The sequence below is a fragment of the Mesorhizobium sp. WSM4871 genome, assembly GCF_055811295.1.
The window spans coordinates 64,636-118,691 of sequence record NZ_JBVVPU010000015.1; the positions used below are offsets into that span (position 1 = coordinate 64,636).

Genomic DNA, 54,056 nt, shown 5'->3' on the forward strand with positions numbered 1-54,056 from the left:
TGGCGGACGGCTCGGGCGGTTCCGGCGGGGGGGGCGGGCGGGGGGGGCGGGGGGGGGCGGGGCGCCGCTACGGCGCGGGCTTGGGCGGGGGGGGCCGGGGCGGCGCCGGCGGCTGGCGGTGTCGCAGGGGCCGCTGGCGCTGGCGTATTGGCCGCAGGCGCATTGGCGATGGGCGCCTCGCCAGCGGGGGCCGCGGGTGCGGCTGGCGGCGGCGTGGTCAAAGCCGCGACGGATTCGCCCTCGCCGATGCCGGTATGCCCTGCCGCGGGGCCGGGATCGACCTCACCGCCCTCGGGCGTCAGGCGCTGGGTGAACTTGGCGCTTTCGGCGGCGTCGTTGGCGGCCGGTGTGGCCGGCGCCGTTGCCGCGGCATCGGTTGCCGGCTTGGCCGGCGCCGGCTTCACCAGCGGTTCGGTGGTCGCGACCTTGGTGTCGCCGAGGCCCAGCATATCGCTGAACGCGTCCTTGTTGAGCCAGATGCCATAGCCGCCGCCGGCGATGACGAGCAAGCCGACGACTGCGGCGATCAGGCCACCATAGCCGCGCTTGCGCTCGGCAGGGCGCAAGCGCGGGAAGGTGTCCGCCGCCGGCTCTTCGTCATTGGAAAAGGCGTCGCTCCTGAAGCCATCCTCCCTGGACGCATCGTTCCTGTCGACCGTCTCTTGAAAATCCTTGCCCGAGGGCGCCGGATCGACGCGGCCTGGAGGAAGCGGAGCCGGTTGCGGTTTTTGCCAGCTAGGCGCAGGTGTGTTCGGCGCCGTCTTGGCGGCGGGCGCGGGCTGCCATGCCGGCTCAGTCTTTGCCGGTTGCCGGACATGGCTGGATTGGTTCTTGTTGCGGTCGATGGAAGAGAAGATGTCTTCCAGTTCCGCCAGCGGATCGGACGCCGGCGCAGGCTTGACATAGTCCCGCTCGATGCTGGCGATGGCGTCTTCCAGGGTACGCTTATGCTGGGCGATGGCCGAAGGCGCCAGCGGCGGCGTATGCTTGGCAAGCTTTTCCGCGATGGTGGAGCGAGCCTTGTCATAGACACGCGCGCGTATCTCGGGCGTCGGGTCAACGATGCCATTAAGCGTCTTCTTCAGAGGACTAACAAAATCTACCATGCTTCAGTCGACCTGCATTTTGTCTCTGGGCCGGCCCCCGCAAATCAGCCGCGATGCCCGGAAAGGCTGAGAAACTAATCTTGAAACGGGTCGGTCACAAGTATCGTGTCGTCCCGTTCCGGGCTGGTGGAGAGCAGTGCGACTGGCGCGCCGATCAGTTCTTCGATGTAACGGACATATTTGACGGCCTGGGCCGGTAGATCGTTCCAGCTTCTGGCGCCGGCGGTGGTGCCTTTCCAGCCCTCGAGCGTCTCATAGACCGGTTCGACGCGCGCCTGCGCACCCTGGCTGGCCGGCAGATAGTCGATCATCTCGCCATCGAGCCGGTAGCCGGTGCAGACCTTGATCTCTTCCAGCCCGTCGAGCACGTCGAGCTTGGTCAGCGCGATGCCCTTGATGCCGTTGACCGCGACGGCCTGGCGAACCAGCACCGCATCGAACCAGCCGCAGCGGCGCTTGCGGCCGGTGACGACGCCGAATTCGTGGCCGCGCGTGCCAAGGAACTCGCCGATCTCGTTCTTCTGTTCGGTCGGAAACGGACCTTCGCCGACACGCGTCGTATAGGCCTTGGTGATGCCGAGCACATAGCCGATGGCGCCCGGACCGACGCCGGAACCGGCGGAGGCCTGACCGGCGACCGTGTTGGACGAGGTGACGAACGGATAGGTGCCATGGTCGATGTCGAGCAACGTGCCCTGCGCGCCCTCGAACAGGATGCGCTCGCCGGCGCGCCGCTTGTCGTCGAGGATCTTCCAGACGCGGTCCATGTAGGGCAGGATCTCGTCGGCGACCGAACCCAGTTCCTGCATGATGGCGTCATGCGTGACCTCGTCATGGCCGAGCCCGCGGCGCAGCGCATTGTGGTGCGTCAGCAGCCTGTCGACCTTCAGGGGCAGTGTTTCCAAATCCGCTAAATCCATCACCCTGACCGCGCGCCGGCCCACCTTGTCCTCATAGGCGGGGCCGATGCCGCGACGGGTCGTGCCAATCTTCGTTCCGGAATTGGAGGCGGCGTCCTCGCGGAAACCGTCCAGTTCCCGGTGCAAGGACAGGATAAGCGCGGTGTTTTCGGCTATTTTCAGGCGCTCCGGCGTCACCTCGACGCCTTGCGCCTTCAATTTCGCCACTTCCGCGACGAAGGCGTGCGGATCGAAGACGACGCCATTGCCGATGATGGACAGTTTGCCTTGCCGCACCACGCCGGACGGCAGCAGCGACAGCTTGTAGACCTTGCCGTCGACGACCAGCGTGTGGCCGGCATTGTGGCCGCCCTGGAAGCGCACGACGACGTCGGCGCGTTCCGACAGCCAGTCGACGATCTTGCCTTTGCCCTCGTCGCCCCACTGCGAGCCGACGACCACCACATTGGCCATGTTTCATTCCCTTGAAACGCCGCTCGATGCGGCTTGAATGGTTCGAGACGACAGGCCTCTACCGCATCCGCCGGAAAATCGGAATCGATTTCCCGAAATCGATGCGAAGGTTCAAAGCCTTGAGACGCATACTTTGTGCATCCAATTGGACGCATGTCGCTCTATAGCGTCTAGAGCAGGCCGGCGCGACCATTCTTTGCCGCTGAAAACGCCTTGAGGCACAACAATTTTCAGCTTTGCCATCATTTACTTGGGCAGACCGTGGCAATAATGCATGTCGCGCAAAAGTGCGCAGCGGTTTTGCGACAAACGACATGCACAAAACAAGAGCTTGAAGCGCGTCGCATGAAACTGTTCAACGCGACGTGCTTTAAGGCCGGCGCAAACCCTCAAAGCCCCTCCACCGGCCGGACCTTCAGCCATGCATCGAAGCGCCTATCTCTTCCTGCTGATCACCACCTTGCTGTGGGGTGGCAACTCCGTGGCCGGCAAGCTGGCGGTCGATCATGTTTCGCCGATGACGCTGGTCTTCCTGCGCTGGGTGCTGGCCGTTTTGATCATGCTGCCGATCGGCTGGCGCGCACTGCGCGAGGACTGGCCCTTGGTGCGCAGGCACTGGCTGATACTGGCGGCGCTGGGCGCCAGCGGTTTCACCTTTTTCAACGTGATCTTTTACACGGCCCTCAACTACACCACGGCGATCAACGTCTCGATCGAACAGGCGGCGATGCCAATCCTGATCATCGTCGCCAATTTCCTATTTTTTCGCTTGCGCGTGAATTGGGCCCAGATTGTCGGCGTGGTGCTGACCATCGCCGGGGTGATCCTTACCGCCTGCCACGGCGATCCTCGACGACTGCTGACGCTGGAGCTCAATTTCGGCGATGCGATCATGCTGGTCGCCGTGGTTCTCTACAGCGGCTATTCGGTCGGGTTGCGATTGAAACCGGCCATGCGCTGGCAGAGCCTGATACTGGCACTGTCGATTGCGGCCCTCGTCACGTCGCTGCCTTTCTTCCTGTGGGAAATCGCCGCCGGCAAGGTCATCGTGCCTGATGCCCGCGGCTGGGCGGTTACACTCTACACTGCCATCGGCGCCTCGATCGTCTCGCAGATCTTCTACATCAGGGGCAACGAATTGATCGGCGCCAACCGGGCCGGCCTGTTCATCAACCTGGTGCCGATCTTCGGCACGCTGCTGTCGGTGCTGATCGTCGGCGAGACATTCCACCTTTATCAGGCCCTGGCGCTCGTACTGGTGCTCGGCGGCATCAGCCTGGCAGAATACAAGGGAAGGAAGATGGCGATATAGCCGGCCTATGCCCACCGTTAAGGATCGGGCAAACCACAGCCCGTCGTCGCCCTCACGCCGGTTGGCAGCTTTTCCGGCTTCGACCTCAGCAGCCACCGCCCACACCACCACGACATTGAATGTACGAAGCGGCCCCGACTATGCCAGGGCCGCGACACTGCCGGCCGGCCAGGGGCGACAGTGTTCGGCTGCGAAGGAAGCTGGGTGCTCGATTCGCGCCGCTGGAATACGCGGCTGGGCCAGTGCAAACTATCTGGACCGCGCCTATGCCCGGCCGATCATCGTGCAGCCACACGTTATCATTCGCCCGCCGCATTACCGTCCGTATAGACCGCACCGGCGCACAAGCCGCGCCCGCCACGGCCGCACAAGCCGCAGTGCAAGATCGCCCCCGGCTTTCTCTGCAGGTAACGGCAATCAGGCAATCATGGCGAACCGCTCCGCGCGCCTCTCAAGGCACGCGGAGCTGCTATGATGCGCTGTCCTCAAACGCGATCGACTGGAAACTTCTGACCTCGTCTCAAGCAACGCCCACATCGAAATGCAGCCTCTTGGCCGAGTCGATCGATTTGTGCGAGCGCACCTGCTCCAGCACGTTTTCCGGGAACGGCGCATCGAGATAGAGCAGTGCGATGGCGTCGCCGCCCGGCCGGTTGCGGCCGAGCTGGAAGTTGGCGATGTTGACGCCGTTCTCGCCGCAGACCGTGCCGAGCAGGCCGATGATGCCGGGCGCGTCGGCATTGGTCGTGTAGAGCATATGCTGGCCGACCTCGGCGTCGAGATTGATGCCTTTGATCTGGATGAAGCGCGGCTTGCCGTCCGAAAAGCAGGTGCCGGCGATCGAACGCGTCATGTGCTCGGTCTTGACCGTCAGCTTGATATAGCCGTCGAACACGCCCGATTTGTCGCGCTTGACCTCGGCGACGATAATGCCGCGCTCCTTCACCATGATCGGCGCCGACACCATGTTGACGTCGGAGACCTGCGGCCGGATCAGCCCGGCAAGCGCGGCGCTGATCAGGGCGCGCGTGTTCATCGTCGCGGTGGAACCATCGAACAGGATCTCGACCTCCTTGATCGGATCCTCGGTGACCTGGCCGACAAAGGCGCCAAGCACCTCGGCCAGCTTGACGAAAGGTTTGAGCCGCGGCGCTTCCTCGGCGGTGATCGAGGGCATGTTGATGGCGTTGGAGACGGCGCCCTTGATCAGATAGTCGGCCATCTGCTCGGCGACCTGCAGGGCGACATTTTCCTGCGCCTCGGTTGTCGAGGCGCCGAGATGCGGCGTCGCCACCACATTCTCCATGCCGAACAGTTCGTTGTTCTCCGCCGGCTCGACCTCGAACACATCGATGCCGGCGCCAGCCACCTTGCCGCTCTTCAGCGCCGCAATCAGATCGGCCTCGACGATTAGCCCGCCGCGGGCGCAGTTGATGATGCGCACGCCGGTCTTCATCTTGGCGATGGCGGCTGCGTCGATGATGTTGCGCGTCTTGTCGGTCAGCGGCGTGTGCAGGGTGATGAAGTCGGCGCGGGCGAACAATTGGTCCAGCTCGACCTTTTCAACGCCGAGCTCTTCGGCACGGCTGTCCGACAAAAACGGGTCGAAGGCGATGACGTGCATCTTCAACCCGACACCGCGCGTGGCGACGATCGAGCCGATATTGCCGCAACCGATGACGCCCAGCGTCTTGCCGGTGATCTCGATGCCCATGAACCGGTTCTTTTCCCATTTGCCGGCATGGGTCGAGGCATTGGCTTCCGGTATCTGGCGGGCCAGTGCGAAGATCATGGCGACGGCATGTTCCGCCGTGGTGATTGAATTGCCGAAGGGCGTGTTCATCACGATAATGCCCTTGCGGCTCGCCGCCGGGATGTCGACATTGTCGACACCGATGCCGGCGCGGCCGACCACCTTGAGCCTTGTGGCGGCGTTGATCAGCTTCTCGGTGACCTTCGTCGCAGAACGAATGGCGAGGCCGTCATACTGGCCGATCACTTCAAGCAGCTTTTCCTTGTCCTTGCCGAGGTCCGGCAAATAGTCGACCTCGATGCCGCGGTCCTTGAAGATCTGCACGGCGGTGGTGGAGAGTTTGTCTGAGACGAGAACGCGGGGCATTGGCGTGATCCTTTGCGATTGGCGTCCCTCCCCCTTGAGGGGAGGGTCGGCGCGAAGCGCCGGGGTGGGGTCGGTACGGCCGGACGCGGCCTGATCTTCGTAAGAGAGTGTCGAGTCAGGTGGAGAGGACCCACCCGGCTCTTCGGGCCACCCTCCCCTCGAGGGGGAGGGATCAGGCGGCCGCCTTGAGCGACGCCTTCTGCCGGGCGAAGGCCCAGTCTAGCCAAGGCAGCAGCGCCTCGAGGTCGGAAGTTTCGACCGTCGCCCCGCACCATATGCGCAGACCGGGCGGCGCGTCGCGATAGGCGCCGATGTCGTAGGCGACACCCTCCTTGTCGAGCGCGGAGACCAGCCCCTTGGCGAAGGCCGCCTGCCCGTCGGCGTCGAGGGCTGTAACTTGCCGGTCGGCGAAGGAAAGACAAACCGACGTGTTCGACCGCGTCGCCGGGTCGATCGCGAGATGGCCGAGCCAAGAGGATTTGTCGAGGAAGCCGTCGATAACGGCGGCATTGGCGTCGGCGCGGGCAATCAATGCGTCGAGCCCGCCGATCGACTTCGCCCAATGGAGTGCATCGAGATAATCCTCCACGCACAGCATCGACGGCGTATTGATGGTCTCGCCCTTGAAGATGCCTTCGATGAGCTTGCCGCCCGAGGTGAGGCGGAAGATTTTTGGCAGCGGCCAGGCCGGCTTGTAGCTCTCCAGCCGCTCGACGGCGCGCGGGCTGAGGATCAGCATGCCGTGTGCGCCCTCGCCGCCCAGCACTTTCTGCCAGGAGAAGGTGACGACATCCAGCTTGCTGAAATCGAGGCGTTGCGCAAACGCCGCCGAGGTCGCATCGCAGATGGTCAGACCTTTGCGAGCGGCCGGGATGAAATCGCCATTGGGAACGCGCACGCCCGAGGTCGTGCCGTTCCAGGTGAAGACCACGTCGCGGTCGAAATCGATCTTTGTGAGGTCGGGCAGCACGCCGTAGCCGGCTTCGATCTTGCGTACGTCGGCGAGCTTCAGTTGCTTGACCACATCGGTGATCCAGCCGGAGCCGAAGCTTTCCCAGGCGACCATGTCGACGCCGCGCTCGCCGAGCAGCGACCACAGCGCCATCTCGACCGCGCCGGTGTCCGACGCCGGCACGATGCCGATGCGATAATCCGCCGGGACCTGAAGGATCTCGCGCGTCAGCTCGATCGCCTGTTCGAGCTTGGCCTTGCCGATCTTGGCGCGGTGCGAGCGCCCGAGCGCGGCCTTGGCCAGCGCCTCGACCGACCAGCCGGGACGTTTTGCGCATGGACCTGAGGAAAAATTGGGATTTGCCGGACGGAGTCCGGGCTTCGTTTGCGTCGTCATCGTGGTCTATCCTTCCAGATAGTGGCCCCTCGTTGGGGAGGGGTGGCCCACGGACGGCGATATGCGTTCAGGTTTCCGGCGTCAAGGGGAAAGTTTTTGTCGCTGCCGGGATACCGGCGATCTGTGATCAGGATGTCGTGACTTAAATGCAAACGGCGGACCAGGAGATCCGCCGTCGGTGTTTTCATGCATACCGAGCCTGCTACCAGAGATCGTAGCGCAGCCCGAGTTTGACCTGATGGTTGCTGATCCCTTTTTGAACAGGGAACGAATTCAGGCTCGCGGCAGTGATGTATTCGGCATCGGGAGCGGAAAAATACTGGTAGCCCAGATCGACCTGCACATTCTTTGAAACCTGATAGGCAAGGCCCGCATTCAACGTATAGGCCACAGAATATTTCGCCTTGGAGCTATGCTGGTCAAAATCATCCGTGTCGTTGCCATTGTCGGTAAAATAGCTCGCCGAGAGATCATATTTGCTTCGAACGACGCCGATGCCTGCGCCGATATAAGGCGTAATGCCGACATATGTGCCGAGATCCACATAGCCGTTTAGTATGCCCGAGATCGCATTGTTCTTGAGGTTTCCAGACGCCACGGTCGGTTCTGCCGCCGTCGCCGAATCGTCATAGCTGAAGCTGAACTTGTTGCCGGGCAGATAGCCGAGGTTGATATCGGCGCGGAGGTAATCATTGAAATGATATCCGAAGCCGATGCTCGCGAAATACGCGTCTTCGCTCTCGCTTTCGCTAGCGGGGGTGAAGGCGAAATCCTGATCCTCGAAGCTCGTTTGCGGCAGGTAGCCGACATCGCCGCGCAGATACCATCCGGAGCCGACCTCGACCGGCACATAGTCAGGCGCCTGGTCGACATAGACAGGCGGATCGTAGTCGGCGCCGAGCGCCTGCGACAGCGGCGTAAGCATGATTGCGGCGAGCGCCAGCGCGATGCGCGTCTTGAATGTCATGGTCCCCGACTCCCGAACTTCGCGCCTTTCACAAGCGCCATCTCAGGAGGCATTGTTAACCATAGTGGTTAAGTGCCGGTTAAGGATAACAGGCGGTTACCGAATTGATTTCGATTGGCTTTCCACCAGGGGTAAGTTGAAGTCCGTTTAGACTTAGGGACGGGTCAAAACAAAAACCGCCCGGCTTGCCGGGCGGTTCGAAGATCTTTGGTTTTCGAAGCGTTTACTTCGTATAGACCGGCTCTGGCTCCGGAACATAGGGCTCCGGAGGCGGAGCGCAATCCGAGTTACCGAACTGGTAGCGCAGGCCGCCGCGCACTTCGTGCACATTGATGCCCTTGTCGTAACCGGGACCAACGCCGCTGGCGAAATTGAACATCTTACCGCCCTCGATATGGCTGTAGCGATAGCCGACATCGAGCTTGACCCGATCAGTCAAGCAGTAGGATGCGCCAGCCATGGCGGCATAGGCAAAACGCCAGCCCTTGCCGCCGGCATGCTGAAACGAACCGTCCTCGATGGTGTTGTGGAGTGTATCCCACTTGACCCAGGCGCCGCCGATGCCGGCGCCGACATAGGGCGTGACGCCGTGCCATGTGCCGATATCGACATAGGCGTTGGCGAGAAGCAGCAGCGCCGTATAGGATGAGGTGTCGACCGAAGTACAGGGATCTCCATCGAGGCAGATGCCGGTGGTAGAGCCGCGGAATTTGGATTTGCTCATCCAGTCCGCGGTCAGGTCGGTGCGGAAATGCCGGTTGATCTGGTAACCGACGCCGGCACCAGCCGAGAAGGCGCCGTCCAGCTTGCCGCTGTCAAAGCTGCCGGTGCCGGGTGTGTCGCCGTAGGTGATATAGTCGCCGCCGCGAAACTTCGACCAGTGATAGTCGATGTCGCCGCGAATATACCAGCCGCCAAATTCGGCCGGTTGTTCATAGATGGGCGCCGGCGGCGCCTGCTCGACCACCGGCGGCTCGACGAAGTCGGCGGCGAACGCCGGACCGGCTACGCCTGCCAACAGCGCGGCAAAGAGGGCCATTCTTGCTGTATTGAACATACTTGTCACCCCTGAGAACCCTCGGAACGGCGAACGCGTCCGGCTGTGGTTGATTTCAGCGTGGATAATGAATTGCAAAGGTTAAAAGGCATTTAACCCTATTGCTTAACCACGAATCTTTAGAATTCCAGGGATTGGGGCGGCCGTTGCTGCAGGTGGCGAACGCACAAGTCGAACGAAAAAGCCCGCCGGAGGGCGGGCTTTCAGAACGACTTCAGTTCGGATCGGCGCAGGGATCAGGCGGCGCTGCGCGCTTCCGAAATGACCTCGACGATGTCGTTGACGACGGCCTCGACCAGTTGCTGGTCGTCGCCTTCCGCCATGACGCGAATGAGCGGCTCCGTGCCGGACGGCCGGATGACCAGGCGCCCGGCTTTGCCGAGGCGATGGCGCGCATCCTCGATCGCCGCCTTGACCGGAGCTTCCTCGAGCGGCTTGCCGCCGGAAATATGGACGTTCTTCAGAAGCTGCGGCACCGGCTCGAACTTCTTCGACAATTCGCTGACCGGCCGGTTCTGCCGTTTGATGCATGCGAGCACCTGCAGCGCCGAGACGAGGCCGTCGCCGGTCGTGGAAAAATCGGACAGCACGATGTGGCCCGACTGCTCGCCGCCGACATTCAGACCATGCGCGCGCATGTGCTCGACGACGTAACGGTCGCCGACCTTGGTGCGGTGCAGTTGCAGGTTCATGTCGCCGAGGAAGCGTTCGAGGCCGAGATTGGACATTACGGTCGAGACGACGCCGCCCCCGGCCAATCGTCCGCTCTGCTGCCAGGACTCCGCAATCAGCGCCATGATCTGGTCGCCATCGACGATGGCGCCATTTTCATCGACGATGACGACTCGGTCGGCGTCACCGTCGAGCGCGATGCCGATATCGGCGCGCACTTCGTGCACCTTCTTCTGCAGGCCGGCCGGATGGGTCGAGCCGCATTCCTTGTTGATGTTGAAGCCGTTGGGGTCGACATTGAGGGCGACGACATCGGCGCCGAGTTCCCACAGCGCCTCGGGCGCCACCTTGTAGGCGGCGCCATTGGCGCAATCGACGACGATGCGCAGCCCCGAAAGCGACATTGACCGCGGCAGCGTGCGCTTGGCGAATTCGATATAGCGGTCATGCACGCCGTCGACGCGCTTGGCGCGGCCAAGCCCGTCCGAATCGGCGAGCGCCAGATCGATGTCCTTGTCGAGCATCCCCTCGATGCGCTCCTCGATCTCGTCGGAGAGCTTGTAGCCGTCGGGACCGAACAGCTTGATGCCGTTGTCGTAGTAGGGATTGTGCGAGGCCGAAATCATCACGCCGATGTCGGCGCGCAGCGAGCGCACCAGCATGGCAACGGCAGGCGTCGGGATCGGCCCGAGCAGGAACACGTCCATGCCGGCGGCGCACAGGCCGGCCACCATCGCATTCTCGATCATGTAGCCGGAAAGCCTGGTGTCCTTGCCGAGCACGACGCGATGACGGTGGCTGCCGCGCTGGAACGAAAGGCCGGCGGCCATGCCGACCCTCATGGCGACCTCCGCCGTCATTGGAAACCTGTTCGCGCGCCCGCGAATACCGTCCGTGCCGAAATAACGTCCTGCCATGCCAGCCACCTTCCTCGATGGTTCTTCCCGGGAACTCATGCCACAATTGGCCCGAGCCCCTATCATCACATTGAATGATTGTGCGTTACCAATCCTTAGAAAATCATTGTTTTGTGTGTTTTGTGTCACGCCGGCGTGGTGGATTTAGAGCTTTCGCCAATGAAACCGCGTCGGGTTCAGAAACTCCAGGCCAAACCGGGCGATTGCTACCACAGGATGGCTTGGCTGCGATAGACTGGTACTGGCAAAAGCGCAATCCGGCGCGAATGCATCCGCCAAAACCCCTTGTCTGGAACCGATGATCGGCAACGATTTCATCACCTTGTCGCAAAGAACGCGTTTTCTTTACGCTCCCTGCAGACTTAGCATCTGGCGCAACCGCCCGTTGAGCGCTATGGATTTGCCAGGGACACAATATGGGCGGCAGCAACGGAGAAACGCCATGCTCATCCATCGACTTGCCACTATGACGGGCCTTGCCGTCGCGACCTTGTTCCTGGCGGCGCCGGCCAACGCGCTGACCATGGCCGAGTGCAGCACCAAGTACAATGCGGCCAAGGATGCGGGAACACTGAACGGGCAGAACTGGAACCAGTTCCGCAAGGCCGAATGCGGTACTGACGCCAGTGCCACCACCACTGACACCAAGCCGGCCAAGAAGACGGCAAAGGCCACCGACACGACCAAGGCTGCGGCCACGGACGACGCGGCGCCGGGCCTGACGGCGAAGGAATGCAGCGCCAAATATCAGGCCGCGAAGGCCGCCGACACGCTGAACGGCATGAAGTGGAACGACTTCCGCAAGACCGAATGCGCCGCCGGCGCCACCGCCGCGGTCGACACAACACCCGCCAAGACGACCACGTCGTCAGCGGCGGCTGATGACGCCGCACCAGGCCTGACGGCGAAAGAATGCAGCACCAAGTATCAAGCCGCGAAAGCCGCCGGTACACTGAACGGCATGAAGTGGAACGACTTCCGCAAGAGCGAATGCGCCGCCGGCGCCAGCGCCGCGGCAGAACCCGCCAGCACGACAACCACGGCAGCGACCACCACTGACACCGGCAAAGGCCTCAGCATGGCCGATTGCAGCGCCAAATATCAGGCTGCCAAGGCCGGCAACACGCTGAACGGCATGAAGTGGAACGATTTCCGCAAGAGCGCGTGCGGCGCCGGTGCATCCGACGACGACACCGTGCCGGCCCCCGATGAGGCAAGCTATACCAGCGACCCGGAAACACCGACCGTCACGGCGCCCAGGGGCGTCAAGTTCCCGACGGCGATCTCGAAGAAGTTTGCCGGCGAGACTCCCGCCAAGGGCCGCATGCACACCTGCCTCGAAACCTACTATGCCAACAAGGACGCCAATACGCTGGGCGGCCTCAAGTGGATCCAGAAAGGCGGCGGCTTCTACAGCCTGTGCAACGCCAGGCTGAAGAGCTGATCGGCGACAGTACGATCCGAAGGAACCGAAAGCCCGCGAACCGCAAGGTTAGCGGGCTTTTTGCCGCCGCGCGGCATGACGGCTAAGTCGAAGCAGTTGGCGATGACATTCGCGAGCGCTGGTGCCGCCCTCTTACCTGCCTGCCGGCATCATCTCCCGTGTAGTGACGGGGGCGCTGTCAAGAACGATTCCGCCAATCGCCAACGTTGCAAAAAAGGCGCCAAGGTCGCAGCCAGCCCCTCTCCCCGACAGCGCCAGCTTCGACAAACTGGTCGTCCCTGACGTCAAAATCCAAGCGAACAGCACCCAACGCTTGCGGCAAGATTCAGGCTACGACTGACCGGCGACAAAGCCTTCCAAACAAAAACGCCGCAGTCCAAGCCGCGGCGTTTCTAATTCAGTCTCCTGGCCGACTTAGCTTGACGGCTGAGGTTCCATGCCGCCTTCGGGCTCCGGACCCTTCTTGCGGCGGCTGCCGGACTTCGGCACGGCCGAGCCTCGGCTCGGCGGCGTGTCGTCGCCGAGATCGCGCGCCGGCTTGTGGCCGGCGATCAACTGCTTGATCTCCTCGCCGGACAGCGTCTCGTACTCCAGCAGCCCCTGAGCCAGCGCGATCCATTCCTTCTTCTTCTTGGTCAGGATGGACTTCGCCGTCGAATAGGCCTCATCGATCAGCCGGCGCACTTCGGCATCGATGATCTGCGCCGTCTCTTCCGAGACGTTCTGCGTACGCGCCACCGAGTGGCCGAGGAAGACTTCTTCCTGGTTGTCGCCATAGGCGACGTGGCCGAGCTTGTCGGAAAAGCCCCAGCGCGTGACCATGGCGCGCGCCAGCTTGGTCGCCTGCTCGATGTCCGACGAAGCACCCGAAGTGATGTTTTCCTTGCCGAACTTGAACTCCTCGGCGACACGGCCGCCCATCATGATGGCGAGGCGCGAGATCATGTATTTGTAGCTCATCGAATAGCGGTCGCCCTCCGGCAACTGCATGACCATGCCAAGCGCCCGGCCGCGCGGGATGATGGTCGCCTTGTGCAGCGGATCGGCCGACGGCACGTTGAGCGCCAGGATCGCGTGGCCGGCCTCGTGATAGGCGGTAAGCTCCTTCTCGGCCTGGGTCATCGCCGACGAGCGGCGCTCGGCGCCCATCATGATCTTGTCCTTGGCATCCTCGAACTCGGCCATGGTGACGAGGCGCTTGTTGCGCCGCGCCGCCATCAGGGCGGATTCGTTGACGAGGTTCATCAGATCGGCGCCGGAAAAGCCCGGCGTGCCGCGCGCGACCACCTTGAGGTCGACATTGGGCGCCAGCGGCACATTGCGCACATGCACCTTCAGGATCTTCTCGCGGCCGACGATGTCGGGGTTCGGCACCACCACCTGGCGGTCGAAACGGCCGGGCCTGAGCAGCGCCGGGTCGAGCACGTCGGGGCGGTTGGTGGCGGCGATCAGGATGATGCTTTCGTTGGATTCGAAACCGTCCATCTCGACCAGCAACTGATTCAGCGTCTGTTCGCGCTCATCGTTGCCGCCGCCGAGGCCGGCGCCGCGATGGCGGCCGACCGCGTCGATTTCGTCGATGAAGATGATGCAAGGTGCATTCTTCTTGGCCTGGTCGAACATGTCTCGCACGCGGCTCGCGCCGACACCGACGAACATCTCGACGAAGTCCGAGCCGGAAATGGTGAAGAACGGCACATTGGCCTCTCCGGCGACCGAACGGGCAAGCAGCGTCTTGCCGGTTCCGGGAGGGCCGACCAAAAGCACGCCGCGCGGAATCTTGCCGCCGAGCCGCTGGAACTTCTGCGGATCGCGCAGGAATTCGACGATCTCTTCCAGGTCTTCCTTGGCCTCGTCAACGCCGGCGACATCCTGGAACGTGACGCGGCCATGCGCCTCGGTCAAAAGCTTGGCCTTCGACTTGCCGAAGCCCATGGCTCGGCCCGAGCCCGACTGCATCTGGCGCATGAAGAATATCCAGACGCCAAGAATCAGGATCATCGGCAACCAGGAGATGAGATAGCCGAACAGCGAATTGGAGCCATCGGATTCGGGGCGCGCATTGATGGTGACGTTCTTGTCCTGCAGCCTTGAAACCAGCGATGGATCGCCAGGCGAATAGGTCTGGAAGCCGGTGGAGCTGTCCGTATAGGTGCCGGAGATGCGGGCACCAGCGATCGTCACCGTCTTGACCCGGCCCGCCGCGACGTCCTGCAGGAACTGCGAATAGGGGACATCGCTCGATGCGCCGCGCGTCTGCGGCGTTTGGAACAGATTGAAGAGGGCGATGAGCAGGACCGCTATGATCGCCCAGAGCGCGAGATTGCGATAATTCGGATTCATCAATTGTCCCGTTGGTGTCCGCTGGCGGACACGCGTCATAAGAGGAAGCTTGGGCCTAACATAGGGAGGGCGCCTCCCCTTGCCAAGCTAAACAGCATGTCTCGGTTAAGCTTTCGCCCCATCATGAACCGGCACTGCGGCGGCCGAAAGGCAGAGCCGGAGCGGGCGGCGCGCCGACAAGCTCGGCAACCGCCCCGGCCGGCTCCAAGTCGAAGGACGGCAGGAAGCGGGCAAAGGGCGCAACGGCCGGCTGGATGGCGATCGTTGCCGAGACCTGGCCATCCCCCCGCAAACCAAGGCATTCGCCGCCACGCCACAACGCCGGTTCGCTCGCCTGCGCGGCGCGGACGAGGCTTGGTGGCGTACCATTCCTGGCATTTGCGTGCTTTGCGGCGGAGGCCGCCCCGAGCGGGGCGACCGACAGCGATGCGATCACCAATGCATCCGATCTGTCGCTCAATGTGACCCGCCGGGTGATCCGCCGGCGGCCATCCCAGAGGGCATTTTCCTCTGCTGGAGCCGCGGGCGGCAGGTTGCGGGCTTCGCGGCGCAGGAAGATGCCGGTGCGCCGCGCATCGACCGCCGTCCGCGACAATGTGGCGCAAAACGGGGTGGCGCGAAACGGGGTGGCGTCAAACGGGGTGGCGTCAAACCGCCCGCCCCTCAGCCGGTCGAACAAGACTTCGCTGCGGGCCTGGTCGGGCAGGAAGCCAACGCCGCCGACGGTCGCCAGCAGGATGCGCAATGCATAGACGGCAGCCTGGTTGTCGCCGGATGCCATAAGGTGCGGATCGAGGCGGATGAGGCCATCGGCCGGCTGGGAGGCGTGACTGCGGATCAGCGCGGCCGCCCGACGGCCAAGCTCTTCGCGCTCGGTGGCCGCGCGGCCGGCCAGCGCCAGCGCGTTGCCCATACGCAGTCCGCCGTCCGCGGCCGAGAGCGCTGCGCGGATGCGAGGCCGCTCGAAAGCATCGTCCTCATTGGTAGGGTCTTCGGCCCAGCCGACATTTGCGCGCCGCAGGATTTCGCGCAGCGCCGTCCGCCGTGTACCGAGCAGCGGCCTTACGATCCAGCTTTGCCAATCATAGAGGGTGGCCGGCGCCATGCCGGCAAGGCCTCGTCCTTCCTCCTCGTCACGTGCTTGTCGCATCAGCACGGTCTCGGCCTGGTCGTCGGCCGTGTGCCCGGTCAGGATCAGGCCAATGCCTTCCCCCTCGGCGGCCTGGGCCAGCAGCCGATAGCGTGCCTCGCGCGCGGCGGCGGGCAGGCCGGTCGAAGGCTTCGGCCCAGACCAGGCCAGGACGCGATGGGCAATGCCGCGTTCCGCGCAGACGCCGGCCACGACTCGGGCCTCACTCGCCGCATCCGGCCGCAGGCCGTGATCGATCGTCACCGCCAGCAGTTTCGTTGCGGGCGCGGTACGGTCGAGATGGTCCTTGAGGAGGAGGAGGAGGGCGGTCGAATCGCTGCCGCCGGACACGGCCGCAACAGCGCCGTTGGTAAAGTCGATTTCAGAAAAAAGGCGTTCCGAAAGATCAGGCTCGGTTTCGAGCATCAATGCATGTCGCCCAAAAGCGGGTCCGGGGCAACGACATGCAGGAGAAAAACTAGCACGCCGCCAGCGCCCGTTCCTGCTTGACGCGTTCCTTGAGCGCGCCCGAGATGCCGGGATAACGCTTGCCGATTTCACCGAAGGTGGCGCAGGCCACGTCGCGCTGGTTCAATCCGACCAGCGACACGCCGAGCTTCAGCAGCATGTCGGGCGCCTTCTTGGCCTTCGGATAGTCCTTGCTGGCGGCGAGGAACGTCTCGGCAGCGTCGCGGTATTTCTGCTGTCCGAGCAGCGATTCACCCAGCCAGTAATGCGCGTCCGCCGCCTTGGCGTCCTTGGGAAAACGAGCGATGTGATCGCGAAACCCCTGTTCGGCGGTGCCGTAGTCGCCCGACAGGATGAACTGGTAGGAGTTGCGGTAAAGTTCCTCCGGGTCATTGGTTGAAGGCAGCGCCGCGACCACCGTGCCATCGGACTTGCCGTTATTTGCGCTGGCGGCCGGGGCGCCGGTGGCCGGTGCGGTAGACTCGGCCGGAGCCGTTGCCTGCGTGGTGCCGTCGGCGTCGACCACATTGCCGTTCTTGTCGACGGTGATGGTGCCGAACGTCTTCGGCGGCGCGCCGGTCACCACCTTGCCGGGATCGCCCGTGGGCGATTCGACGATGACCTCTCCGGCGCCCTGGCCACCGGCGGGTGGCGCAGCCGCGTCGGCCGGTGCCTGCGTCGCCGGCGCCTCGGCGACGCTGCTGTCGGTGTTGTTGTCCTGGGGGGTTGCTTCCGACTTCTTCTGCTCGGGCGGCTGCTGCGCGCCCTGCGAACCGCCTTCCAACTGCTGGAAGCGGAATTCGTTGTCTTCCTGCTGCTTGCGGATCTGTTCCTGCATCTGCAGAATCTGGAAATTGAGTTCCTCGATCTTGCCGTTCATCTGCCGGAGCTGGTCCTCCAGGCCGGTGACTCCGGCGCCGTCCTGTTGCGCGACCTGCTGTTGGTCCACCTTCTTTTTCTGGCCAAAGATACCCAACGTTGGCAGATGGAAGGAAAAACCGCTGTCTGCTGGCTGCCCGGTGCTGCTTGCCCCGGTACCGCTAGCAAATGCGGTGACGCTTGATACGAGCAGCAGCGCAAGCGTGCCGCTCAAGACCGATCTGAAATGCATGTGCCTCTCGCCGTGAAAATCGTTAGCCTTTTGCGCCTTTCGGTCACAGTGGGACCAAGCGCTCTCGGCTCTTAGCAGGGCGCGAGACTTCGGCCAAATTTTGTTTCAGGAGGCCACATATGAAAAAGGCGGCCAGATGGCCGCCCTTTCGCATCGACATGTGGCATTTCTGCCGACTACAGCGCCGCCTTGGACGTGAACGACACTTTAGCCCTTTTGAACCTAGGAGCCCGCGCCACCGCCGAGAGTGGTCACGGCGCGGCGGTTCTGCGACCAGCAGGAGATGTCGTCGCAGACCGCGACCGGACGCTCCTTGCCGTAGGAGATTGTCTTCAGGCGGCTGGCCGAGACGCCCCGGGCGACGAGGAAGTCGCGGGTGGCTGCGGCGCGCCGGGCGCCGAGCGCCAGATTGTATTCGCGCGTGCCACGCTCGTCGGCATGGCCTTCGATGACGATGGCATACTGCCTGTACTGGTTCAGCCACTGCGCCTGGCGCGAAAGCGTCGTCTGCGCGTCAGCGCGGATCGATGACGAGTCCGTATCGAAGAAGATGCGGTCGCCGATGTTGACGGTGAAGTCCTGAGCCGAGCCGGGCGTGGCGGCACCTGCGCCGTTGAGGCCAAGGTCGGCGGCGCTGTTCGGGGTCTTCTTAGAGGCGCAACCGGTGATGGCGAGCATCGCGACAAGCGCGATCATCACCGGGTTTGTGGTAAGTCTTGCGATACGGCTCATGCCGCCTCTCCTTCGCATTTCGAGTGATTTCGTTGATCACCCAGTAACCACGTTTGGGTTAACCGGCATTCAAGAAACACGGTTAAAATTTGGTTTCGGCCGCCCGTCCGCAGCCGAAATGACCGAGCGCCACAATGGTCGCGGACCGTAGGCGGAAATGCGGCCAAAAGGCGTCTTTGACGTGAAAAAAGCCCCAAAACGGGGCTTTTGAGACACTGTTGCTAAGTTGCAACGAAGCGAGCGGGAGGCCCGGCCGAAAAAACGCTTTGGTTTACTCGAGGAGCGGCGACCAGGCCGGATCCGACGCGAAGTTCGCCGTCGGGATCGACTGTTCGTTGCGGCCGGTGAGATCGACAGAAATCAGCTTCGGCCCACCGGCCGAATCGCGGAAGAACATCAGCACGCGGCCATTCGGCGCCCAGGTCGGCCCCTCCTGCTGGAAGCCGGAGGAGAGAATCCGCTCGCCCGAACCGTCAGTCTTCATGACGCCGATCTGGAATTCGCCGCCGGTCTGCTTGGTGAAGGCGATGAGGTCGCCGCGCGGCGACCACACCGGCGTCGAATAGACGCCGTCACCGAAGGAGATGCGGGTCTGGCCCGACCCGTCGGCGCCCATCACATAAATCTGCGCACGGCCGCCACGGTCGGAAGTGAACACCACCTTGCTGCCGTCCGGCGAATAAGAAGGCGACGTGTCGATCGCGGTGGAATTGGTCAGCCTGGTCGTGGAGCGGCTTCTCAGATCCATGGCGAAGATGTTGGAATTGCCGTCGTCGCGCAGCAGGCTCATGATCACCTTCTGGCCGTCGGGCGAAAAGCGCGGCGCAAAGGTCATGCCGGGAAAGTTGCCGACCAGTTCGCGCTGCCCGGTCTCGATCTGCAGGAGATAAACCTTCGGCTGGCCGCTCTCATACGACATATAGGTGATTTCCTGCCGGTTCGGCGAGAAACGCGGCGTCAGCACGATCGATTTGCCGTTCGAGAGATAACGGACATTGGCGCCATCCTGGTCCATGATGGCGAGGCGCTTCTTGCGCGCGTTCTTGGCGCCGGATTCGTCGATGAAGACGACGCGGGTGTCGAAATAGCCCTTCTCGCCGGTGATCCGCTCGTAGATGGCGTCGGCGATGATATGGGCGACGCGGCGCTGATTGGCGTCGTTGGCGAAGAACTGCTCGCCAGACATCTGCTCGCCGGCAAAAGTGTCCCAAAGCCGGTATTGCGCGCGGATGCGGCCGTCGGCTTCCTTGCTAACGCTGCCAGTGACCAGCGCCTGCGCGTTGATCACCTTCCAGTCGTCGAAGCGCGGTGTCGCATCCGGGCTGGAGATCTTCTCGATGAAGGCACTCTTGTCGATCGGTGCGAACAGGCCGGAACGTTTCAGATCGGCGCTGACGATGCCGGAAATCTCCGCACCAAGCGCGTCGCCACCCTGGAAATCGGTGATGGCGATCGGCAGCGGCTCGACATTGCCCTTGTTGACGTTGAGCTCAACCAGCGCAGACGCGGGCAAGGTGGCGGCAGCGGTCATGCCCAGCGCCATCGCTGCGATCGCCAGGAACGGCTTGAGAATGGATTTCATATCTTCTCGCTTCTCTTCCTTGATTGTGTCGACGCCCGGGCCTAGAGGCCAAGCATCTCCCTTGGGTCGAACGTGACCCGGATGTCGGACCAGATGTCTTGCTTGCCGGCCGGAACCTGCAGGCCGGCCACATCGCATTTCTGAACCGCGCGCACGGCACTTTCGTCGAACGGTCGGTTGCCGCTCGATTTTTCGACGGCCGGCCGGCCAGTCAGCTTGCCCGAGGCGTCCAGATTGAACCGGACCACGACGACGAAATTCTCCGAACCCTCAAGCCCGACCGGAAGGGTCCAGCAACCGCCGAGTTGAGACTCCAATGCGCCCTGCTCCGACCTGGAGAGCTTCTGGCCTTGATCCTTTTCGCCGCCGAGCGAGGACTGCTGTGTCGAGCGCTTGGCGCCGCCGCCCGACGGCTTCTGCTTGTTGAGCAGCGCGGAGATTTCATCGGCATTGAATTGCTTGTCGTCCGATTTCGGCTTGGACGAGGCTTCCTTGACCGGCTTGTCGGCATCCTTGCGGTCCGGCGCCTTGGCGCTTTCGGCCTGGGCCGGCTGCGGCTTCGGCCGCGCTTGAGGCGCCGGCGCTGAATCCGGAAGCTGCGCCTCCTCGGTCGGTGGCTCCTGCGCGATGGCCTCGGCCACGGCATCGGGCTTGACCTCGGGCTTCGGCTCGATCGCGGCAGTCTTGTCCTGCGGCGGAGCCGGCGGCGGCTCCTTGGCCGGTGTCGGCTTGGGATCCGCCTGCTTGACCGGCTCGGGCTTGACCTCTTCCTTCGGCTGCGGCACCGGCGCCACCTCCGTCGCCGGAACCGGCTTCGGCTGTTCCTTCGGCTTCGGCACGTCCTCGGGCTTGGGCTTTTCGACCGGCGTCGGCGCAGGCGGTGGTGCTTCCGCCAGATCGACGGGCTTCGGCTTGGCTTCGTCCGTTATCGGCTTGTCAGTATCGACGCTGTTTCCACCGATCTTCTGGGCATCGGGAACGATATCCGGTCGCTTGGTCGGCGTCGGCGCCGGCTTCTCGTGCATCACCGCCTTCTTGTCACCCTGCAGAACCTGCGCCATCTCCTCCATCGGCACGATGTCGACCGAAATCGATTCAGCGTCGGACGCGGGCATGGCAGGCGGCGACGACAGCGTGAACAGCCCGAAGGCTAACGCTACCGTATGCAAGATCACCGATGTGGTGAGGCCCGTACGCATCTTGGCGTTACTGATCCTGTTGCTGCAGTGAAATCAGGCCGATGTTCTTGTAGCCGGCGGCCTGGATGAGGCCCATCACCTCCATCGCGGCGCCATAGTTGGTAGCCTTGTCGCCGCGGATGAAGATGCGTTCTTCATAGCCGGTCTTGGAAATTGCCTGCAGCTTGGCGACCAGCTCTTCCTGCGGAATTTCGGTCTCCTGCAGGAAAATCTTTCCCGTGCCGTCGATCGTAATCGTGATCGGCTGGGTATCGGCGTTCATCGCCTTGGCCTTCGTCTCCGGCAGGTCCACCGGCACGCCGACCGTCAGCATGGGTGCGGCGACCATGAAGATGATCAACAGCACCAGCATCACGTCGACCATCGGCGTGACGTTGATTTCCGATATCAGCGCGTGATGGCGGCCACGCCGCCTGTGTCCGCGCCCGCCGCGCCCCGCCATGCCTACGGACATACCCATCTCGTTACTCCTCAGGCCTTGGGCGCTACTTTTTCATCGATTTGGCGCGAGAGTATGGCGGAGAACTCGTCGGCGAAGCCCTCCATGCGCATGGCGATCTTGTTCGCGTCCGATGACAGCTTGTTGTAGGCGATGACGGCGGGGATTGCCGCGAGCAGGCCGATTGCCGTGGCCAGCAGCGCTTCGGCAATACCGGGGGCCACCACCGAGAGGCTGGTGTTCTTCGAGGCGGCGATCGCCTGGAACGAGGTCATGATGCCGATGACCGTGCCGAACAGGCCGATGAAGGGTGCGGCCGAGCCTGTCGTGGCGAGGAAGCCGAGGCGGCCTTCCAGCCGCTCCATCTCGCGGGTCAGCGCCAGGTCCATCGCCTTGTCGATGCGGGTCTGCAAGCCGAGCGGCGATTTGGCGCCCTTCTCGAAGCTCTTCTTCCATTCGCGCATGGCGGCGACGAAGATGGCGCCCATGCCAGTAGTCTTGCGGTCGGCGAGCGTGCGGTAGAGCTCCTCCAGCGACTGTCCCGACCAGAACACCTGCTCGAAACGGTTGAGCGCCAGCCGCATGCGGGCATAGGCGACAAGCTTGTCGACGATGATCGCCCAGGTCCAGATCGAGGCGCAGAGCAGGCCGATCATGACCAGCTTGACCACCCAGCCGGCCTGCATGAACAGCGCCCAAATCGACAGATGCGCGCCCGGTTCGGCGAGTGCGATGTTTTCCATGGTTACGTCCTTAAGAATTTTCCGGGCATCGCTGGCGGCTGGCCCATGGGCATCCCTTGTGATCCGTGCGCGGCAAAGCTCGCGGAACAACCCCAAATGCACCGTTGGCGGCCTTTTCGGGGCAAATATTGGTGAAAGGAAGGCGCGTGGATTCTTCCAATATTCACCAATCTCTTCATGAACCGTTATGGTTAAGGATGGGTTAGGACGCATAGCGCGGCGCATTGCCGCGCCTCCGGATCACCGGTCGGCAATCTTCTGGCCAGCCGCCGACCAAAAGGTGTGTTGAGAGATTCAGGTCAGGCCGAGTCGAAAATAGTGGACTCCGAGAACCGGAGCGGAGCGTACGTGTGGGTACGTGAGCACTGGAAGCGCAGGAGGCTGCTGTTTGCAGGCCGGCCTCACCTGGATATCAACATACCTTGGGCATGAAGGCTGCGATCCATTCCCTTGGAAAGCGGCGCGGCCGGCCGTTCTCGCCGATGATCGCTGCTTCGACCCGCGCCTCGACCAGCACCTCGTCGCCGCGCTTCAGTTGCTGCGCCATGAAGATGCGCGCGCCGGAAATCTCCTCGGTGCGCGTATCGATGGTCAGGATGTCGTCCATGCGGGCCGGCGAGCGGAAATCGATCTCCATGCGCCGCACCACCCAGACTATTTTCTCCCCATGCTTGCCCTCCGCGAGCTCGGTGTGGTGGACGCCGGCAAGCCTGAGATAGTCGGAACGGCCGCGCTCGAAGAACTCGAGGTAGCGCGCGTGGTAGACGACGCCGGAGAAATCGGTGTCGGCGTAATAGACCCGCGCCATCAGCCGGTGGCCGAATTCCGTCAGCGCGCCGGAAAGTCCGGCGGACAGCACCGCCGATTCACCATGATCGTCCATCGCGCTTCCCTTTTCTGGCCCGAGCGGGCAGGTGTTTGTGGGCGCAGGAACCGGATGGCACTGTTGGGCGCGATGATCAAGACCTTGATGGCGGCACTGTTTGCGCTCTGTGCGCTGGCATTGCCCGGCGAGGCCGCAAGCTTTTCGATGAAGCGCGGCCTCAACCTCGACCAATGGACGACGTGGCCCGGCGAGGACAAATGGCGCGACCGGCAGGCCATGTTGCCCTATCCGGAATGGCGAAAATTTCTCAACGAGAATGATCTGAAGGCGCTGAAGAGCGCCGGTTTCGATTTCCTGCGCATGCCGGTCGACCCGTCGCCGTTCTTGTCCGGCGAGACGCTGGCGCTGCGCGACGACCTCTATGCCAGCGTGTTGGATTCGGTGCGCATCATCAATCGCGCCGGCTTGAAGGTGATCGTCGACATGCACCTGATCCCGGCCGGCGGCAGCCGCAAGATCGGCATGGGCCAGGTGATGGACGATCCCAAGACCTTCGACGCCTATGTTGAAATGGTGCGCAAGATGGCGCGCACTTTAGCGGCGGAAGACCCGGCGAAGGTCGCCTTCGAGCTGATGAACGAGCCGATCATCGACTGCGACGGTGACGGCACCAGCCTGTGGCCGGAGCGTCAGCAAAAACTGTTCGCGGCGGCGCGTGCGTCGGCGACGAAGCTGACCCTGATCCTGACCGGCGCCTGCTACTCCAATGCAGCATCGCTGGCCAGGATCGATCCGAAGGCGATCCCCGACGACAACGTCATCTGGACCTTTCATTCCTACGATCCGTTTCTGCTCACCCATCAGGGCGCGACCTGGGCCGGCGATTTCATCCCTTACGTCACCGGGCTGCCCTATCCGCTCACCGCCGTGCCGCGTGCCGAGCTCGACGTGACGCTCGACACGATCCGCGCCAGAATTAAGGCCGAGGCGCCATGGGCGCGGCGGAACGGCCTGCTCGCCTACCTTGATGAACAGGTCGCCAGCATGGACACGCACGAAAAGCTGCTTAATGTCATGGACGCGCCGTTCAAGACTGTCGCAACCTGGGCGAAGGCCAATGGGATAAAGCCCGAAAACATCACGCTGGGCGAGTTCGGCATGATCCGCCAGGAATACGGCAATGCCTATGTGATGCCGGGCGAATACCGCGCCGCCTATGTCAAGGATATGATCGCGCGCGCCGAAGCACATGGCTTTTCATGGTCGATGTGGAGCTATGGCGGCGCCTTCGGCATCGTCGACGCTTTTGATGGCGAGAAGGCTGAGCCGGACGTGATGGACGCGATCACATCGCTTCATTGAAGCCGTTCATGCCGAGCCCAGTTCGATCGAAAGAATCTCCGGGCGCATCCCGAAACGCACCGGCAGGATGCTGAAGCCGAGCCCGCCGGACACGATCAGGTTGCGGTTCTGCTCCACCACATGGCCATAGGCGAAGCGGTTGCCGAACCGCGACGGCACGACCGGAGAATAACCGAACAGCCGCACCTGCCCGCCATGGGTATGGCCGGAAAGCGTCAGCGAAACGCGCTGCGGCACTTTCGGGAATATGTCGGGCTCGTGCGCGAGCAGGATGACCGGCGCTTCATCGCTCACTTTTGCCAGCGTGCCTCTGAGATCATCCAAACCCTTGAATCTGCTGCGGCCCCAGGCTTTGCCTGGTCGCAATGCAAGCTGGTCGGCCAGCCCGGCGACCCAGAAGCCATGCCCGTCCTTTTCCAAGCGCACGACATCGTTTTCCAGCACCTGGATACCAGCGCTTTCGATCGCCTTGCGCGCCAGCGTTGGCCCCACTCCGGCCCTTTGCGCCGAAAGATCTTCCCACCAGTCGTGGTTGCCAAGGATCGCCCCCACGCCGAGCGGGGCCTTCAGCCCTGACAAAGCTGGCGCCCATTCGGATGCATCCACCCAGTCCGACACCAAGCGTGTCCCGGCGGTATAGTCGCCGAGCAGGACAATCAGATCCGGCTGCAATGCGTTCGCCTGTTGCGCGAGTGCGGCGATCCGCTCCGGCGTCATCCACGGCCGGCAGGCATGAATGTCGGCAAGGGCAACGACCCGCAGCTGCAAGCCTGCCGGCCAGTCGGGTGGCGTCAGCGAGTAACGCTTCACATGAGTCAAAAGCATCGGCTCGATGCCGACCGCATAGGCACTGAGCGACACCATCGAAAAGAACGAGCCACCGACGAGGCGCAGGAAACCACGTCTGGAGATCATCGGTCAGCTCCGGCTGTTCCAGGGACCGGCGGTCCCACAGGCGAGGCTTGCGTTAAATCCGGAAACTGCGCCGGCACGCTGGCCGAGATGAGGAGATTTTGCGCAGGGATCGACCAGGAAGCCGGGGACTACTGCTCTTCCTGGAACAGGCTGATCTGCTGCTGCGCCAGATCCTTCGGTGCGTCGAGGCCGAGATGGCGCCAGGCGTTGGCCGTCAGCACGCGACCGCGGGGCGTGCGCTGGATAAAACCCTGCTGGATCAGATAGGGCTCGATGATGTCCTCAATGGCATCGCGCGGCTCGGAAAGCCCGGCCGCGATCGTCTCGATGCCGACCGGCCCGCCACCGAAATTCCTGGCGATCATCGAGAGATACCGGCGGTCGAGCGCGTCGAGGCCGAGTGCGTCGACCTCCAGCCGTGTCAGCGCCTCGTCTGCGATTTTTCGGTCGACATGACCATCGCCGGCGACACTGGCGAAGTCACGCACGCGGCGCAACAGCCGGCCGGCAATGCGCGGCGTGCCGCGTGCCCGCCGCGCGATCTCCAGCGCGCCGTCATCGCCGAGCGGCATTGAAAGGATGCGGGCGCCGCGCCGCACGATCTGCTCAAGCTCCTCGACCGAGTAGAAATTGAGCCGGACCGGAATGCCGAAGCGGTCGCGCAGCGGATTGGTCAGAAGGCCGAGCCGCGTGGTGGCGGCAACGAGGGTGAAGCGGGCGAGGTCGATCTTGACCGAGCGCGCCGCCGGCCCCTCGCCGATGATCAGGTCGAGCTGAAAATCCTCCATCGCCGGATAGAGGATTTCCTCGACCGCCGGATTGAGCCGATGGATTTCGTCGATGAACAGGACGTCGCGGTCTTCGAGATTGGTGAGCAGTGCCGCCAGATCGCCGGCCTTGGCGATGACCGGACCGGAAGTGGAGCGGAAATTGACGCCGAGCTCGCGCGCCATGATCTGCGCCAGCGTCGTCTTGCCGAGACCTGGCGGCCCGACGAACAGCACATGGTCGAGCGCCTCGCCGCGCCCCTTGGCGGCGTCGACGAAGACCTTGAGATTGGCCCGCACCGCCGCCTGGCCGACAAACTCGCCGAGCGTCTGCGGACGCAAGGTCTGCTCGGCATCCTCGCCGCGCTTGTCGGGAGCAATGAGGCGGGGCGAAAGGCTCATGCGAGCAGTTCCATACCGACAATGGACCTTGCAGCCCGCTGATCGAACGTGACTGTATGCGAGCAACCTAAATTTCGATTGTGCTCGGCTATCAGCGCATCAGCAAAGTCGACCTGGGCCGAATTCGATCGTTCAAGCGCGATCACAATGGCATCGAAGTCCTCGAACACCAGCGTCTTGATCTTGAGTAGTCTCTGGATGGCTGCCAATACTTGCTCCTTTGGCTGCCGGTAACGCGAAAGCAGTGACCAGCTGAATTCCACCAGCACAACCAAACTCACAAAGCCGGGCTTGTCGTCACTAAGGCCTTTACCGAAGGCGAGGGCTTTTGCCTGTTGCTCGGCATCATCGTTCAGCACCATTCGGAGTAGAACGTTGGTATCGATACCTATCGACGTCACGCGTCGCCCTCTTCTCCGCCCTGTGGCTTGTCTCCGACAACATGCTGGCCTACGGCCTCCCTCACTGCGGCATCGATCTCTTCCAGGGAAGCGGGACCGCCGGGTGGATCGCCCAGAAATCCGGCGAGGTCGGCGAAGTCGAGATTGCGTGGCGTCCCGACCAGATAGCCATCCACGACCGTCCAAGCGATCATATCGCCCGTCTTGAGCGACAACGCGTCTCGGACGTCCTTTGGAATTGTAAGTTGGCCCTTCGAGGTAAGGCTGGCATATGCGCCCATTTTCCTAATTCCATAGAAAATTCTTACCAATCATATGGTAGTCGGAATTTTCTTTTTAGCAACCACCTCACCGCGCCAGCTCCTTCAGCCCGAAGCGGATGAGCTTGGATGCATCCGCGCCCTCGCCCGCCGCCTTCAGCGCCGCGGCCACGGCATTGGCGGCGATGTCGCGCGAATAGCCGAGATTGACCAGCGCCGAGACGGCGTCGGTGATCGGCGCCGGCGCCACGCCCTCGCCGAGTTCCTGCTTCAGGCCGATCGTGCCGGAGGCGGCGCCTGCATAGGCCGGCGCCTTGTTCTTCAATTCGGTGACGATGCGCTCGGCCACCTTCTTGCCGATGCCCGGCGCGCGGCTGACCATGGCGATGTCGCGCAGCGCAATCGCATTGGCGAGGTCGGCCGGCGCCATCGTCGAGAGCACCGCCAGCGCCACCTTGGCGCCGACGCCCTGCACATTGTTCAGCAGGAGCCGGAACCATTCGCGTTCCAGCACCGACTGGAAGCCGTAGAGCCTGATCATGTCCTCGCGGACATAGGTCTCGATGAACAGCACCACCGCCTCGCCAGGCGCGGGCAACGCCGCCAGCGTGCGCGCCGAACAGTAGGCGACATAACCGACGCCATGCACGTCGACGAGGCAGAAATCCTCATCGACCTCGTCCAATGTCCCCTTGAGCTTGCCGATCATATCAGAGCCCTCATGGGTGGGTTTCCGGAGAGATGATATCGAGGTCCGGAAAGTAGCTTCGGTAGCGCAGGGCATCGCGCGTCAGCAGACGATGTCCGGCTACAGCCGCGTGCGCTCCAATGAAGAAATCGGGCAGGGTTCGTTCGCGAAGACCGCCGGCGCGACGGTATTGGGAATGAGCGATGCCAGCAAGGAACGCGGCGTCCCAGGGCAGGAGTTCGCGATCCATCTTGAGCGTTTCAACAGCTCTGCGAAGAGTGGCTTCCGTCGTCAGCGGCGCAAGTTCCGACCAGACGATCGTGTTGATAACCAAGGCACCGTCGCGCCGACACGCGGCCAGCACAGATGCCGACCATTTGGTCTGCCGCCCGGCCGGTCCCCAGACGTCGATCAGGACATTTGTGTCAACCAACGTCGAGATCTTCACGGGAGCCCCTCAGCCACTCCATATACTCGTCCGCCGTCATGCCGCCCAAATCCAGTGTCCCGGCCAGCCGATCGAGCGCCTGGCTGAACCGACGAGATGCCTCTTCTTCGGAAATGTCTTCGTTGACGGCCACGACCCGGACGCCATTGGCGTCAGCCACGAACTCAACCTCGGAGCCCGGGCCGATACCCAGATGGTCCCGTATTTCCTTGGGAATGGTCACTTGCCCTTTGGTTGTCATGCGCATGGTAATACCTCACAGGTATTACTTACTGCCGGATGGAGAACAAGTCAAGAACAAACCTATCCAGCCAGTGCCATCCGGTAGGCGACACTCTGCCGGTGATGCGCGTGGCAGATGGCAATGGCCAGCGCGTCGGCGGCATCGTCGGTGTCGAAGATTGCTTTCGGCATCAGCACCTTGACCATCATGTGGATCTGCTTCTTGTCGCCATGGCCGACACCGATCACCGCTTTCTTCACCGCGTTGGGCGCGTATTCCGCGACCACAAGTCCCGCACGCGCCGGCACCAGCATGGCAATGCCGCGCGCCTGGCCAAGCTTCAGCGTGGCTGCAGCATCCTTGTTGACGAAAGTCTGCTCGACCGCTGCCTCGTGCGGCATGGCGGAATGCAGGATTTCAGTCAGACCGTCATGCAATTGGCAGAGCCGTGTCGCCAGCGCCGCCTTGTCGTCGGAACGCACGGTGCCGGAGGCGACGAAGCGCAGCGAATTGCCGAGGCTCTCGACGACGCCCCACCCGGTGCGCCTCAGTCCCGGATCGATGCCGATGATGCGAATCGCTTCCCCCATCCGCCAAGTTTACCCCCGGCGGAAAGCGATGCCAGCGAAATGTGAACAAACCAGAAACGAACTCTGGCAATGTCTCACAGACTGTTTGAGACTCCGTCGAAGTAGAATTATCAAGCTGCCTGTCAGCCGCGGGCAAAAGCCGTGTTGAGCAACGTGATCTGGTCGGAAACCGGATTGACGCGGCGGCTTGCCGGCGGCGTGTCGGCCATCGCGCTGCCATAGACTTCCTCGTCCATGCGGCGCACCAGCGCCTGCAGGCGCAGCGAACGATTGACGAGATCGACAAAATCCTTGGGCAGTTCGGCCCAGCCTGTCGCTTCATCATGGGCAGAGGCTGTGTCGAGACGCACCTTGGATTTTTCGGAAGCCACCTGGTCGCGCGTCATCTCGCCGGAATTGGCCGCCCGTTGCAGAAGCAACCAGGAGGCAACCTGCATCAGCCTGGTGGTCAGCCGCATCGATTCGGCCGCATAAAGCGTTGCCGCCAATCTCGAAAGCTTCTTCGCCTCGGCCCGGCCTTTGCCGTCCAGATATTCGGCCGCCTGTTCGACCAGGCCCATGCCTTCCTGGTAGAGCGGCTTGAAGGACTGGGAGAAAACCCGGCGCTCAGCCAGTTTGATGGTTTTCGCGTTCCCCATCGAAGTCTCGTTCATCGATACCCCAGCACTTGCCTTACAGCCGGCCGATTCGGCTTCCTTGCCGTCACGCCGCACCCTATCAACTGAGGCTTGAAAATGCGCTTCGGGGTCGATGAAGGCAAGCACATGTTTAACAAACGGTTAACGGCGCGGTGGGGGGCAGAAAGTGGGGACAAAAAAAGAGCCGCGGGTAAGGCGGCTCTCAGGAGTTTAACAGGGAGGCGTCAAACAAAGTGGCTCCAACCACTCGGTAAGAATCCAGATCACTGGATGCACATAGTAAACGCCTGTAAAGCTTAATGAACCCTTAACGGCGCGGATATTTTTTGACCGAGCGCCGTCAGCCTGTGCCGTAACAGCACAGGAGTTCTGCCCGTCAAGTCCTCCACAGTGCCTGCAAGGCGATGAATGCGAACAGCAGCATCCCCGCATAGAAGGCCATCGACGACATTGCCACCAGCGGCTCGATCGCCGGGTTGCCGGCGAGCATGACATAGAGGCCGATCAACAGGCCGGTGCCGCTGATGGCCGTCAGCCAGAAGTGCACGGCGGCCAGCTTCTTGTGCCCGATCGCCGGAAAAAGATGGTAGAAAAAGGCGAACACCGCCGACATCAGCCACCCGGCCACCATCGTGTGGGCGTGAGTCGGCATCTGGTCATGGTTCTGGCTGATCGCCATGTGCAGTCCCAAGGCCATGCCGCACAGCGAGTAGATGATGGCCAGCGTGAAGAAGTTTCGTGCCGTCCCTTGCATAATATCCCCCGAAATTGCCTTTCCCGTCGCGGGAATGGGTTCTAGTTGCAGGCTTTTGACCCGCCACCGGGTTTCCCGGATGCGGCGCATTATCGTCGACAATGTTTCCAATTGATGCCGCCCGGCCGCTCCCGGCAGTGAGGCCGTAACAATAAACAGCATGGCGGGCTCGCACTATTGCGGAGCGATGACAATCCCGCTGCGCCTCGCCGCCTGAAGTCCGTGCATTGACTGAAGGCGGCTGAGCCGCTGTCATGGAAGGCCGGCGATCCCGTCCCACAGAAGCTTGACCGCGACAACGGCCACCGTTGCATAAGTGAACGGATAGAACAGCTCCGGCCGCATCCGCCGCACCAGCCAGGCGCCGGCGATGGTCGAGAGCGGCGCCAGCGGCATCAGCACCGCTGACGCCGTCAGGTTGGCGGTGTCGAACTGGCCGAGCGCGAAATAGGGGATGAGCTTCAGCGCATTGGTGGCGGCAAACAGGATGGCGCTGGTGCCCGACAGCACTTTCGGGTCGAGCCGGATCGGCAGCGCGTAGATCTGGAAGGGCGGGCCGCCGACATGGGCGACGAAACTGGTGAAGCCGGCGATCGTGCCCCAGAAGGCGGCAGCCACGCGATTGGGCTGCGCCGAATGCGTCGCACCGTGGCGGATTTGCACATAGATCCAGCGCAGCACGAAGACGATTGCCACCGTTCCGACGATCAGCCTGACCATCTCTTCCGTGACGAACGCCGCCGTCAGCCAGCCAATTCCGATGCCGGCGACGGCGCCCGGCATCATGTCGATCAGCATCTTGCGGTCATAGACGCCCCACCACGTCCACACCGAGACGATGTCCATCAGGCACAGGATGGGCAACAGGATGGCCGCCGCCTGCACCGGCGGCATGGCCAGCGCCATCATCGGCACACCGATGAGGCCGACGGCGCCGCCAAACCCGCCCTTGGACAGGCCGGTCAGGATGACGGCCGGAATGGCCGCGGCATAGAACCAGGGATCGAGAAGAAGACCGGACATGGGGGAAAGCGGGCTGGAGGGATGGGTGGTGATCTCGAATAGACCAGAAGCTCCTGTCTCGCGATAGCCGATATCATCAATAGCCGATACCGGCGACCAACTGTCCGCAACTCGGCTCTACCGGATTTGCCGCAACCAGACGGCCCGTCGCCATGATCCCGCTGCCTGTTCAAGGCGGCGGCTTTGCTTTATGCCGCAATGCAACCATCTTCGCCCGGCATAGGCGAAAACCGGGATCGACGACCAATGAACGACGCTACACCTCCAAATCGCTGCCGTATCGTGCTGATCGCGCCGCCCGGCGCATCGGCCGAGCACATCGGCGCGGCGTTCGAGGGCGGCGACGTCGCCTCGCTGATCCTGCCCGAAAACGGCATGGACGAGGCCTCCTTCCAGGCCTTCGCCGAGAAGATCGTGCCGGTGGCGCAAGCGGCGGGCGCCGCCGTCGTCATTGCCGGCGACACCCGCATTGCCGGCCGCGTCCAGGCCGACGGCATCCATGTCGAGGTCGGCAAGGCCGAACTCGCCGAGACGATCGAACATTTCCAGGATAAAATGATGGTCGGCTGCGGCGGCGCCAAGACCCGAGACGATGCGCTGGAACTCGGTGAGCTCAGGCCCGATTATATCTTCTTCGGCCGCTTCGGTTACGACAACAAGCCGGAGCCGCACCCGCGCAACCTGTCGCTGGGACAATGGTGGGCGGACGTGATCCAGATCCCTTGCATCGTCATGGCCGGCTCGGACATCGCCTCCGTCGAAGCCGTGGCCGCCACCGGCGCCGAATTCGTTGCCCTGTCCAGCGCCGTCTTCGCCGATGGCGTCGATCCGAAGGTGGCGATCGCCAGGGCCAACGCGCTGCTCGACGAAACCGCACCGCGTTTCGAGGACTGAAGTGCTGCCCCGGACAACCCTTTTCCATGCCTTCCTCGCGGCGCTCACGGTGCAGGCCGTCGCGGCTGAAAAGACCGTCCCATTGCCGCAACCCAAGCCCGACGCCGGCGCGCACGCGGACAAGCCGATCGACACGCCGTTGCCGCAACCCGCCACCACGGCCCCGCTGCCGTCGGCCGACGCCATCAATCCCGAACGTTTCGGTGCCAAACCGTCGGACCCCGCCTACGGCGCCTTTCAGCGCGGCCTTTACAAGACGGCCTATAACCTGGCTTTGGTCCGCGCCAAGAATGGCGATCCGGCGGCGCAGACACTGGTGGCCGAGATCTTGTCGCGCGGTCTCGGCGTGCCGCTCAACGCTGGGGAAGCGGCAAAATGGTACGCGCTTGCCGCCGAGCAGGGCATACCGGAATCGCAGTTCCAGTATGCGCTGATGCTGCTCGACGGCCGCTACGTCAAGAAGGATGAAAAGGAAGCCTATGCGCTGATGCAGTCGGCCGCCGAGGCCGGCAATCGCCTGGCGCAGTTCAACTTCGCGCAGTTGCTGGTCAGGCAGGATCCCGGCGACGCCGGCATCGCCAAGGCCGCGTCCTACTATGAGCGCGCCGCCGCGACCGGCCTTGCCGACGCGCAATATGCGATGGCGCAGATCTATGCCAACGGCGCCGGTGGCAAGCCGCGCGACGATGTCCAGGCGCGGGCGCTGCTGGCGCAGGCCGCACGGCAGAATTACGACACGGCGCAGATCGATCTCGCCGCCTGGATGATCGAGGGACGCGGCGGCCCACGCGACCTGAAATCCGGCTTCGGTTGGATGAAGCAAGCGGCCGAAGGCGGCAATGTCGCCGCCCAGAACCGGCTCGCCAAACTCTACATGGAAGGCATCGGCACCGATCCGGATCTGATCCTTGCCGGCGCCTGGTACATCGTCGCCCGCCGCGCCGGGCTCATCGATCCGCGGATGGATGATTTTCTGCAAGGCTTGGATGACGACCAGACCAGGCAAATACTGCAGAAGGCGAACCGTCTGCCGTAACGCCGGGGATTGCCGCCGCGGTTCAGGCCTCTCTGCCCGCTCCCTCTCTGTCTCGCTCCCCCTCTGCCGCTCCCTTGCCTCTTCGTGTGATTTGTGGTCTTGGGGGCGAAAATCGCCCATTGGGCGAACATCTCATTCCGGATCGAAATCATCATGGCCAAGATCAATGGCAACGAAATCCGTCCCGGCTACGTCATCGAGCACGATGGCGGCCTGTGGGTGGCGGTCAGGACCAATACCGTCAAGCCCGGCAAGGGCGGCGCCTACAACCAGGTCGAGCTGAAGAACCTCATCAACGGCACCAAGCTCAACGAGCGCTTCCGCTCGGCTGAGACCGTCGAGCAGATCCGGCTCGATCTGAAGGATTTCTCCTTCCTCTACGAACAGGACGGGGCGCTGGTGTTCATGGACACCGAAAGCTATGAGCAGCTCGAACTGCAGAAAGATTTCGTCGGCGACCGCGCCGCCTTCCTGCAGGACGGCATGATGGTGACGGTCCAGCTCTATGAGGAACGGCCGATCGGTATTTCGCTGCCCGACCAGGTGACGCTGACCATCACCGAAGCCGATCCGGTGGTGAAAGGCCAGACGGCGGCCTCGTCCTACAAGCCGGCGATGCTGGAAAACGGCATCCGCGTGCTGGTGCCGCCCTTCATCGGCTCGGGCGAGCGCATCATCGTCGACACCAACGAAATCACCTACGTGCGCCGCGCGGACTGACGCGCAGTGCATGTCGCCCAAAAGTGCGCAGCGGTTTTGGGATAACGACATCCATAAGACAAAGACTTGAAGTACGTCGCGTAAATCAGGATAGCCGCGACGTGCTTTAGCAGCAGGAAGAAGCATATGGCGCGTTCAGCACTTCTCAATGTCATGGTCCAGGCCGCGATGAAGGCCGGCCGCTCGCTGTCGCGCGATTTCGGCGAAGTCCAGAACCTGCAGGTCTCGATGAAGGGGCCGGGCGACTATGTCAGCCAGGCCGACCGCAAGGCCGAGGACATCCTGTTCACCGAACTGTCGAAGGCGCGGCCCGGCTATACCTTCCTGATGGAGGAGCGCGGCGCGGTCGCCGGCGATGACGGCCAGCACCGATGGCTCGTCGATCCACTCGACGGCACCACCAATTTCCTGCATGGCATTCCGTTTTTCGCCATCTCGATCGCGCTGGAGCGCCAGGGCCAGATCGTCGCCGGCGTCGTCTACAATCCGGCAATGGACGAGCTCTACACCGCAGAGCGCGGCGGCGGCGCCTTCATGAATGACCGCCGGCTGCGCGTTGCCGGCAGAACGAAGCTCACCGATGCGGTGATCGGCTGCGGCGTGCCGCATCTCGGGCGCGGACAGCACGGCAATTTCCTCGTCGAACTGCGCAACGTAATGGCCGAGGTCTCGGGCGTGCGACGTCTCGGTTCCGCCTCGCTCGATCTCGCCTACGTCGCCGCCGGCCGCATGGACGGCTTCTGGGAAGTCGGCCTGTCGGCCTGGGATATCGCCGCTGGCCTGCTTTTGATCCGCGAAGCCGGCGGCTTCGTTTCCGACTTCGCCGGCGGACAGGAGATGCTGGAGGGTGGCTCGGTCGTCGCCGGCAACGAGGTCATCCAGCGCGCGCTGCTGAAGACGGTGAAGAAGCCGGTGACGCCGCGCTGACAATTTGGCGCAGTCGCAAAACCGCAACCGAAACTTGAAATACTGTCCGGTGTCCGCCCAGATAAGGGAGACGCAGGATCTTTCATGACCAACACCGGCCCCGAATCCCAGATTGAAATCCCCTTTATGGGACGCTGGCACTATTCGCGCGCCGAGATGATCGCCGACGGCATCGTCCACGCGGTCGGCATCGTGCTGGCGATAGCGGCCGGTTCGGCGTTGCTGGCGCTGGCGGCCTTCCGTACCGGTCCTGGCGAGTATATCGCCGCCGCCTTCTACGTGGTCTCGCTGCTCACCGTGCTCTCGGTCTCGCTGGCCTATAATCTGTGGCCAATATCCTCCCCGGTGAAGTGGATATTGCGGCGCTTCGACCATGCCGCGATCTACCTTTTGATCGCCGCCACCTACACGCCCTTCCTGGCCCAGCTCGACGGCTCGCCATTGACCGTCTCGATGATCGTCCTGGTCTGGGTTGCGGCAGTGATCGGCATCGCCATCAAGGTGTTTCTTCCCGGCCGCTTCGACCGGCTGGCGGTCGTCTTCTATCTCGCCATCGGCTGGAGCGGCATCGTCCTGGTCAAGCCGCTCGTTGAGACGCTGCCGGCGACATCGATCGTGCTGATCGTTGCCGGCGGGATCGTCTATTCCTGCGGTGTCATCTTTTTCGCCTGGAAGGGCCTGCGCTACCACAACGCGCTGTGGCACGGCTTTGTCGTCACCGGGGCCGGCCTGCATCTGGCCGCCATGGTCGACTGCCTGGTCATTAACCGACTCTAACGTCGAGCTTGCAATCGGCGGCCAATATTGCCAAGCGCCATTCAATTTCGTCACAATTGCGTTTAGAGTCGCGCCCAACGTGATCGGCGGCGGCATCGGAAAACGGGGCACGGATGGCTTTTCTCAGATCCCTCGGCATAGGCAGGCGCTCCGACGTCCTGGTCTATGACCCCCACAAATTGTCGAGCCCGCAGGTCTTTCTGCTCACCATGCTCATCTTCCTGGTGATCGTCGCCTTCATCGCCGCCATCCTGACCCGTCAGATTTCGACCGCTTTCGCCACCAATCCCGGCCTCAATGGCCTGATCGTCGGCGTGCTTGTGGTCGGTATCCTGCTGGCCTTCGTGCAGGTCGGGCGGCTGTTTCGCGAAGTGCGCTGGGTCAACTCCTTCCGTGCCGGCTCCGAAACCACCGAACCGGTGCTGCTGGCGCCGATGAAGGCCATGCTTAGCCGCTCGTCTTCGATGGCCTTTTCGACCAGTTCGATGCGCACCATGCTGGATTCGATCGCCACCCGCCTCGACGAAAGCCGCGACACCTCGCGCTACCTCGTCGGGCTGCTGGTGTTCCTTGGGCTGCTCGGCACCTTCTGGGGCCTGCTCAACACGATCGGCTCGATCCGCGAAACCATCGAGTCGCTCGATCCCGGCACCGGTGACGCCGCCGCTGTGCTGGACTCCCTGAAGCAAGGGCTTTCCGCGCCGCTGGCCGGCATGGGCACCGCCTTCTCGTCCTCGCTGTTCGGCCTGTCCGGCTCCCTGGTGCTCGGCTTCCTCGACCTGCAAGCCGGCCGCGCCCAGACGCGCTTCTACACCGAGCTCGAGAACTGGCTGTCCTCGGTCACCGACCTGTCGTCGGATATCGTCGTTTCCGACCCGACCAAGGCTGAATCCTCCGACGAGATCCGCGTCCTGTCCGAGAAGCTGCGCAGCCTCCAGGAAAATGGCAGCGGCCCCAATCCGCGCGTTGCCACCGCCATGGCCAACCTTGCCGACGGCATTTCCGGCCTGGTCAAGAACATGCGCTCCGAGCAGCAGATCATGCGCGACTGGGTCGAGGCCCAGTCCGACGAGCAGAAGGCGATGCGCAACACGCTGGAGAAGATCGCCGATGCCCTGAAGAAGCCGGGAGTCCACTGACGTGGCCCTGGCGCGGACGCGGCGCAGCGATCGCCGCATCGACTATTGGCCGGGCTTCGTCGATGCGCTGTCGACGCTGCTGCTGGCGATCATGTTCCTGCTGACGGTCTTCGTGCTGGCGCAGTTTCTGCTCGGCCGCGAAATTTCGGGCAAGGACACGGTCCTCAACCGCCTCAACTCGCAGATCAACGAACTGACCCAGCTTCTGGCGCTGGAGCGCTCGACGACGCAGGACAAGGAAGATTCGCTCGCCAATCTGCAGGCGTCGCTGTCAGCTTCGGAGGCGGAAAAGAGCCGGCTCGAACAATTGCTGGCGCAAGGCGCCGGCGCCGGCGACGCGGCCAACCAGCGCGCCACGGCACTTTCAGGCGAACTCGAAGGCCAGCGCCAGATCAGCCAGCAGGCGCTGAGCCAGGTCGAGATCCTCAACCAGCAGATCGCAGCGCTGCGCAAGCAGATCGCGGCACTGGAAGACGCGCTCAACGTGTCCGAAACGCGCGACCGCGAGTCCAACACCAAGATCGCCGATCTCGGCCGCCGCCTGAATGTCGCGCTGGCGCAACGCGTGCAGGAGCTGAACCGCTACCGCTCCGACTTCTTCGGGCGCTTGCGCGAAATCCTCGCCGACCGCGAAAACATCCGCATCGTCGGCGACCGCTTCGTCTTCCAGTCGGAAGTGCTGTTCCCGCCTGGCTCCGAGGTGATCAATGACGCCGGCAAGGTCGAGATGAAGAAGCTCGCCGACGCCATCATCGAATTGCAGAAGGAGATCCCGCCGGAGATCAGCTGGGTGCTGCGCGTCGACGGCCATACCGACAACGTTCCGCTGTCGGGCACCGGCCGCTACCGCGACAATTGGGAACTGTCGACGGCGCGCTCGACCTCGGTGGTGAAGTTCCTGATCGAGAACGGCGTGCCGGCCAATCGGCTGGTCGCGGCCGGCTTCGGCGAATTCCAGCCGCTCGATCCCGCCGACACCGAAGAGGCGCGCAACAAGAACCGCCGCATTGAACTGAAGCTCACCGAACGGTGATTCCGCATTACGCGAATTTGTTCGCCGCCTCAACGCTAGGGCGCAGATGTCGGCTCGACAAGGCCTGAAAACATTATCTTTTTTTAATTTCACCTTGCCGAGAACCGCCCCTAGGCTGTGTCACGGGCCGAGAACCGCCGGCGGTGGAACTGCCCATCGCGACGCGACGGAACGGACGGCCCACGGCCGGAAGCGTCCCAACCGCCGCCTCCCCTAGTAAAAGGAGACGCAACCATGCGTTCTTCCAGAACTTTCAGGACTGTAAAGCTCGCCGCACTTTTGGTCGCTGTTCCGTTTGCAGGCGCCTACGCCGCGTCGATCTCCGTCTACGGCCCGCGCGAGACGGCTTTGATCGACCAGATACAGAGCGTGGATACGGGTATCCGGGCCGCAATGCAGGCGAACAAGATCAAGCCGGACGAGGCGCGTGACTTGCGCAGGCAGGTCGCTCGACTCGATCGAGCCGCCCAGAGGGCCGCGCGAGATGGAACGATGCCGGCTACGCGCTATCACGAATTGCTGCGCCAGCTCGATGATGTGAGCCAGAAGCTCCGGGTTGACACTGGCAGCGCCTTCCTAATGGGCAACGGCGGCGATGGCGGATATTATCCAAACGGCTACGGCCCAAGTGGCTGAAACCATCCAGAGGAAGGACTGCCCGGCACCTTGGGGTTTCCGCGCTTCGCTGGCGTCCCTTTTTCGATCGCCGGCCCATTTTCCAACAACCTGTCTTGTCACCAGCCCGCTGCCGTCACCAGCCAAGCACGAGCGCGACCAGAGCCAGCACGGCCGGCACGGTCTGTATGAACAGGATTTTCCGGCCGACCGTCGCCGCGCCGTAGAGGCCGGCAATAGCGACGCAAAGCAGGAAGAACATTTTGATCTGAAAACCGGCCTCGCCGAGATAAAGCCCCCAGATCAGTCCGGCGGCCAGAAAGCCGTTGTACAGTCCCTGGTTCGCGGCAAGCACCTTCGACGCGCTGGCGAATTCCGGCGTCAGGCTGAACGCTTTGTGGCCGCGTGGCGTATCCCACAGCACCATCTCCAGATAGACGATGTAGAGGTGGATCAGGGCCACCAGCCCGACCAGCACATTGGCGATCATGTTTCGTCTCCCCTCGCGGTCTTGCGCGCCGCCAACGCCATTGATCACGCACACCGCCGCCTCCGCAAGCTGTGTTGCGCTTGGCGTGACGGATCGAGGTCGGAACACCCGTGGCAGTGCACCGCCTGAGGGTTGCCAACCTCGGCGCATTGGTATCTTTTCGCCACCGTTCAAATTCACCGGAACCCGCTATGTCCTTTCAAGAACTCGACGACCTCGGCCACAAGCTCGAAGCGCTGGAACATGCGCTTGCCATCCTCGGCGCCGACGAGGCGACGCATATGGCCGTCGGCGGCGGCGAAAAGCGCGCCGAGGCGATGTCGGCCCTTGCCGGCATGCATCACCGGCAGGCCACCGCGCCGGAGATCGCCGACTGGATCGCGGCGGCCGAACAGGAAGCGCTGAATGAGGAACAGCAGGCGGCGCTCAAGGAGTTCCGGCGGCAGTACACCAACCTGACCTGCCTGCCCGTCGAATTCGTCGAGCGCCAGACCGCCGCGCGCATGCGCTCCGAGCAGCTCTGGCGCGACCTGCGCGCCAAGAACGACTGGGCCGGCTTCCTGCCGGCGCTCGAAGGCGTCGTGGCCCTGGTGCGCGAAGAAGCCGCCCTGCGCGCCGACGTGCTCGGTCTCGATCCCTATGACGCGCTGATGGAGCAGTACGACCCCGGCAACCGCGCCGCCGACATCACGCCGGTCTTTGCCGAGCTGAAGGCTTTTCTCAAGACATTCGTCCCGGAGGCGTTGGCCGTGCAGGAGGCGCGCTTGGCAAGGCGTCCGCTGAAGCCGCTTTCGGGCAGCTACGCGATCGACAGGCAGCGCGAGCTGGGCCTTGCCATGATGGCGGCCGTCGGCTTCGACCTGACCCACGGCTCGCTGTCGGTGTCGCATCATCCATTCTGCGGCGGCGTGCCCAGCGACGTTCGTATCACCACCCGCTACAAGACGACCGACTTCCTGTCGGCGCTGATGGGCGTGCTGCACGAGACCGGCCACGCGCTTTACGAGCAGAACCTGCCCAAGGCATGGTCGCACTGGCCGCTCGGCAAGGCGCGCGGCATGGCCGTGCATGAAAGCCAGAGCCTGTTCGTCGAAAAGCAGCTCGGCCGCAACCCGCAATTCTGGCGCTGGGCGCTGCCGGTGGTCGAAAGGCATCTCGGCGAGGCGTGGTCGATCGACGACATCCTGCCGCATGTGCACCGGGTCGAGCGCGGCCTGATCCGCGTTGATGCCGATGAGGTGACCTACCCGCTGCACGTCATCCTGCGCTACGAACTGGAGCAGGAGCTGGTCTCAGGACGACTGGAGGCGGCGGACCTGCCCGAGGCCTGGGACGCCAAGATGCGCGAATACCTTGGTCTCTCGACCATCGACAACCCCGCTGACGGCCCGATGCAGGACGTGCACTGGCCGGGTGCGGCCTTCGGCTATTTCCCCTCCTACACGCTGGGCGCCATGATGGCGGCGCAGCAATGGGCGGCGCTCACCAGGGGCCATCCATCGGCCGACGAAGATCTGGCCAAGGGCGACTTCGCCGCGATCAACGATTGGCGCCGCGAAAGAATCTGGTTGCAGGGCTCGCGCTGGTCGACGCCGGAGCTGATGGAACGCGCCACCGGCGAGAAGCTCAACGCGGCGTATTTCACCGAGCATCTGAAGAAGCGCTACGGAACCGCATGAGGCGATCCCTGGCTACTCCGCCGCGCCCCTGAAGGCACTCGCCCCGGTTTCGAACTGCAATTTGGCCAGCCGCGCATAGATGCCGCCCTTGGCGACGAGGCTCCGATGCGTGCCTTCCTCGACGATGCGGCCGTTTTCCATGACCAGGATGCGGTCGGCCTTCAGCACCGTCGCCAGCCGGTGGGCAATGACGATGGTGGTGCGGCCCTGCATCAGCCTTTCCAGCGCCGTCTGCACCAGCGTCTCGCTTTCGGCATCGAGCGCCGAGGTCGCCTCGTCGAGCAGCAGGATCGGCGCGTCGCGCAGGATGGCGCGCGCGATCGCCACGCGCTGGCGCTGGCCGCCGGACAGCGTCACGCCGCGTTCGCCGACCTGGCTGTCATAGCCCTTCTCGAGTTTCAGGATGAACTCGTCGGCAAGCGCATCCTTGGCCGCCGTCTCGATTTCGGTGTCGCTGGCCCCTGGCCGGCCAAAGCCGATATTGTCGCGCGCGCTTGCCGCGAAGATGGTGACGTCCTGCGGCACGATGGCGATGCGTTCGCGGATCGCGGCGGGGTCGGCTTCGCGTGCATCGACACCGTCGATCAGGATCCTGCCGGTTTCAGGATCGTAGAAGCGCAGGATCAGCGAAAAGACGGTGCTCTTGCCGGCGCCCGACGGGCCGACGATCGCCACCTTTTCGCCGGGCTTCACCTCGAAACTCAGGCCATGGACGGCGGCGCGGTCTGGCCGGGCGGGATAGGAGAAGGACACGTCGTCGAAACGGATCGCGCCCCTGGCTGTCGCCGGCAGCGGCTTCGGATTGGCGGGCGGCTGGATGGCGGGCGTCTCGGCCAGGATCTCGGTCAGCCGTTCGGCAGCACCCGCCGCCTGCGCAAGCTCGCCCCAGACTTCCGATAGCGCACCGAGCGCGCCGGCGGCGAACACCGAATAGAGCAGGAACTGGCCGAGCGTGCCCGGCGACAGCGTGCCGGTGAGCACATCGCGCGAGCCGAACCACAGCACCGCCACCACCGAGGAAAAGATCATGAAGATGGCAAAGAAGGTGAGGAAGGAGCGGGCAAAGATCGAGGAACGCGCCGCTTCGAAGGCGGCTTCCACGGCGGATGAAAAATGCCCTGTCACCAGCTTCTCGTTGGTGAAGGCCTGCAACGTGCGCACCGCGCCGATCTGCTCGCTGGCATAGGCGGTCGCGTCGGCCAGCGTGTCCTGCGCCTGCCGCGATTTGCGCCTGACCGATCGGCCGAAGGCGACCAGCGGCAGCACGATCACCGGGATGGCGGCGATGACGAGACCGGACAGTTTCGGACTGGTGACGACCATCATCGCCACTGCGCCGAGACCCAGGATGACGTTGCGCAGCGCCACCGAGGCGGTGGCGCCGACGGCCGATTTCACCTGTGTCGTGTCGGCGGCAAGCCGCGACACGATCTCGCCCGACTGCGCGGTGTCGAAGAAGGACGGCGACAGCGTCGTGACATGGGCGAACACATCGCTGCGGATATCGGCGACGACGCGCTCGCCCAGCGTGATGACGAAATAGTAGCGGCTCGCCGACGCAGCGGCGAGCAAGCCAGCCATCACCACCAGCATGGCGAAATACTCGGCGATGAAACTGGAATCGGAAGCGGAAAAGCCGTGGTCGATCATCCGCCGCACGGCCAGCGGCAGCGCCAGCGTCGTCGCCGCCGCGACGGTCAGCGAGACGACCGCGCCAATAACCATTTTCCGGTAACGGGTGATGTAGGGGAACAGGCGCCGCAGCGGCCTCAGCGAGCGCCGGCGCTCGTCTGCATCGCCGCTGATGTCCGCCATGACCGTTTCCTCTGGCCGCCTTTTGCCATGCGCCTCAATATGCGCTTACCGCGGCCTTGTGATTCAATTCCGGCTGATGTATAGGCTCGCCGACCGTTTTAGAAGCTGCGGCTCCTCAATAGCTGCGGCTTCGAGTTTTAAAAAGGGGCGCATCGACGCAGGCCATAGGCCCGTCACAGCGCCGGCAAGCCAGAGCTCAGGAACAGAACCATGAAGACCGATATCCATCCCGATTACCACGCCATCAAGGTCGTCATGACCGACGGCACCGAATACATGACCCGTTCGACCTGGGGCAAGGAAGGCGATACGATGAACCTCGACATCGACCCGACCACCCATCCGGCCTGGACCGGCGGCCAGCAGACCCTGCTCGACCGCGGCGGCCGCCTGTCGAAGTTCAAGAAGCGTTTCGAAGGTTTCGGCCTCTAAAGCTCCCTTGGCTTTGTCGCAGATCAAAAACCCGCCCTTGAGGCGGTTTTTTTGTTGCTGCCCGCCGAGTAGCAACCAGCATTGCGGACATCGGCTGCCTACTGATCAAGCAACTCCCGCAGCGCCATACGCTTGTAGGCGGCGACTAGCCTGTCGCCTTCCTCTCGCCCGACCGAGATTGCTAAGCGCATCGCCGCCTCTCCCATCTGCCAGACCAGAAACGCCGTCGTTTCCAGCGCCGCCGGATCGGCGGCGGGCCGCAGCCGCTTCAGCACCGCGGTGAGAAATTCGGCATTGGCCCGGCTGTCGGCGAGTTCGAGCTCGCGCAGCGCCTTGTCGGCCTGCGTGCCCGACCAGATGTCGCGCATGACAGGCTCCGCCAGGAACAGCCGGTAATAGATATCGACCAGCTCCGAAAATGCTTGGCCCAGGCCCTCGGCATCACTGACATCCGCCAGCGCGGCTGAAATGCAGGCCTGGCTTTCGGCGGTGTAACGCTCGGCCAATGCCCAGACGATCGCCCGCTTGTCGGGAAAAAACTGGTAGAGCGAGCCGATCGACACCCCAGCCCGTTCCGCTACCTCGCCCATGCGCATGGCGTCGCTGCCTTGCTCGGCGATCAGCGCCGATGCGGCGGCCAGCATGCGCTCGACCCGCTCGCGGCTGCGCTGCTGGCTGGGCGCCCGGCGCGGCGAGGCGATCTGTCCATCCTGCGAACCAGCTCTGCCTTCCATGAACGTCTCCCGGACTCAACAAATCGGCTTGACTTGAAAAATACGAGGGTTTATCACGTTTTGCAAATGTGAGGATTACTCATATTTCAAACGGAGGACAATCACCATGAATGACGCAAGCAAACCGACCTTGATCCTCGGCGGCACCGGCAAGACCGGCCGCCGGCTGGCGGAACGATTGACCGCGCAAGGCCTGCCGGTGCGCATCGGCTCGCGCTCGGCCGCGCCGGCCTTCGACTGGCAGGACAAGACGAGTTGGGCACCGGCGCTCGATGGCGTCGGCGCCGTCTACATCAGCTACTATCCCGATCTGGCGGTGCCGGGCGCGGCCGAAGCGGTCGGCGCCTTCGCCGAACTTGCAGTGGAACGCGGTGTCATCCGGCTGGTGCTGTTGTCGGGGCGCGGCGAAACGGAAGCACAGCGCGCCGAAGAGATGCTGAAGGCCTCAGGCGCCGACTGGACGATCCTGCGCTGCGCCTGGTTTTCCCAGAACTTCAGCGAAGGCTTCCTTGTCGAGTCCTTGCTCGAAGGCGAGGTGGCGTTGCCGGTCGGCAATGTCGGCGAGCCATTCGTCGATGCCGACGATATCGCCGAGGCGGCTTTTGTCGTGCTCACCCAGCCGGGCCATGTCGGCCAGCTCTACGAGCTGACCGGACCGCGGCTCATGAGCTTCGCCGATGCGGTCGCCGAGATCGGCAGGGCGGCCGGGCGCAACATCCGCTACATCAGGATTTCGCATGCCGAGTTCACCGCCGCGGTGGCAACCCAGCAGTTGCCGGCCGAGTTCGTCTGGCTCATCAACGAGCTGTTCACTGAGGTGCTCGACGGTCGCAACGAGTCGCTGACCGATGGCGTCCAGCGCGTGCTCGGCCGCGCGCCAAAAGACTTTTCCGCCTATGCAACCGAAACCGCCGCTTCTGGCGTCTGGAGCAACTGACATGATCATGAGACTGCTTCCCACCCTCACCTTCATCGCCGCGCTCGGCTCGGGCATCGTCGCTGGCGTTTTCTTCGCCTTTTCCAGCTTCGTCATGCCGGGCCTCGCCCGCATGCCTGCCGCGGGCGGCATCGCCGCCATGAATTCGATCAACGTCACTGCGGTGACGCCGATGTTCATGACCGCGCTTTTCGGCACCGGGCTGGTCTGCCTCGTTCTTGCCGTCGGCGCCGTCATCGGCTGGAGCCAGCCGGGTTCGTTCTGGCTGCTCGCCGGCGCCCTGATCTACCTCGTCGGCAACCTGGTCGTGACCATGGTCTTCAACGTGCCGCTCAACAATGCGCTCGCCGCCGTCGATCCGGCCAGCGCCAGCGGCGCCACTGTCTGGACCACCTATCTCAGGGACTGGGTGATGTGGAACCACGTCCGCACCATTACCGCTATCGCCGCGCTGGCATCCTTCTGGTTCGCCGCACGTTGAAATGTCTCGGGCCGCTGCGCCCGGCCCGCCTGGAGGCATTTACAGCATCGTGCGGAGAAGAACCTTGAAGGATCAATATTCGAACATGGCCGTCAGCATGGCGATCGGGGTCGGTCTCGGGGCCGCCTTTGGTGTTGCAATGGACGATATGCCGGTCGGCATCGGCATGGGCATTGCCATCGGTGCCGGTATTGGTGCGCTTTTCGGACGGCGGCGTGGAAAGTGATCTTTTCGCGTTGCGCGTAGAGCTCAGCTCTTCGTCTTACGGTCGGCATGGCCGAGATCGCGGTCCGGATCGATCACATCGCGGACCAGTTGCTTGAGCCCCGCCGCATCGGGAAAGCCGCCGTCGCGTTTGCGGTCCCAGATGAGTGTGTCGTTGCAGGAAATGGTGAAGATGCCGCCGGTGCCGGGCACCAGCGCCACCTCGCCGAGATCCGGGCCGAAAGTAGAGAGCAACTCCTGCGCCATCCAGCCGGCACGCAGCAGCCACAGGCACTGTGTGCAATAGGTGATGCGGATGATGGGCAGCGGCGGCTTTTCCGTCATGTCAGTCCGCTCATGTCAGATTGAGCTCCGCTCATATCTCAGGCAGGGCTCCGCTCATGCCGCGCTGAGCTTGGCCATGGTCTCGTCGTCGACCTCGAAATTGGCGTAGACGCTCTGCACGTCGTCATCGTCCTCGAGCGTGGCGACCAGCTTCATCAGCGACTGCGCCCGCTCTTCGTCGACCGGAATGTTGTTCTGCGGCCGCCAGATCGGCTTGACCGACTCCGCCTCGCCGAGCGCGCCTTCGAGCGCCTTCGACACTTCGCCGAGATTTTCGAAGGCGCAATAGATGGTGTGGCCTTCCTCGTCCGACTGGACGTCGTCGGCGCCGGCCTCGATCGCGGCATCCATCACCTTCTCGGCGCTGCCCGCCGAGGCCGGATAGTAGATCTCGCCGACGCGGTCCCACATAAACGACACCGAGCCGGTTTCGCCCATCGCCCCGCCGGCCTTGGTGAAGGCGGCGCGCACATTGGAGGCCGAGCGGTTGCGGTTGTCGGTCAGCGCTTCGACGATCAGCGCCACGCCGCCCGGCCCATAGCCCTCGTAGCGCACGGCTTCGTAATTCTCGGCATCACCCATCGAGGCCTTGTTGATGGCGCGCTGGATATTGTCCTTCGGCATCGACACCGCCTTGGCGTTCTGCACGGCAAGGCGCAGGCGCGGGTTCATCGAGGGATCGGGCGTGCCCGCCTTGGCCGCGACGGTGATTTCGCGCGCCAGCTTGGAAAACATTTTCGACCGCACCGCATCCTGGCGGCCCTTGCGGTGCATGATGTTCTTGAACTGCGAATGGCCAGCCATGGCACCCCTGTCGTCTTCGGCTAGAGCATCTGCAACCAGGTGGATTCACCCGGCGTTTTCGCAAAAAATGCTCGAATTCAAATTCAGAACGTCCCTGATGGTCCGTATGGACGCACGGCGCTCTCTGTCGGAATGGCCGGCTTATAGATAAATCGGCTCAATTCGTCCAGCCGCGCCGTCGGCCTGATGCGTGACACCCACACGACAGGCCTGCCGCAACCGCTCACCCCTCGAGATCGGACCTCAGCCGGTCGATGATGCTGATCGCGTGGCCGGCATATTGGCTGATCCAGCGGTCGTGGATCTGCTTGATCGGCAGCGCGTTGAGATGGTTCCAGCGCTCGCGCCCCTCGCGCTTTGCCACGATCAGCTCGGCCTCTTCCAGCACCTTCAGATGCAGCATGACGGTGCAGCGGTCCATGTCGGCAAAGGCCGCGCAGAGCATGCCGGTGGTCTTCGGCTCATCCCTCAGTTCGTCCAGCAATTCACGCCGGCGCGGATGCGCCAGCGCCTTGAAAACATTGTCGTCTTGCGATCGGCTTGACATGTTATGTTTATATAACATATCCTTGAGCCAATCAAGGAAGGAGCTGTGGATATGTCTCTTGGATTCAGGGTTTCCGGACGCATCGGCAAGCCGGTTGCCGAAGTCTTCGACGCCGTCGTCAATCCCAGGAAGCTCAGCGGCTATTTCACCACCATCGGCGGCGCCAGCGCGCCGCTGGTGGCGGGTGCCGGCGTCCTCTGGTGGGGCAAGGTCCCGGTCGAGGTCGACGAGGTGGAGAAAGATCGCCGCATCGTGCTGCGCTGGGACGCCACCGATGCCGGCAGCAAGCCGGCCTACAAGACGCGCATCGAGATGAATTTCGAGCCGCTGGACGACGGCGGCACCTTCGTCACCATCGCCGAGACCGGCTGGCGCGAGGACGCTGTCGGCCTGAAGAAATCCTACCTCAATTGCGAAGGCTGGTCGCAGATGCTGGCCTGCATGAAGGCCTATGTCGAACACGGCATCAATTTGCGCGACGGCTACTATCGCAGCGAGATGAAGGGCGAGCCGGCCAACGAGACCAATATTTGAGCGACCGTAAGGGAGATCCGCGATGAGAAAAGTAACGCCATTCCTGATGTTCGAGGGCAGGGCCGAGGAGGCAATGGCTCTCTATTGCGAGACCATTCCCGACAGCAGCATCCTTGAAGTCACACGCTACAGCCCCGGCGAAGACGGACCGGAAGGAACGGTCAAGCTGGCGCGCTTGTCCATTGGCGGCGGCCTGGACGTGATGGTCTTCAACAGCCCCGTCCACCATGCCTTCACGTTCACACCGTCGGTCTCGCTCTATGTGGATTGTTCTTCCGAGGAGGAACTGAACCGCATTGTCGAGACGCTGGCAAAGGATGGCGCGTTCCTGATGCCGCCCGATAATTATGGTTTCAGCCGCCGTTTCGCATGGCTGAACGACAGGTTCGGGGTCTCCTGGCAGATCAATCTGGCATAGCGAGGTCAGCGCCGGGCCGACCACAACAACTGAGCCAACAACGGAGCCAGCAATGAACGCGAAGATCACCGGCGGTATCAACATCGCCATGAAAGTGCCCCCGCACCAATACCAGGACACGATCGCCTTCTACCGCGATGTCGTCGGCCTGAAGCCGTTCACCGCCAAGGCGCCGGCAATCGGCTTCGAGCTTGGTCCCAACCGCCTGTGGATCGATGAAGCGCCTATGCTGAGCCAGGCCGAGGTCTGGCTGGAGCTGTTCACCGACGATTTTGCGGCCGCCGCCGATCATTTCTCCAGGGCTCGCGTCGTGCGTTGCGACGCCATCGAGCCTTTGGGCGAGGGCTTCCGCGGCGGCTGGATCAGCAATCCGGCCAATATCATCCACATGGTGCGCGAGCCCGACGCTTGGTGAGCGCCAAAGCCTGAAAGGAGCATCCCATGGAGATCCGCGAAAACCCGACAGCCGAAGCCGGCATGCTGATCCGCCGGCCGGTCGCAGAAGTGTTCGAAGCCATCGTCGATCCGGCCATCACCACGAAATTCTGGTTCACGCACGGCAGCGGCCGGCTGGACAGCGGCAGGCAGATCCGCTGGGAATGGCGTATGTACGACGTCTCGGCGACGGTCGATGTCAGCGAGATCGTCAAGGACAAGAAGATCGTCATGCAGTGGAGCGAGCCGCCGACCACCGTGGTCTGGACCTTTACCGAAATGCCTGGGAGTGCCACCTTTATCGAGGTCCGCAATTTCGGCTTTGCCGGCAATGGCGACGAGCAGGTGAAGGAGGCCATCGGCTCGACCGGCGGCTTCACGCTCGTGCTCGCCGGAGCCAAGGCATGGCTGGAGCAAGGCCTGACGCTTGGCCTGATCGGCGACCGCCACCCGAAGGGCCTACACTCGTCATCCTAGGGCGGAGCAAGGAGCGAAGCGACGCGCGTAGACCCTAGGATGACGAGGTGATGCAAACATCAATGCCCGCCGCCGGATTTCTTCCGCCGCCGCGACAGCATGTTGAGCCCCTCGACCAGCGCCGAGAACCCCATGGCCGCATAGATGTAGCCCTTCGGTACGTGGTAGCCCATGCCGTCGGCGATCAGCGTCATGCCGATCATCAAAAGGAAGCCCAGCGCCAGCATGACGATGCTCGGGTTCTTGGCGATGAAATCGGCGAGCGGCCCTGCCGCCAGCATCATCACGGTGACCGCCACGATCACGGCGATGTACATGATGGCGATCTCATCGGTCATGCCAACCGCGGTGATGATCGAATCGATCGAGAAAACGAGATCGAGCAGCAGGATCTGGAAGATGGCGCCGGCGAGCGAAATCTGCAGCGTCTCGCCCATCATCGAATCCTTGTGATCGTCCGGATCGACCGTGTGGTGGATTTCCTTGGTCGCCTTCCAGACAAGGAACAATCCGCCGGCGATCAGGATCAGGTCGCGCCAGGAGAAGCCATGGCCGAAGGCGGTGAACACCGGCGTGGTCAATTGGACGATGATCGAGATGGTGGCCAGCAGCACCAGGCGCATGATCAGCGCGGCGGAAATGCCGAGCCGGCGGGCGCGGGCTCTTTGTGCCTCCGGCAATTTGTTGGTGAGGATCGAGATGAAGATCAGATTGTCGATGCCGAGCACGACCTCCAGCACCACCAGCGTCAGCAGCGCAACCCATGCGGTCGGGTCGGACACAAAGGCGAAATACGGCGCCAGGAATTCGATCAGCTGCATGGAGGTCGTCCCCTCTACGATCTAGAGCAGTTTCGTCGCCAATTAGGTATCGCAAGCGTGTATATCAATGTCACGACCAGAAGGACGGGGCGGTTTCTTCCAGCCGCGGTCCGCGGCGAAACGGCGCAATCTTCTCGGTCAGGCCGGTCCGGTCGGAAATCTCGACACCGACGCCGCACAATGTCGCCGGTCCCGTCGCCGCCTCGAAGCGGCCTTTCGGCACCTTCGACAGGAACCGGTTGAGCGGCTCCTCCTTGTCCATGCCGAGCGAGGAATCATAATCGCCGCACATGCCGGCATCGGACATATAGCCGGTGCCGCCATTGAGGATCTGGTGGTCGCCGGTCGGCATATGTGTGTGGGTGCCGACGACCAGGCTGGCGCGGCCGTCGACGAAATGCGCAAAGCACATTTTTTCCGAGGTCGCCTCGGCATGGAAGTCTATAACGACAACATCGGCCTGCTCGCCGAGCGGGCAGGCCATCAGTTCGCGCTCGCCGGCCTGGAACGGATCGTCGAGTTCGGGGTGCATGAACACCCGCCCCATGATGTTGGTTACCAAAACGCGCGCGCCGTTCCTGGCGATGTAGACCCCGGAGCCGCGCCCCGGCGTGCCCTTGGGAAAATTCGAAGGGCGCAGAAAGCGCTCCTCGCGTGGCGCGAAGACCAGCGCATCGCGCTGGTCCCAGACATGATTGCCGGTGGTGACGACATCTGCGCCTGCGGCAATCGTCTCGCGAAATATCTCCTCGGTAATGCCGAAGCCGCCGGCGGCGTTCTCGCCATTGACGATGACGAAGTCGAGTTTGAAATCCGAGATCAGGCCGGGCAGTTGTTCCCAGACCGCCGTGCGTCCCGTCTTGCCGACCATGTCACCGAGGAAGAGAAGTCTCATCTAAGCATGATCCCGAACCGAAAGTCAGCGCAGCCAAAAGTTGCATGACTTCTCGGAAAGATCTTTTTTCGGAAAAGAACATGCGCTCAGGAAACTATCTACAATTGTGGCGCGAAGCGACGCAACCCGCTCTCGGTGAGTATTTCCGGGATGACCACGTCATGATCCTCATCCGGGACCAGCGCCACCTCCTGGCAGTCGAAGGCGACGCCTATCAGCCGGGGCGTCATTCCTTTGTCGACCAGCCTGGCGATGGCGCGGTCATAATAGCCGGCGCCGTAACCGATGCGATGGCCGCGCGCGTCGAAGGCGGCGAGCGGCACCAGCATCACCGAGGGATCGAGCACCGCAGCCTCCTCATGCGGTCCGACGGTGCCGAAGCCCATCTCGACCATCGGCGCACCGCGCACCAATTCGCGAAAGACGATGGTGGTCTTGTCGAGTATGGCCGGCAGGCAGAGCCTTGCGCCTTTCTCGCGGAGGGCGAACATCAGCGGCCGGACATCGACCTCCGAGCGCATCGGCCAGAAGCCGGAGACGATCTGGCCCGGCTCGACATCGAGGTGATCCCGCGCCGTCTCGGCCATTTCAAGCGCTACTTCCACCCGCCAGAATTCGTCGAGCGCATCGCGGCGCCCGAGCGCTTCCTTGCGCAGCTGTTTTTTCAGTTCTTTTGATGAGGTCATGCGCCGACGGTAGAAAAGGTCAAATCTGGTTGGAGCTTTGGGAGCGACGTTTTCCACCGCATGATCCACTAAAAATGGATCTCTTGCGCCGAGTGACGATCCACACAACCGGTGGAGAAGTCGATCCCGGGTGCCTACAAAGTAGGTGGGCGCCGTGTGAGAAAACCCACGGGTCTTCCCAGGGACAGCTCCCTAAGGATCGTTAAGGCCCCGGGGAAAAGTGTCTCCTGCCGGGAAGCGCAGACCGTCAGACCCAATATAGGCCGACGGCAGCCCGAGCGCCAGAGAACGGCAGGGCAATTCGCTGCAAATCCCTGGCTGACAGGCAGCATCGCCACGAAGTTCCGCCATGCGCTTGGCCGCAACGCTTGCGCTGGCCAGGCCGTCTCCTTACGGTCGCCGGAAAAACCGAGGAGCAGAGATGCGTTTTGAAGGCACGGCGGCCTATGTCGCCGACAAGGATCTGATGGTGGCGGTCAATGCGGCGATCGCGCTGGAGCGGCCCTTGCTGGTCAAGGGCGAGCCCGGCACCGGCAAGACCGAACTTGCCCGCCAGGTGGCGGCAGCACTCGGCCTCGACCTGATCGAATGGCACGTCAAATCGACGACCAGGGCGCAGCAAGGACTCTACGAATATGATGCCGTCTCGCGGCTGCGCGACAGCCAGCTCGGCGATATCAGATTCAACGACATCAGGAACTACATCAAGCGCGGCAAGCTCTGGGAAGCCTTCGCCGCTGGCAAGAAGGTCGTGCTTCTGATCGACGAAATCGACAAGGCCGACATCGAATTTCCCAATGACCTGCTGCAGGAACTCGATCGGATGGAGTTCTTCGTCTACGAGACCGGCGAGACCATCCGCGCGGCAGTCAGGCCGATTGTCATCATCACCTCCAACAATGAGAAGGAGTTGCCTGACGCCTTCCTGCGTCGCTGCTTCTTCCACTATATCCGCTTTCCCGATGTCGACACGCTGCACAGGATCGTCGACGTCCACTATCCCGGCATCAAGCAGAACCTGGTGCGCGCCGCGCTGACCCAGTTCTATGAGATTCGTGAGGTGCCGGGCCTGAAGAAGAAGCCGTCGACCTCCGAAGCGCTCGACTGGATAAGGCTGCTTGTCGCCGACGACATCGCGCCGGAGGATCTGCGCGGCGACCCGAAGAACGCGCTGCCCAAGCTGCACGGCGCATTGCTGAAGAACGAACAGGACGTGCATCTGTTCGAGCGGCTGGCCTTCATGGCGCGGCGGCAGCAGTAGCGGTTTCTCCGGCTGTGGACCGTTGCAGCAGAGCAGACGGAAAGGCAGCTTCGGGCCTGAACTTCGCAGGAGAGAGAGAAATGACCGAGATCACCGTCCGCCCCTTGGCGCAATCCGACCATGCTGACTGGCAGCGCCTGTGGACAGCCTACCTCACCTTTTACGAAACCCAGCTGCCGGAAGAGGTCTATGCCGTCACCTGGAAGCGGCTGTTCACGGCGGGCGAGTTCGAGCCGAAGGGTTTCATCGCCACCCTCGACGGCAAGGCGGTGGGTTTGACCCACTATCTCTACCATCGCTCCTGCTGGTCAGAAAAAAACAACTGCTACCTGCAGGACCTTTTCGCCGACCCCGAGGTGCGCGGCAAGGGTGTGGGTGCTGCGCTCATCGAAGCGGTCAAGCGGGAAGCCGGCAAGATCGGCGTCAAGAATGTCTACTGGATGACCCACGAGACCAACGCCACGGCACGCAAGCTCTACGACTATGTTGCGCGCCGGACCGGCTTCATCGAGTACGATCTGCTGTAGATAGACCATGTTCATCCCCTTCTTCCTCGAACTGAAAGCCGCGCGCGTTCCCGTTTCGCTCAGGGAATATCTGTCGCTGCTGGAAGGGCTGGAGGCCGGGCTGATCGACTATGACGTCGAGGGCTTTTATTACCTCGCGCGCACCGCCTTGGTGAAGGATGAGCGTCACATCGACCGCTTCGACCAGGTGTTTGCACATGTCTTCAAGGGCATTGAAGCTCTGGGCGGCCCAGATGCCGTGGACGTCGCGAACATCCCCGAGGAATGGCTGCGCCGGCTTGCCGAAAAGCACCTGACCGACGAGGAGAAAAAGCTGGTCGAGGCGCTCGGCGGCTTCGACAAGCTGATGGAGACGCTGAAGCAGCGGCTGGAGGAACAGAAGGGCCGCCACCAAGGCGGTTCGAAATGGATCGGCACCGGCGGCACCTCGCCCTTCGGCGCCTATGGCTACAATCCCGAAGGCGTGCGCATCGGCCAGCACGAAAGCCGCCACCGCCGCGCCGTCAAAGTCTGGGACAAGCGCGAGTTTAGAAATTTCGACGATGCCGTCGAACTTGGCACCCGCACCATCAAGATCGCGCTGAAGCGCCTGCGCCGCTGGGTGCGCGAGGGTGCGGAGGAGGAGTTCGACCTGCCCGGCACCATCCATGCCACCGCCGAGCACGGCTATCTCGACGTCAAGACGCGGCCCGAACGGCGCAATGCGGTGAAGCTGCTGATGTTCTTCGATGTCGGCGGCTCGATGGACGACCACATCAGGAGCGTCGAGGAGTTGTTTTCGGCCGCCCGCGCCGAATTCCGCCAGCTCGAATATTTCTACTTCCACAACTGCCTTTACGAGGGCGTATGGAAGGACAATCGCCGCCGTCATGCCGAGACAATTCCGACCTTCGATGTCATCCACAAATACGGGCCCGACTACAAGGTGATCGTCGTCGGCGACGCCTCGATGAGCCCTTACGAGATCGCCCATCCCGGCGGCTCGGTTGAGCACTGGAACCCCGAGGCCGGCGCCATCTGGCTCGGCCGGCTGCT

The 54,056-nt window shown here is 63.0% G+C and carries 58 protein-coding genes, 1 other RNA gene and 1 pseudogene (1 of these 60 running past the window's edge); 23 read left to right on the forward strand and 37 right to left on the reverse strand.

What is annotated here, in order from left to right:
• Positions 1-1,106, reverse strand: a pseudogene (locus AC0L2H_RS26985) (hypothetical protein); the annotation flags it as partial.
• 74 nt (positions 1,107-1,180) lie between these two features.
• Positions 1,181-2,479 (reverse strand): adenylosuccinate synthase, encoded by a 1,299-nt coding sequence (locus AC0L2H_RS26990; protein WP_473593084.1) that lies wholly within the window; start codon positions 2,477-2,479, stop codon positions 1,181-1,183.
• Between the two features lie 421 nt (positions 2,480-2,900).
• Between AC0L2H_RS26990 and AC0L2H_RS26995 the strand changes: the two genes are divergently transcribed.
• A complete protein-coding gene (locus AC0L2H_RS26995) occupies positions 2,901-3,791 on the forward strand; it encodes a DMT family transporter (RefSeq protein ID WP_473593085.1) in 891 nt (296 codons plus the stop codon).
• A 520-nt stretch (positions 3,792-4,311) separates the two neighbouring features.
• Here the strand turns inward: AC0L2H_RS26995 and serA are convergent.
• The 5 genes from serA to glmM form a co-directional block, all read right to left on the reverse strand.
• Complete coding sequence (gene serA, locus AC0L2H_RS27000) at positions 4,312-5,910, reverse strand: phosphoglycerate dehydrogenase (RefSeq protein ID WP_473593086.1); 1,599 nt, start codon at positions 5,908-5,910, stop codon at positions 4,312-4,314.
• A gap of 172 nt (positions 5,911-6,082) precedes the next feature.
• Complete coding sequence (locus tag AC0L2H_RS27005) at positions 6,083-7,258, reverse strand: phosphoserine transaminase (protein ID WP_473593087.1); 1,176 nt, start codon at positions 7,256-7,258, stop codon at positions 6,083-6,085.
• 202 nt (positions 7,259-7,460) lie between these two features.
• The gene (locus AC0L2H_RS27010; protein ID WP_473593088.1) at positions 7,461-8,225 is read right to left on the reverse strand and encodes an outer membrane protein; all 765 of its coding nucleotides are present in this window, start codon (positions 8,223-8,225) and stop codon (positions 7,461-7,463) included.
• Between the two features lie 223 nt (positions 8,226-8,448).
• The gene (locus tag AC0L2H_RS27015) at positions 8,449-9,282 is read right to left on the reverse strand and encodes an outer membrane protein (protein WP_473593089.1); all 834 of its coding nucleotides are present in this window, start codon (positions 9,280-9,282) and stop codon (positions 8,449-8,451) included.
• Between the two features lie 236 nt (positions 9,283-9,518).
• The gene (gene glmM / locus AC0L2H_RS27020; protein WP_473593090.1) at positions 9,519-10,871 is read right to left on the reverse strand and encodes a phosphoglucosamine mutase; all 1,353 of its coding nucleotides are present in this window, start codon (positions 10,869-10,871) and stop codon (positions 9,519-9,521) included.
• A 781-nt stretch (positions 10,872-11,652) separates the two neighbouring features.
• On the opposite strand from glmM, the gene AC0L2H_RS27025 reads away from it, so the two are divergent.
• The gene (locus tag AC0L2H_RS27025) at positions 11,653-12,315 is read left to right on the forward strand and encodes a hypothetical protein (protein ID WP_473593171.1); all 663 of its coding nucleotides are present in this window, start codon (positions 11,653-11,655) and stop codon (positions 12,313-12,315) included.
• A gap of 414 nt (positions 12,316-12,729) precedes the next feature.
• Here AC0L2H_RS27025 and ftsH read toward each other — a convergent pair whose 3' ends face one another.
• The 9 genes from ftsH to ybgC all read right to left on the reverse strand — a co-directional run bounded on the left by ftsH (position 12,730) and on the right by ybgC (position 22,944).
• Positions 12,730-14,658: an ATP-dependent zinc metalloprotease FtsH gene (gene ftsH, locus AC0L2H_RS27030; RefSeq protein ID WP_473593091.1), complete on the reverse strand. Its 1,929-nt coding sequence runs from the start codon at positions 14,656-14,658 to the stop codon at positions 12,730-12,732.
• A gap of 121 nt (positions 14,659-14,779) precedes the next feature.
• Positions 14,780-16,213, reverse strand: a complete 1,434-nt coding sequence (tilS, locus tag AC0L2H_RS27035) for a tRNA lysidine(34) synthetase TilS (RefSeq protein WP_473593092.1) — start codon at positions 16,211-16,213, stop codon at positions 14,780-14,782.
• Positions 16,214-16,265: 52 nt separating this feature from the next.
• Positions 16,266-17,366, reverse strand: coding sequence for a tol-pal system protein YbgF (gene ybgF / locus AC0L2H_RS27040; protein ID WP_473593093.1), 1,101 nt, complete (start codon positions 17,364-17,366; stop codon positions 16,266-16,268).
• 222 nt (positions 17,367-17,588) lie between these two features.
• The gene (gene pal, locus AC0L2H_RS27045; protein WP_473593094.1) at positions 17,589-18,098 is read right to left on the reverse strand and encodes a peptidoglycan-associated lipoprotein Pal; all 510 of its coding nucleotides are present in this window, start codon (positions 18,096-18,098) and stop codon (positions 17,589-17,591) included.
• 271 nt (positions 18,099-18,369) lie between these two features.
• Positions 18,370-19,680, reverse strand: coding sequence for a Tol-Pal system beta propeller repeat protein TolB (tolB, locus tag AC0L2H_RS27050; protein ID WP_473593095.1), 1,311 nt, complete (start codon positions 19,678-19,680; stop codon positions 18,370-18,372).
• A 41-nt stretch (positions 19,681-19,721) separates the two neighbouring features.
• Positions 19,722-20,879, reverse strand: a complete 1,158-nt coding sequence (gene tolA, locus AC0L2H_RS27055) for a cell envelope integrity protein TolA (RefSeq protein WP_473593096.1) — start codon at positions 20,877-20,879, stop codon at positions 19,722-19,724.
• 7 nt (positions 20,880-20,886) lie between these two features.
• Positions 20,887-21,339: a protein TolR gene (tolR, locus tag AC0L2H_RS27060; RefSeq protein ID WP_473593097.1), complete on the reverse strand. Its 453-nt coding sequence runs from the start codon at positions 21,337-21,339 to the stop codon at positions 20,887-20,889.
• 11 nt (positions 21,340-21,350) lie between these two features.
• Entirely contained in the window at positions 21,351-22,061 is a 711-nt protein-coding gene (tolQ, locus tag AC0L2H_RS27065) for a protein TolQ (protein ID WP_097573480.1), read from the reverse strand.
• Positions 22,062-22,473: 412 nt separating this feature from the next.
• Positions 22,474-22,944: a tol-pal system-associated acyl-CoA thioesterase gene (ybgC, locus tag AC0L2H_RS27070; RefSeq protein WP_473593098.1), complete on the reverse strand. Its 471-nt coding sequence runs from the start codon at positions 22,942-22,944 to the stop codon at positions 22,474-22,476.
• A gap of 54 nt (positions 22,945-22,998) precedes the next feature.
• Between ybgC and AC0L2H_RS27075 the strand changes: the two genes are divergently transcribed.
• On the forward strand, positions 22,999-24,249 hold the full coding sequence (locus tag AC0L2H_RS27075) for a glycoside hydrolase family 5 protein (RefSeq protein WP_473593099.1): 1,251 nt from the start codon (positions 22,999-23,001) through the stop codon (positions 24,247-24,249).
• A gap of 6 nt (positions 24,250-24,255) precedes the next feature.
• On the opposite strand, the gene AC0L2H_RS27080 is transcribed toward AC0L2H_RS27075, so the two are convergent.
• The 11 genes from AC0L2H_RS27080 to AC0L2H_RS27130 all read right to left on the reverse strand — a co-directional run bounded on the left by AC0L2H_RS27080 (position 24,256) and on the right by AC0L2H_RS27130 (position 31,358).
• The gene (locus AC0L2H_RS27080; RefSeq protein ID WP_473593100.1) at positions 24,256-25,164 is read right to left on the reverse strand and encodes a metallophosphoesterase; all 909 of its coding nucleotides are present in this window, start codon (positions 25,162-25,164) and stop codon (positions 24,256-24,258) included.
• Positions 25,165-25,292: 128 nt separating this feature from the next.
• Positions 25,293-26,333, reverse strand: a complete 1,041-nt coding sequence (ruvB, locus tag AC0L2H_RS27085; RefSeq protein ID WP_473593101.1) for a Holliday junction branch migration DNA helicase RuvB — start codon at positions 26,331-26,333, stop codon at positions 25,293-25,295.
• The gene (locus AC0L2H_RS27090) at positions 26,330-26,734 is read right to left on the reverse strand and encodes a PIN domain-containing protein (RefSeq protein ID WP_473593102.1); all 405 of its coding nucleotides are present in this window, start codon (positions 26,732-26,734) and stop codon (positions 26,330-26,332) included. The genes ruvB and AC0L2H_RS27090 overlap by 4 nt, the downstream gene beginning before the upstream one ends.
• Positions 26,731-27,015: an AbrB/MazE/SpoVT family DNA-binding domain-containing protein gene (locus AC0L2H_RS27095; RefSeq protein WP_473593103.1), complete on the reverse strand. Its 285-nt coding sequence runs from the start codon at positions 27,013-27,015 to the stop codon at positions 26,731-26,733. The genes AC0L2H_RS27090 and AC0L2H_RS27095 overlap by 4 nt, the downstream gene beginning before the upstream one ends.
• 67 nt (positions 27,016-27,082) lie before the next feature.
• Positions 27,083-27,703: a Holliday junction branch migration protein RuvA gene (gene ruvA / locus AC0L2H_RS27100; RefSeq protein WP_473593104.1), complete on the reverse strand. Its 621-nt coding sequence runs from the start codon at positions 27,701-27,703 to the stop codon at positions 27,083-27,085.
• A gap of 10 nt (positions 27,704-27,713) precedes the next feature.
• On the reverse strand, positions 27,714-28,130 hold the full coding sequence (locus AC0L2H_RS27105) for a type II toxin-antitoxin system VapC family toxin (protein ID WP_473593105.1): 417 nt from the start codon (positions 28,128-28,130) through the stop codon (positions 27,714-27,716).
• On the reverse strand, positions 28,108-28,377 hold the full coding sequence (locus AC0L2H_RS27110; protein ID WP_473593106.1) for an AbrB/MazE/SpoVT family DNA-binding domain-containing protein: 270 nt from the start codon (positions 28,375-28,377) through the stop codon (positions 28,108-28,110). The genes AC0L2H_RS27105 and AC0L2H_RS27110 overlap by 23 nt, the downstream gene beginning before the upstream one ends.
• 56 nt (positions 28,378-28,433) lie before the next feature.
• Positions 28,434-28,943 carry a crossover junction endodeoxyribonuclease RuvC gene (gene ruvC / locus AC0L2H_RS27115; protein WP_473593107.1) on the reverse strand — a complete coding sequence of 170 codons (510 nt, stop codon included), beginning with the start codon at positions 28,941-28,943 and terminating at the stop codon, positions 28,434-28,436.
• A 122-nt stretch (positions 28,944-29,065) separates the two neighbouring features.
• A complete protein-coding gene (gene rcdA, locus AC0L2H_RS27120; RefSeq protein ID WP_097573493.1) occupies positions 29,066-29,596 on the reverse strand; it encodes a protease adaptor protein RcdA in 531 nt (176 codons plus the stop codon).
• A gap of 361 nt (positions 29,597-29,957) precedes the next feature.
• Entirely contained in the window at positions 29,958-30,335 is a 378-nt protein-coding gene (locus AC0L2H_RS27125; protein ID WP_473593172.1) for a hypothetical protein, read from the reverse strand.
• A 252-nt stretch (positions 30,336-30,587) separates the two neighbouring features.
• Positions 30,588-31,358: a sulfite exporter TauE/SafE family protein gene (locus tag AC0L2H_RS27130; RefSeq protein WP_473593108.1), complete on the reverse strand. Its 771-nt coding sequence runs from the start codon at positions 31,356-31,358 to the stop codon at positions 30,588-30,590.
• A 246-nt stretch (positions 31,359-31,604) separates the two neighbouring features.
• Here AC0L2H_RS27130 and AC0L2H_RS27135 point away from each other — a divergent pair, with 246 nt between their 5' ends.
• The 8 genes from AC0L2H_RS27135 (at position 31,605) to AC0L2H_RS27170 (ending at position 38,520) form a co-directional block, all read left to right on the forward strand.
• Positions 31,605-32,252, forward strand: a complete 648-nt coding sequence (locus tag AC0L2H_RS27135; RefSeq protein ID WP_473593109.1) for a thiamine phosphate synthase — start codon at positions 31,605-31,607, stop codon at positions 32,250-32,252.
• Position 32,253: 1 nt separating this feature from the next.
• Positions 32,254-33,288 (forward strand): tetratricopeptide repeat protein, encoded by a 1,035-nt coding sequence (locus tag AC0L2H_RS27140; RefSeq protein WP_473593110.1) that lies wholly within the window; start codon positions 32,254-32,256, stop codon positions 33,286-33,288.
• Between the two features lie 153 nt (positions 33,289-33,441).
• Positions 33,442-34,008: an elongation factor P gene (gene efp / locus AC0L2H_RS27145; protein WP_008873762.1), complete on the forward strand. Its 567-nt coding sequence runs from the start codon at positions 33,442-33,444 to the stop codon at positions 34,006-34,008.
• A 126-nt stretch (positions 34,009-34,134) separates the two neighbouring features.
• Complete coding sequence (locus AC0L2H_RS27150; protein ID WP_473593111.1) at positions 34,135-34,935, forward strand: inositol monophosphatase family protein; 801 nt, start codon at positions 34,135-34,137, stop codon at positions 34,933-34,935.
• Positions 34,936-35,019: 84 nt separating this feature from the next.
• Complete coding sequence (gene trhA, locus AC0L2H_RS27155) at positions 35,020-35,712, forward strand: PAQR family membrane homeostasis protein TrhA (protein ID WP_473593112.1); 693 nt, start codon at positions 35,020-35,022, stop codon at positions 35,710-35,712.
• A gap of 113 nt (positions 35,713-35,825) precedes the next feature.
• A complete protein-coding gene (locus tag AC0L2H_RS27160; protein WP_473593113.1) occupies positions 35,826-36,851 on the forward strand; it encodes a MotA/TolQ/ExbB proton channel family protein in 1,026 nt (341 codons plus the stop codon).
• 1 nt (position 36,852) lies between these two features.
• Positions 36,853-37,884 carry a peptidoglycan -binding protein gene (locus AC0L2H_RS27165; RefSeq protein ID WP_473593114.1) on the forward strand — a complete coding sequence of 344 codons (1,032 nt, stop codon included), beginning with the start codon at positions 36,853-36,855 and terminating at the stop codon, positions 37,882-37,884.
• 234 nt (positions 37,885-38,118) lie between these two features.
• Entirely contained in the window at positions 38,119-38,520 is a 402-nt protein-coding gene (locus tag AC0L2H_RS27170; protein WP_473593115.1) for a hypothetical protein, read from the forward strand.
• Between the two features lie 115 nt (positions 38,521-38,635).
• Here AC0L2H_RS27170 and AC0L2H_RS27175 read toward each other — a convergent pair whose 3' ends face one another.
• A complete protein-coding gene (locus AC0L2H_RS27175) occupies positions 38,636-38,989 on the reverse strand; it encodes a DUF1304 domain-containing protein (protein ID WP_473593173.1) in 354 nt (117 codons plus the stop codon).
• Positions 38,990-39,180: 191 nt separating this feature from the next.
• Here AC0L2H_RS27175 and AC0L2H_RS27180 point away from each other — a divergent pair, with 191 nt between their 5' ends.
• Positions 39,181-40,668 carry a carboxypeptidase M32 gene (locus AC0L2H_RS27180; RefSeq protein WP_473593116.1) on the forward strand — a complete coding sequence of 496 codons (1,488 nt, stop codon included), beginning with the start codon at positions 39,181-39,183 and terminating at the stop codon, positions 40,666-40,668.
• Positions 40,669-40,680: 12 nt separating this feature from the next.
• Here the strand turns inward: AC0L2H_RS27180 and AC0L2H_RS27185 are convergent, their stop codons facing one another.
• Positions 40,681-42,483, reverse strand: coding sequence for an ABC transporter transmembrane domain-containing protein (locus tag AC0L2H_RS27185; RefSeq protein WP_473593117.1), 1,803 nt, complete (start codon positions 42,481-42,483; stop codon positions 40,681-40,683).
• A 210-nt stretch (positions 42,484-42,693) separates the two neighbouring features.
• On the opposite strand from AC0L2H_RS27185, the gene rpmE reads away from it, so the two are divergent.
• Positions 42,694-42,915 (forward strand): 50S ribosomal protein L31, encoded by a 222-nt coding sequence (gene rpmE / locus AC0L2H_RS27190; RefSeq protein WP_077380693.1) that lies wholly within the window; start codon positions 42,694-42,696, stop codon positions 42,913-42,915.
• 98 nt (positions 42,916-43,013) lie between these two features.
• Here rpmE and AC0L2H_RS27195 read toward each other — a convergent pair whose 3' ends face one another.
• Entirely contained in the window at positions 43,014-43,649 is a 636-nt protein-coding gene (locus AC0L2H_RS27195) for a TetR/AcrR family transcriptional regulator (RefSeq protein ID WP_473593118.1), read from the reverse strand.
• A 106-nt stretch (positions 43,650-43,755) separates the two neighbouring features.
• Here AC0L2H_RS27195 and AC0L2H_RS27200 point away from each other — a divergent pair, with 106 nt between their 5' ends.
• From AC0L2H_RS27200 to AC0L2H_RS27210, 3 genes are all read left to right on the forward strand, one after another.
• Positions 43,756-44,586, forward strand: coding sequence for an NAD(P)H-binding protein (locus AC0L2H_RS27200; protein ID WP_473593119.1), 831 nt, complete (start codon positions 43,756-43,758; stop codon positions 44,584-44,586).
• 1 nt (position 44,587) lies between these two features.
• The gene (locus AC0L2H_RS27205) at positions 44,588-45,067 is read left to right on the forward strand and encodes an anthrone oxygenase family protein (RefSeq protein ID WP_473593120.1); all 480 of its coding nucleotides are present in this window, start codon (positions 44,588-44,590) and stop codon (positions 45,065-45,067) included.
• Positions 45,068-45,131: 64 nt separating this feature from the next.
• On the forward strand, positions 45,132-45,293 hold the full coding sequence (locus tag AC0L2H_RS27210) for a glycine zipper domain-containing protein (protein ID WP_473593121.1): 162 nt from the start codon (positions 45,132-45,134) through the stop codon (positions 45,291-45,293).
• Positions 45,294-45,316: 23 nt separating this feature from the next.
• Here the strand turns inward: AC0L2H_RS27210 and AC0L2H_RS27215 are convergent, their stop codons facing one another.
• From AC0L2H_RS27215 to AC0L2H_RS27225, 3 genes are all read right to left on the reverse strand, one after another.
• On the reverse strand, positions 45,317-45,616 hold the full coding sequence (locus AC0L2H_RS27215; RefSeq protein WP_473593122.1) for an Rdx family protein: 300 nt from the start codon (positions 45,614-45,616) through the stop codon (positions 45,317-45,319).
• A gap of 54 nt (positions 45,617-45,670) precedes the next feature.
• Positions 45,671-46,420, reverse strand: coding sequence for a YebC/PmpR family DNA-binding transcriptional regulator (locus AC0L2H_RS27220; protein WP_097573539.1), 750 nt, complete (start codon positions 46,418-46,420; stop codon positions 45,671-45,673).
• A gap of 223 nt (positions 46,421-46,643) precedes the next feature.
• A complete protein-coding gene (locus AC0L2H_RS27225) occupies positions 46,644-46,967 on the reverse strand; it encodes an ArsR/SmtB family transcription factor (protein ID WP_097573541.1) in 324 nt (107 codons plus the stop codon).
• Positions 46,968-47,018: 51 nt separating this feature from the next.
• On the opposite strand from AC0L2H_RS27225, the gene AC0L2H_RS27230 reads away from it, so the two are divergent.
• The 4 genes from AC0L2H_RS27230 to AC0L2H_RS27245 are packed head-to-tail and all read left to right on the forward strand — an operon-like array spanning position 47,019 to position 48,831.
• Positions 47,019-47,501, forward strand: a complete 483-nt coding sequence (locus AC0L2H_RS27230) for an SRPBCC domain-containing protein (protein ID WP_473593123.1) — start codon at positions 47,019-47,021, stop codon at positions 47,499-47,501.
• Between the two features lie 22 nt (positions 47,502-47,523).
• Positions 47,524-47,919, forward strand: coding sequence for a VOC family protein (locus AC0L2H_RS27235; protein ID WP_473593124.1), 396 nt, complete (start codon positions 47,524-47,526; stop codon positions 47,917-47,919).
• A gap of 52 nt (positions 47,920-47,971) precedes the next feature.
• Complete coding sequence (locus AC0L2H_RS27240; protein ID WP_473593125.1) at positions 47,972-48,334, forward strand: hypothetical protein; 363 nt, start codon at positions 47,972-47,974, stop codon at positions 48,332-48,334.
• A gap of 26 nt (positions 48,335-48,360) precedes the next feature.
• Complete coding sequence (locus tag AC0L2H_RS27245) at positions 48,361-48,831, forward strand: SRPBCC family protein (RefSeq protein WP_473593126.1); 471 nt, start codon at positions 48,361-48,363, stop codon at positions 48,829-48,831.
• A gap of 59 nt (positions 48,832-48,890) precedes the next feature.
• Here AC0L2H_RS27245 and AC0L2H_RS27250 read toward each other — a convergent pair whose 3' ends face one another.
• The 4 genes from AC0L2H_RS27250 to ssrS all read right to left on the reverse strand — a co-directional run bounded on the left by AC0L2H_RS27250 (position 48,891) and on the right by ssrS (position 51,482).
• The gene (locus AC0L2H_RS27250) at positions 48,891-49,652 is read right to left on the reverse strand and encodes a TerC family protein (RefSeq protein ID WP_473593127.1); all 762 of its coding nucleotides are present in this window, start codon (positions 49,650-49,652) and stop codon (positions 48,891-48,893) included.
• Between the two features lie 70 nt (positions 49,653-49,722).
• Entirely contained in the window at positions 49,723-50,547 is an 825-nt protein-coding gene (locus AC0L2H_RS27255; protein WP_473593128.1) for a TIGR00282 family metallophosphoesterase, read from the reverse strand.
• Positions 50,548-50,645: 98 nt separating this feature from the next.
• Entirely contained in the window at positions 50,646-51,233 is a 588-nt protein-coding gene (locus AC0L2H_RS27260) for a 5-formyltetrahydrofolate cyclo-ligase (protein WP_473593129.1), read from the reverse strand.
• Positions 51,234-51,326: 93 nt separating this feature from the next.
• Positions 51,327-51,482, reverse strand: a non-coding RNA gene (gene ssrS / locus AC0L2H_RS27265) — 6S RNA.
• A gap of 172 nt (positions 51,483-51,654) precedes the next feature.
• Between ssrS and AC0L2H_RS27270 the strand changes: the two genes are divergently transcribed.
• The 3 genes from AC0L2H_RS27270 to AC0L2H_RS27280 form a co-directional block, all read left to right on the forward strand.
• Entirely contained in the window at positions 51,655-52,494 is an 840-nt protein-coding gene (locus AC0L2H_RS27270; protein ID WP_107652651.1) for an AAA family ATPase, read from the forward strand.
• A gap of 80 nt (positions 52,495-52,574) precedes the next feature.
• Positions 52,575-53,021 (forward strand): GNAT family N-acetyltransferase, encoded by a 447-nt coding sequence (locus tag AC0L2H_RS27275; protein ID WP_473593130.1) that lies wholly within the window; start codon positions 52,575-52,577, stop codon positions 53,019-53,021.
• 7 nt (positions 53,022-53,028) lie between these two features.
• A protein-coding gene (locus tag AC0L2H_RS27280) for a vWA domain-containing protein (RefSeq protein WP_473593131.1) crosses the window boundary here: on the forward strand, positions 53,029-54,056 show its 5' portion. It continues 163 nt past the right edge of the window; only the first 1,028 of its 1,191 coding nucleotides appear in the window; it begins with the start codon at positions 53,029-53,031; its stop codon lies beyond the right edge, outside the window.

Bases quoted from the DNA above. Each gene is read 5' to 3' on its own strand.
- tolR (WP_473593097.1), bottom strand. From the start codon at position 21,339: ATGGGTATGTCCGTAGGCATGGCGGGGCGCGGCGGGCGCGGACACAGG.
- AC0L2H_RS27185 (WP_473593117.1), bottom strand. From the start codon at position 42,483: ATGGCGGACATCAGCGGCGATGCAGACGAGCGCCGGCGCTCGCTGAGG.
- ruvA (WP_473593104.1), bottom strand. From the start codon at position 27,703: ATGATCGGCAAGCTCAAGGGGACATTGGACGAGGTCGATGAGGATTTC.
- serA (WP_473593086.1), bottom strand. From the start codon at position 5,910: ATGCCCCGCGTTCTCGTCTCAGACAAACTCTCCACCACCGCCGTGCAG.
- AC0L2H_RS27245 (WP_473593126.1), top strand. From the start codon at position 48,361: ATGGAGATCCGCGAAAACCCGACAGCCGAAGCCGGCATGCTGATCCGC.
- AC0L2H_RS27220 (WP_097573539.1), bottom strand. From the start codon at position 46,420: ATGGCTGGCCATTCGCAGTTCAAGAACATCATGCACCGCAAGGGCCGC.
- AC0L2H_RS27260 (WP_473593129.1), bottom strand. From the start codon at position 51,233: ATGACCTCATCAAAAGAACTGAAAAAACAGCTGCGCAAGGAAGCGCTC.
- ftsH (WP_473593091.1), bottom strand. From the start codon at position 14,658: ATGAATCCGAATTATCGCAATCTCGCGCTCTGGGCGATCATAGCGGTC.
- AC0L2H_RS26990 (WP_473593084.1), bottom strand. From the start codon at position 2,479: ATGGCCAATGTGGTGGTCGTCGGCTCGCAGTGGGGCGACGAGGGCAAA.
- ybgF (WP_473593093.1), bottom strand. From the start codon at position 17,366: ATGCATTTCAGATCGGTCTTGAGCGGCACGCTTGCGCTGCTGCTCGTA.
- ruvB (WP_473593101.1), bottom strand. From the start codon at position 26,333: ATGAGCCTTTCGCCCCGCCTCATTGCTCCCGACAAGCGCGGCGAGGAT.
- AC0L2H_RS27160 (WP_473593113.1), top strand. From the start codon at position 35,826: ATGGCTTTTCTCAGATCCCTCGGCATAGGCAGGCGCTCCGACGTCCTG.
- AC0L2H_RS27255 (WP_473593128.1), bottom strand. From the start codon at position 50,547: ATGAGACTTCTCTTCCTCGGTGACATGGTCGGCAAGACGGGACGCACG.
- AC0L2H_RS27215 (WP_473593122.1), bottom strand. From the start codon at position 45,616: ATGACGGAAAAGCCGCCGCTGCCCATCATCCGCATCACCTATTGCACA.
- rpmE (WP_077380693.1), top strand. From the start codon at position 42,694: ATGAAGACCGATATCCATCCCGATTACCACGCCATCAAGGTCGTCATG.
- AC0L2H_RS27005 (WP_473593087.1), bottom strand. From the start codon at position 7,258: ATGACGACGCAAACGAAGCCCGGACTCCGTCCGGCAAATCCCAATTTT.
- AC0L2H_RS27135 (WP_473593109.1), top strand. From the start codon at position 31,605: ATGAACGACGCTACACCTCCAAATCGCTGCCGTATCGTGCTGATCGCG.
- trhA (WP_473593112.1), top strand. From the start codon at position 35,020: ATGACCAACACCGGCCCCGAATCCCAGATTGAAATCCCCTTTATGGGA.
- ybgC (WP_473593098.1), bottom strand. From the start codon at position 22,944: ATGGACGATCATGGTGAATCGGCGGTGCTGTCCGCCGGACTTTCCGGC.
- AC0L2H_RS27250 (WP_473593127.1), bottom strand. From the start codon at position 49,652: ATGCAGCTGATCGAATTCCTGGCGCCGTATTTCGCCTTTGTGTCCGAC.
- AC0L2H_RS27180 (WP_473593116.1), top strand. From the start codon at position 39,181: ATGTCCTTTCAAGAACTCGACGACCTCGGCCACAAGCTCGAAGCGCTG.
- AC0L2H_RS27170 (WP_473593115.1), top strand. From the start codon at position 38,119: ATGCGTTCTTCCAGAACTTTCAGGACTGTAAAGCTCGCCGCACTTTTG.
- AC0L2H_RS27195 (WP_473593118.1), bottom strand. From the start codon at position 43,649: ATGGAAGGCAGAGCTGGTTCGCAGGATGGACAGATCGCCTCGCCGCGC.
- AC0L2H_RS27010 (WP_473593088.1), bottom strand. From the start codon at position 8,225: ATGACATTCAAGACGCGCATCGCGCTGGCGCTCGCCGCAATCATGCTT.
- pal (WP_473593094.1), bottom strand. From the start codon at position 18,098: ATGAGCCGTATCGCAAGACTTACCACAAACCCGGTGATGATCGCGCTT.
- ruvC (WP_473593107.1), bottom strand. From the start codon at position 28,943: ATGGGGGAAGCGATTCGCATCATCGGCATCGATCCGGGACTGAGGCGC.
- AC0L2H_RS27175 (WP_473593173.1), bottom strand. From the start codon at position 38,989: ATGATCGCCAATGTGCTGGTCGGGCTGGTGGCCCTGATCCACCTCTAC.
- AC0L2H_RS27205 (WP_473593120.1), top strand. From the start codon at position 44,588: ATGATCATGAGACTGCTTCCCACCCTCACCTTCATCGCCGCGCTCGGC.
- AC0L2H_RS27125 (WP_473593172.1), bottom strand. From the start codon at position 30,335: ATGCAAGGGACGGCACGAAACTTCTTCACGCTGGCCATCATCTACTCG.
- AC0L2H_RS27230 (WP_473593123.1), top strand. From the start codon at position 47,019: ATGTCTCTTGGATTCAGGGTTTCCGGACGCATCGGCAAGCCGGTTGCC.
- tolQ (WP_097573480.1), bottom strand. From the start codon at position 22,061: ATGGAAAACATCGCACTCGCCGAACCGGGCGCGCATCTGTCGATTTGG.
- rcdA (WP_097573493.1), bottom strand. From the start codon at position 29,596: ATGAACGAGACTTCGATGGGGAACGCGAAAACCATCAAACTGGCTGAG.
- AC0L2H_RS27025 (WP_473593171.1), top strand. From the start codon at position 11,653: ATGAAGTGGAACGACTTCCGCAAGACCGAATGCGCCGCCGGCGCCACC.
- AC0L2H_RS27200 (WP_473593119.1), top strand. From the start codon at position 43,756: ATGAATGACGCAAGCAAACCGACCTTGATCCTCGGCGGCACCGGCAAG.
- AC0L2H_RS27110 (WP_473593106.1), bottom strand. From the start codon at position 28,377: ATGCGCATGACAACCAAAGGGCAAGTGACCATTCCCAAGGAAATACGG.
- AC0L2H_RS27095 (WP_473593103.1), bottom strand. From the start codon at position 27,015: ATGGGCGCATATGCCAGCCTTACCTCGAAGGGCCAACTTACAATTCCA.
- AC0L2H_RS27080 (WP_473593100.1), bottom strand. From the start codon at position 25,164: ATGATCTCCAGACGTGGTTTCCTGCGCCTCGTCGGTGGCTCGTTCTTT.
- AC0L2H_RS26995 (WP_473593085.1), top strand. From the start codon at position 2,901: ATGCATCGAAGCGCCTATCTCTTCCTGCTGATCACCACCTTGCTGTGG.
- tolB (WP_473593095.1), bottom strand. From the start codon at position 19,680: ATGAAATCCATTCTCAAGCCGTTCCTGGCGATCGCAGCGATGGCGCTG.
- AC0L2H_RS27275 (WP_473593130.1), top strand. From the start codon at position 52,575: ATGACCGAGATCACCGTCCGCCCCTTGGCGCAATCCGACCATGCTGAC.
- glmM (WP_473593090.1), bottom strand. From the start codon at position 10,871: ATGGCAGGACGTTATTTCGGCACGGACGGTATTCGCGGGCGCGCGAAC.
- tolA (WP_473593096.1), bottom strand. From the start codon at position 20,879: ATGCGTACGGGCCTCACCACATCGGTGATCTTGCATACGGTAGCGTTA.
- tilS (WP_473593092.1), bottom strand. From the start codon at position 16,213: ATGCTCGAAACCGAGCCTGATCTTTCGGAACGCCTTTTTTCTGAAATC.
- efp (WP_008873762.1), top strand. From the start codon at position 33,442: ATGGCCAAGATCAATGGCAACGAAATCCGTCCCGGCTACGTCATCGAG.
- AC0L2H_RS27240 (WP_473593125.1), top strand. From the start codon at position 47,972: ATGAACGCGAAGATCACCGGCGGTATCAACATCGCCATGAAAGTGCCC.
- AC0L2H_RS27225 (WP_097573541.1), bottom strand. From the start codon at position 46,967: ATGTCAAGCCGATCGCAAGACGACAATGTTTTCAAGGCGCTGGCGCAT.
- AC0L2H_RS27270 (WP_107652651.1), top strand. From the start codon at position 51,655: ATGCGTTTTGAAGGCACGGCGGCCTATGTCGCCGACAAGGATCTGATG.
- AC0L2H_RS27015 (WP_473593089.1), bottom strand. From the start codon at position 9,282: ATGTTCAATACAGCAAGAATGGCCCTCTTTGCCGCGCTGTTGGCAGGC.
- AC0L2H_RS27235 (WP_473593124.1), top strand. From the start codon at position 47,524: ATGAGAAAAGTAACGCCATTCCTGATGTTCGAGGGCAGGGCCGAGGAG.
- AC0L2H_RS27150 (WP_473593111.1), top strand. From the start codon at position 34,135: ATGGCGCGTTCAGCACTTCTCAATGTCATGGTCCAGGCCGCGATGAAG.
- AC0L2H_RS27075 (WP_473593099.1), top strand. From the start codon at position 22,999: ATGGCACTGTTGGGCGCGATGATCAAGACCTTGATGGCGGCACTGTTT.
- AC0L2H_RS27130 (WP_473593108.1), bottom strand. From the start codon at position 31,358: ATGTCCGGTCTTCTTCTCGATCCCTGGTTCTATGCCGCGGCCATTCCG.